The sequence below is a fragment of the Shewanella japonica genome, assembly GCF_002075795.1.
Taxonomy (GTDB): Bacteria; Pseudomonadota; Gammaproteobacteria; order Enterobacterales; family Shewanellaceae; genus Shewanella; species Shewanella japonica.
In genome coordinates, this window is sequence record NZ_CP020472.1 from 160344 (window position 1) to 218014 (window position 57671).

Annotated in this window: 49 protein-coding genes (1 of these 49 only partly in view); 18 read left to right on the top strand and 31 right to left on the bottom strand. The window is 42.1% G+C overall.

Annotated elements, in window-relative coordinates; genetic code table 11:
- Together SJ2017_RS00665 and SJ2017_RS00670 are read right to left on the bottom strand one after the other, a co-directional pair.
- Window positions 1-460, bottom strand: partial view of an NADPH-dependent FMN reductase gene (locus SJ2017_RS00665; protein ID WP_055025940.1) — the 5' portion only. The gene continues 80 nt to the left of window position 1, outside the view; only the first 460 of its 540 coding nucleotides appear in the window; its start codon is at window positions 458-460; the stop codon falls past the left edge of the window.
- Between the two features lie 90 nt (window positions 461-550).
- Window positions 551-949 carry a VOC family protein gene (locus SJ2017_RS00670; protein ID WP_080914567.1) on the bottom strand — a complete coding sequence of 133 codons (399 nt, stop codon included), beginning with the start codon at window positions 947-949 and terminating at the stop codon, window positions 551-553.
- A gap of 210 nt (window positions 950-1159) precedes the next feature.
- Here SJ2017_RS00670 and SJ2017_RS00675 point away from each other — a divergent pair, with 210 nt between their 5' ends.
- Window positions 1160-2065 carry a LysR family transcriptional regulator gene (locus SJ2017_RS00675; protein WP_080914568.1) on the top strand — a complete coding sequence of 302 codons (906 nt, stop codon included), beginning with the start codon at window positions 1160-1162 and terminating at the stop codon, window positions 2063-2065.
- A 90-nt stretch (window positions 2066-2155) separates the two neighbouring features.
- Here SJ2017_RS00675 and hutW read toward each other — a convergent pair whose 3' ends face one another.
- The 8 genes from hutW to SJ2017_RS00715 form a co-directional block, all read right to left on the bottom strand.
- On the bottom strand, window positions 2156-3541 hold the full coding sequence (gene hutW, locus SJ2017_RS00680) for a heme anaerobic degradation radical SAM methyltransferase ChuW/HutW (RefSeq protein WP_080914569.1): 1386 nt from the start codon (window positions 3539-3541) through the stop codon (window positions 2156-2158).
- Window positions 3542-3780: 239 nt separating this feature from the next.
- On the bottom strand, window positions 3781-5604 hold the full coding sequence (locus SJ2017_RS00685; protein ID WP_244899749.1) for an ABC transporter ATP-binding protein: 1824 nt from the start codon (window positions 5602-5604) through the stop codon (window positions 3781-3783).
- Between the two features lie 252 nt (window positions 5605-5856).
- Window positions 5857-6786: a heme ABC transporter ATP-binding protein gene (locus tag SJ2017_RS00690; RefSeq protein WP_235530993.1), complete on the bottom strand. Its 930-nt coding sequence runs from the start codon at window positions 6784-6786 to the stop codon at window positions 5857-5859.
- Window position 6787: 1 nt separating this feature from the next.
- Window positions 6788-7804: a FecCD family ABC transporter permease gene (locus SJ2017_RS00695; protein WP_055025945.1), complete on the bottom strand. Its 1017-nt coding sequence runs from the start codon at window positions 7802-7804 to the stop codon at window positions 6788-6790.
- A gap of 59 nt (window positions 7805-7863) precedes the next feature.
- Window positions 7864-8754, bottom strand: a complete 891-nt coding sequence (locus tag SJ2017_RS00700; RefSeq protein WP_080914570.1) for a heme/hemin ABC transporter substrate-binding protein — start codon at window positions 8752-8754, stop codon at window positions 7864-7866.
- Between the two features lie 103 nt (window positions 8755-8857).
- Window positions 8858-9280 (bottom strand): ExbD/TolR family protein, encoded by a 423-nt coding sequence (locus tag SJ2017_RS00705; protein WP_055025947.1) that lies wholly within the window; start codon window positions 9278-9280, stop codon window positions 8858-8860.
- A complete protein-coding gene (locus SJ2017_RS00710; RefSeq protein WP_080914571.1) occupies window positions 9280-10050 on the bottom strand; it encodes a MotA/TolQ/ExbB proton channel family protein in 771 nt (256 codons plus the stop codon). The genes SJ2017_RS00705 and SJ2017_RS00710 overlap by 1 nt, the downstream gene beginning before the upstream one ends.
- 20 nt (window positions 10051-10070) lie before the next feature.
- Window positions 10071-10835, bottom strand: a complete 765-nt coding sequence (locus tag SJ2017_RS00715) for an energy transducer TonB (RefSeq protein ID WP_065110228.1) — start codon at window positions 10833-10835, stop codon at window positions 10071-10073.
- 354 nt (window positions 10836-11189) lie between these two features.
- Between SJ2017_RS00715 and SJ2017_RS00720 the strand changes: the two genes are divergently transcribed.
- From SJ2017_RS00720 to hutZ, 3 genes are all read left to right on the top strand, one after another.
- On the top strand, window positions 11190-13226 hold the full coding sequence (locus SJ2017_RS00720) for a TonB-dependent hemoglobin/transferrin/lactoferrin family receptor (protein ID WP_055025950.1): 2037 nt from the start codon (window positions 11190-11192) through the stop codon (window positions 13224-13226).
- Between the two features lie 164 nt (window positions 13227-13390).
- Complete coding sequence (hutX, locus tag SJ2017_RS00725) at window positions 13391-13900, top strand: heme utilization cystosolic carrier protein HutX (protein WP_080914572.1); 510 nt, start codon at window positions 13391-13393, stop codon at window positions 13898-13900.
- A 72-nt stretch (window positions 13901-13972) separates the two neighbouring features.
- Window positions 13973-14515 (top strand): heme utilization protein HutZ, encoded by a 543-nt coding sequence (gene hutZ / locus SJ2017_RS00730; protein WP_055025952.1) that lies wholly within the window; start codon window positions 13973-13975, stop codon window positions 14513-14515.
- A 320-nt stretch (window positions 14516-14835) separates the two neighbouring features.
- Here hutZ and SJ2017_RS00735 read toward each other — a convergent pair whose 3' ends face one another.
- On the bottom strand, window positions 14836-16710 hold the full coding sequence (locus SJ2017_RS00735) for a methyl-accepting chemotaxis protein (RefSeq protein WP_080914573.1): 1875 nt from the start codon (window positions 16708-16710) through the stop codon (window positions 14836-14838).
- A 324-nt stretch (window positions 16711-17034) separates the two neighbouring features.
- Here SJ2017_RS00735 and SJ2017_RS00740 point away from each other — a divergent pair, with 324 nt between their 5' ends.
- Complete coding sequence (locus SJ2017_RS00740) at window positions 17035-17568, top strand: dihydrofolate reductase family protein (protein WP_055025954.1); 534 nt, start codon at window positions 17035-17037, stop codon at window positions 17566-17568.
- A gap of 11 nt (window positions 17569-17579) precedes the next feature.
- Here the strand turns inward: SJ2017_RS00740 and SJ2017_RS00745 are convergent, their stop codons facing one another.
- A complete protein-coding gene (locus SJ2017_RS00745) occupies window positions 17580-17906 on the bottom strand; it encodes an ArsR/SmtB family transcription factor (RefSeq protein ID WP_080914574.1) in 327 nt (108 codons plus the stop codon).
- A 124-nt stretch (window positions 17907-18030) separates the two neighbouring features.
- Here SJ2017_RS00745 and SJ2017_RS00750 point away from each other — a divergent pair, with 124 nt between their 5' ends.
- A complete protein-coding gene (locus tag SJ2017_RS00750; RefSeq protein WP_080914575.1) occupies window positions 18031-18957 on the top strand; it encodes a permease in 927 nt (308 codons plus the stop codon).
- Window positions 18958-19044: 87 nt separating this feature from the next.
- On the opposite strand, the gene SJ2017_RS00755 is transcribed toward SJ2017_RS00750, so the two are convergent.
- Entirely contained in the window at window positions 19045-19380 is a 336-nt protein-coding gene (locus SJ2017_RS00755) for a hypothetical protein (protein ID WP_055025957.1), read from the bottom strand.
- Between the two features lie 201 nt (window positions 19381-19581).
- Here SJ2017_RS00755 and SJ2017_RS00760 point away from each other — a divergent pair, with 201 nt between their 5' ends.
- From SJ2017_RS00760 to hmpA, 4 genes are all read left to right on the top strand, one after another.
- Window positions 19582-20463 carry a LysR family transcriptional regulator gene (locus SJ2017_RS00760; RefSeq protein WP_055025958.1) on the top strand — a complete coding sequence of 294 codons (882 nt, stop codon included), beginning with the start codon at window positions 19582-19584 and terminating at the stop codon, window positions 20461-20463.
- A gap of 33 nt (window positions 20464-20496) precedes the next feature.
- A complete protein-coding gene (locus tag SJ2017_RS00765) occupies window positions 20497-21033 on the top strand; it encodes a DUF2937 family protein (RefSeq protein WP_055025959.1) in 537 nt (178 codons plus the stop codon).
- Window positions 21034-21216: 183 nt separating this feature from the next.
- Window positions 21217-21690, top strand: a complete 474-nt coding sequence (locus SJ2017_RS00770; RefSeq protein ID WP_055025960.1) for a peroxiredoxin — start codon at window positions 21217-21219, stop codon at window positions 21688-21690.
- 292 nt (window positions 21691-21982) lie between these two features.
- On the top strand, window positions 21983-23176 hold the full coding sequence (gene hmpA, locus SJ2017_RS00775; RefSeq protein WP_055025961.1) for an NO-inducible flavohemoprotein: 1194 nt from the start codon (window positions 21983-21985) through the stop codon (window positions 23174-23176).
- 98 nt (window positions 23177-23274) lie between these two features.
- Here hmpA and envZ read toward each other — a convergent pair whose 3' ends face one another.
- The 10 genes from envZ to SJ2017_RS00825 all read right to left on the bottom strand — a co-directional run bounded on the left by envZ (window position 23275) and on the right by SJ2017_RS00825 (window position 34604).
- A complete protein-coding gene (gene envZ, locus SJ2017_RS00780; RefSeq protein WP_080914576.1) occupies window positions 23275-24597 on the bottom strand; it encodes a two-component system sensor histidine kinase EnvZ in 1323 nt (440 codons plus the stop codon).
- 42 nt (window positions 24598-24639) lie between these two features.
- Window positions 24640-25365: an osmolarity response regulator transcription factor OmpR gene (ompR, locus tag SJ2017_RS00785; RefSeq protein WP_055025963.1), complete on the bottom strand. Its 726-nt coding sequence runs from the start codon at window positions 25363-25365 to the stop codon at window positions 24640-24642.
- 196 nt (window positions 25366-25561) lie between these two features.
- The gene (locus tag SJ2017_RS00790; protein ID WP_080914577.1) at window positions 25562-26344 is read right to left on the bottom strand and encodes a hypothetical protein; all 783 of its coding nucleotides are present in this window, start codon (window positions 26342-26344) and stop codon (window positions 25562-25564) included.
- A gap of 178 nt (window positions 26345-26522) precedes the next feature.
- Window positions 26523-27002 (bottom strand): transcription elongation factor GreB, encoded by a 480-nt coding sequence (gene greB, locus SJ2017_RS00795; RefSeq protein WP_055025965.1) that lies wholly within the window; start codon window positions 27000-27002, stop codon window positions 26523-26525.
- A 98-nt stretch (window positions 27003-27100) separates the two neighbouring features.
- Entirely contained in the window at window positions 27101-27619 is a 519-nt protein-coding gene (locus SJ2017_RS00800; protein WP_080914578.1) for a hypothetical protein, read from the bottom strand.
- Window positions 27620-27662: 43 nt separating this feature from the next.
- On the bottom strand, window positions 27663-28349 hold the full coding sequence (locus SJ2017_RS00805; RefSeq protein ID WP_080914579.1) for a TorD/DmsD family molecular chaperone: 687 nt from the start codon (window positions 28347-28349) through the stop codon (window positions 27663-27665).
- A gap of 50 nt (window positions 28350-28399) precedes the next feature.
- Window positions 28400-29080 (bottom strand): DMSO/selenate family reductase complex B subunit, encoded by a 681-nt coding sequence (locus tag SJ2017_RS00810; RefSeq protein ID WP_055025968.1) that lies wholly within the window; start codon window positions 29078-29080, stop codon window positions 28400-28402.
- 12 nt (window positions 29081-29092) lie between these two features.
- Window positions 29093-31606: a DMSO/selenate family reductase complex A subunit gene (locus SJ2017_RS00815; RefSeq protein WP_080914580.1), complete on the bottom strand. Its 2514-nt coding sequence runs from the start codon at window positions 31604-31606 to the stop codon at window positions 29093-29095.
- Between the two features lie 46 nt (window positions 31607-31652).
- Window positions 31653-33641, bottom strand: coding sequence for an MtrB/PioB family decaheme-associated outer membrane protein (locus SJ2017_RS00820; protein ID WP_080914581.1), 1989 nt, complete (start codon window positions 33639-33641; stop codon window positions 31653-31655).
- Between the two features lie 15 nt (window positions 33642-33656).
- Window positions 33657-34604 (bottom strand): DmsE family decaheme c-type cytochrome, encoded by a 948-nt coding sequence (locus SJ2017_RS00825; RefSeq protein WP_055025971.1) that lies wholly within the window; start codon window positions 34602-34604, stop codon window positions 33657-33659.
- A gap of 194 nt (window positions 34605-34798) precedes the next feature.
- On the opposite strand from SJ2017_RS00825, the gene SJ2017_RS00830 reads away from it, so the two are divergent.
- Together SJ2017_RS00830 and SJ2017_RS00835 are read left to right on the top strand one after the other, a co-directional pair.
- A complete protein-coding gene (locus SJ2017_RS00830; RefSeq protein ID WP_080914582.1) occupies window positions 34799-35731 on the top strand; it encodes a helix-turn-helix transcriptional regulator in 933 nt (310 codons plus the stop codon).
- Between the two features lie 469 nt (window positions 35732-36200).
- On the top strand, window positions 36201-38558 hold the full coding sequence (locus SJ2017_RS00835) for a Tex family protein (RefSeq protein ID WP_080914583.1): 2358 nt from the start codon (window positions 36201-36203) through the stop codon (window positions 38556-38558).
- Window positions 38559-38623: 65 nt separating this feature from the next.
- On the opposite strand, the gene SJ2017_RS00840 is transcribed toward SJ2017_RS00835, so the two are convergent.
- From SJ2017_RS00840 to bioH, 3 genes are all read right to left on the bottom strand, one after another.
- A complete protein-coding gene (locus SJ2017_RS00840) occupies window positions 38624-39550 on the bottom strand; it encodes a hypothetical protein (RefSeq protein ID WP_144430216.1) in 927 nt (308 codons plus the stop codon).
- Window positions 39551-39723: 173 nt separating this feature from the next.
- Complete coding sequence (locus SJ2017_RS00845) at window positions 39724-40245, bottom strand: hypothetical protein (protein WP_080914584.1); 522 nt, start codon at window positions 40243-40245, stop codon at window positions 39724-39726.
- 66 nt (window positions 40246-40311) lie between these two features.
- Window positions 40312-41106, bottom strand: coding sequence for a pimeloyl-ACP methyl ester esterase BioH (gene bioH, locus SJ2017_RS00850; RefSeq protein WP_080914585.1), 795 nt, complete (start codon window positions 41104-41106; stop codon window positions 40312-40314).
- 60 nt (window positions 41107-41166) lie between these two features.
- Between bioH and SJ2017_RS00855 the strand changes: the two genes are divergently transcribed.
- A complete protein-coding gene (locus SJ2017_RS00855; RefSeq protein WP_080914586.1) occupies window positions 41167-41931 on the top strand; it encodes a ComF family protein in 765 nt (254 codons plus the stop codon).
- Window positions 41932-42092: 161 nt separating this feature from the next.
- Window positions 42093-42671 (top strand): hypothetical protein, encoded by a 579-nt coding sequence (locus SJ2017_RS00860; RefSeq protein ID WP_080914587.1) that lies wholly within the window; start codon window positions 42093-42095, stop codon window positions 42669-42671.
- A gap of 77 nt (window positions 42672-42748) precedes the next feature.
- On the opposite strand, the gene SJ2017_RS00865 is transcribed toward SJ2017_RS00860, so the two are convergent.
- On the bottom strand, window positions 42749-45367 hold the full coding sequence (locus SJ2017_RS00865; protein WP_080914588.1) for a M14 family metallopeptidase: 2619 nt from the start codon (window positions 45365-45367) through the stop codon (window positions 42749-42751).
- 257 nt (window positions 45368-45624) lie between these two features.
- Between SJ2017_RS00865 and nfuA the strand changes: the two genes are divergently transcribed.
- Complete coding sequence (gene nfuA, locus SJ2017_RS00870) at window positions 45625-46203, top strand: Fe-S biogenesis protein NfuA (protein ID WP_055025978.1); 579 nt, start codon at window positions 45625-45627, stop codon at window positions 46201-46203.
- A 206-nt stretch (window positions 46204-46409) separates the two neighbouring features.
- The gene (locus SJ2017_RS00875; protein ID WP_055025979.1) at window positions 46410-46997 is read left to right on the top strand and encodes a type II secretion system protein; all 588 of its coding nucleotides are present in this window, start codon (window positions 46410-46412) and stop codon (window positions 46995-46997) included.
- Window positions 46998-47099: 102 nt separating this feature from the next.
- On the opposite strand, the gene SJ2017_RS00880 is transcribed toward SJ2017_RS00875, so the two are convergent.
- Window positions 47100-48179 (bottom strand): PepSY-associated TM helix domain-containing protein, encoded by a 1080-nt coding sequence (locus SJ2017_RS00880; RefSeq protein ID WP_080914589.1) that lies wholly within the window; start codon window positions 48177-48179, stop codon window positions 47100-47102.
- A gap of 579 nt (window positions 48180-48758) precedes the next feature.
- On the opposite strand from SJ2017_RS00880, the gene SJ2017_RS00885 reads away from it, so the two are divergent.
- Window positions 48759-50897: a TonB-dependent siderophore receptor gene (locus tag SJ2017_RS00885; protein WP_080914590.1), complete on the top strand. Its 2139-nt coding sequence runs from the start codon at window positions 48759-48761 to the stop codon at window positions 50895-50897.
- Between the two features lie 125 nt (window positions 50898-51022).
- Here SJ2017_RS00885 and SJ2017_RS00890 read toward each other — a convergent pair whose 3' ends face one another.
- The 3 genes from SJ2017_RS00890 to dinF form a co-directional block, all read right to left on the bottom strand.
- Window positions 51023-52972, bottom strand: coding sequence for an alpha/beta hydrolase family protein (locus tag SJ2017_RS00890; RefSeq protein ID WP_080914591.1), 1950 nt, complete (start codon window positions 52970-52972; stop codon window positions 51023-51025).
- A gap of 54 nt (window positions 52973-53026) precedes the next feature.
- Window positions 53027-54961, bottom strand: a complete 1935-nt coding sequence (locus SJ2017_RS00895; protein WP_080914592.1) for an alpha/beta hydrolase family protein — start codon at window positions 54959-54961, stop codon at window positions 53027-53029.
- Window positions 54962-55041: 80 nt separating this feature from the next.
- Window positions 55042-56391, bottom strand: coding sequence for an MATE family efflux transporter DinF (dinF, locus tag SJ2017_RS00900; protein ID WP_080914593.1), 1350 nt, complete (start codon window positions 56389-56391; stop codon window positions 55042-55044).
- Window positions 56392-56400: 9 nt separating this feature from the next.
- On the opposite strand from dinF, the gene SJ2017_RS00905 reads away from it, so the two are divergent.
- Window positions 56401-57447: a polysaccharide deacetylase family protein gene (locus SJ2017_RS00905; RefSeq protein ID WP_080914594.1), complete on the top strand. Its 1047-nt coding sequence runs from the start codon at window positions 56401-56403 to the stop codon at window positions 57445-57447.
- Window positions 57448-57671 lie beyond the last annotated feature (224 nt).

Below are 57671 nucleotides of genomic sequence, written 5' to 3' on the forward strand. Positions count from 1 at the left end.
AGTTTTGATAAAAGCTAGGGACTGACATCGAGCCTTTGACCTCAGCGGCAAAGTAAGGGGCTGAACCTGTTGCCGCTGCAAGTACTGTACTCGCGCCGCCTGGGCCAGGCGAGGTGGCCAGTAGTAATGTTGGCTTACCCTGAAAAACTTTTTGATCAATGCGTGATGTCCAATCAAATAGGTTTTTATATGCTGCGGTGTATGAGCCGTTATGCTCTGCAAATGAAATAACAATAGCATCCGCATGACCAATTTTGTTGAAAAAAGCTTTAGCCAAGTCTGGCTGACCCAATTCTTTCTCACGGTCTTCACTGAATAATGGTATTTCGTAGTCATTGATATCGAGCAATTCAACTTCGGCATTATCAACTAATGTCGCGGCATGGTTAGCCGCATATTGTGCGAGTTGTTTATTAATGGAATGACGACTGCTGCTTGCTGCAAATGCTAAAATTTTCATGTTATTGCCTTAGGCTCTTTAAGCCAGAATAAGTCAGTTAAAACAAAATGTATGTTGGGGTAAATTACTCGTATTTATTAATGTTTAACATTAATTTACGTGCTTGTATTCAATAAATTCGATGACATTTTTGTCAGGATCTCGAATGAAGAATGAACGTCCATTAATGTGCTGCATTAGTTCACCACTGAGTGGAATGTTGCGTTTGCTTAATTGCTCAATCATGACGTCAGCATCATTAACTTCTAACGCAATATGGGTATAGCCAGTGTGTTTAGTGGGAATATCCATTAGTACATTCGTGTCAGTTTGTGCGGCATTCAAAATAAAATTAATGTTGATACCACTCGGGTGTTCGACAATCGCTACTGGCTCTGGCCCTAATGGACCAGCCACATAATTAAATCCAAGTTGCGCGTAAAATGCTTTAGCAATATCAAGGTCCTTTACGCGTAACCCATAATGATTAATTCGAGTGATCTGTTCCATGATTATTTCCTTATAGTTAACCACTTAAAGGCTTGAGCCCTCGTGCGTTGATGTGGTTACTTTAGCGATATCACGGCGTGGGATTAAGTAGGTATAAGGTAAATGATTATTTCCATATGACTTGTAATTCTGGGTTATATTGAAAATTGGTGTTACTTTGGAATGAATGTCGACCTGTGTGTCTGGCTAATTTGATGGAGAGAGTGACATATGAATCTTGACCCTAAATTGTTTGATGGCCTGGTCATTTTTAGTCAAGTTATCGAATCTGGTAGCTTTTCGATTGCCGCCGAAAAAACCGGTCACTCGACATCGCACATCAGTAAAGTGGTGACAAAATTAGAGCAGCGATTACAAACCCGCTTGTTACATCGCAGTACACGCTCATTGAGTTTAACGCCAGAAGGTAAGTTATTTCATCAGCAGTGTGTGCAGATAGTCAAAGATGCAGAGCAAGCTGTCGCTATGTTAGATAGTCGCTTACAAGTGCCTAGTGGCACGTTAAAAATTAGCTGCCCGGTCACTTTAGGTTTAATGCACTTACAACCGATATTGTCCTTATACATGCAGCAATACCCACAAATAAACTTAGACATTGATTTTAGTGACCGTCATGTCGACTTAATTCAAGATGGTTATGACTTAGCGATAAGAGCAACCCAACAGCTCGATGATTCTAATTTGATTTGTAAGCGCCTCAGCCGATTTCACGCACTAGTGGTAGCAACGCCAGCATATTTAGCAAAACATGGGACGCCGCAGTCTCCAGAAGACCTTATTACTCATCAATGTATTTGTTACACCAATTTAAAGCATCCTAGTCGTTGGGTATTTGAACATCCTGAAAAAGCGACAGTGACGGTTGATGTTCCCCAAGTTATCGGTTGCAATAATGCGGATATGGAATTAGCAATGGTGCTGGATGATCATGGTATTTGCCGTCTGCCTTCTTTTTATTTATCTAAGGCATTAGAGCAGAAAAAGCTGACGGTGTTGTTTAGTGACTATGTGCAACCTGAAGTGGATATTTACGCTGTGTATCCTAGTCGCAAGCATTTAACTCCAAAGGTGCGAAGTTTCATTGATATGCTGGTGGAGCATATGCCAGCTTCATAACTTGTCCATTATTCACGATATGAACAAGCGGTATTTGATGCAGCAGATATCCCAGTTTATTGGCATATCTGCTTCGCCTCAGTTGGTCAATTAGCTTGCTAACTGTGCTTCTGCATTCATTGGGTTTTTAGCTAAATACTCAAATAAACCCGTTTGCATATTCACGTTCCAAAAACGGCCTGCAAGCGTGAGTTTCAAGCAAGTGTCATCTATCGTTGCGAGTCCATTTTGCTGCCATGCTTCAAACAATGGCTGCAAATGAATAACAACATCGGTTTCCATCCCATCGAATGATAATGTGCCTGAGTCTAAGCCACGTTTAAAAATAGCATCAAATGCGGCAGATGGATTTGGACTGAGCGCCATGCCTGGTACTTGTGCTGGCAATCGTGTCTGGCTGCTCAACTCTGCATCTTCAGTGACAACTTGTGCTTGGTGCCACTCACTTAAATCTCTGGCATTCATCATGCCATGACCATGAATGCTACCGCCGCCGCCAGCACCAAAAGGCAAAATTTCGATACCGCTTTTAGCGAGTGAGTTATACACACTGCGCTCACGGTCATCTCTGCGCCAATGACAACTAGATAATCTTTGCCATTGCTGGCTTTCTAGTGCATTAGCGCCATAGGCATACATGCTGGCACGGGTTTGGCTATCGGCCTGAAATTCACTGGTTTCAGTACCTAATACTTTGCCTTTTTCGCTGGCTTTATCGATACGGTTACCCGCTAAGCCAATTAACTGATATAAATCGACGCCATGGGCTCCACAGTCAATTGCAGCTTGAATATCTTGTTGCCAAATATCCATGGTTTGCCCTGGCAAACCAAAGATCAAGTCGATGACAATACTGGCGCTTGGATGTTGGCTAAGTTGTTGTAATCGCTTAAGCAAAGTCTCTTTATCATCAAAACGACCTGCTGCTTTGCGTACAGCAGTATCAAAGCTTTGAACACCAAATGAAAAACGATTAAAACCGTTATCTAGCGCATTGTTAAACTTAGCGTCATCAAAACCATTTAGGCGGCCTTCTAGGGTGACTTCTGCATTATCAGCTAATGGAAATCGTTGAATAGCTTGGCCTAACTTGGCAATTTCCTCAGCGGTAATATCAGTCGGTGTACCACCACCGACGTAAACCGTGTCAAAGGGCTGACTTTGTGCCAGCTTTGTTTGCGAGGCGAGTGTTAACTGCTGACACAATACTTCCATGTAGTGGCTAATGCGCTCAGGTTTAGCGCCATTTTCAAAGAAATTACAGAAGCTACAACGCTTACGACAAAATGGAATATGAATATATAAAGCACGTTTATCTGCAGTTGTTTCCGTTTGCCACCATTGTTGCCAAAGCTGTTCATCAACTTTAATTGGACGGCTGCCACTTCGACCTGCATGGGGAGCGCTTTTGACTTTAAATGCATGTTGCAAAGGGTCTGGGCTTGCAATGCCTGTCATGGAAGAAGTTAAGATCATGGTTACTCACATCAAGTAAAAATAAATATGGTTAATGATAACCATTATCATTTGCATTTTGCTTGGTTTAGATCAAGTTTTGCCGCTTTGCATTGTAAAGATTGTCAGCGAAGCTGGGTTAAATTGATGCGTTAGTGATCTTGTTGTAAGGCGAGTAGTTGGATTGCATTGAATAAAAAAGGCATGCTAATGCATGCCTTTTTAGTCACGTTAAACAGCCTATTGCTATGCTATTTGCGCTAAGTCGTGGCAAACAATTGCTTAAACAATCCCGCCTCTTGTTTGAGCTGCGTCTGGTTACCTGACTGCACAATTTGGCCGTCATCTAACACCAGAATTCGATCGGCTAAATCTAGGTTATTCAGTCGATGGGCAATAATAATGCAGCTACGGTTTTGCAAAAATGCGTGTAAGTTTTGCAGTACTTTGGCTTCTGTTGCGGCGTCAAGGGCTGAAGTCGCCTCATCTAAAATGACTAAATCAGGTGCTGAGATCCACATTCTGGCAATCGCGAGACGTTGCAGTTGCCCGCCTGATAATCGTGTGTCGCTGCGACCTAAGTCTGTATCTAACCCTTCTGACCAACTGGCTATAGTGGTTGATAATTCCGCTTTTTCAAGGGCTTGCCATAGTGTTGAATCACTTACATCAGCGCCGAAAGTCAGGTTTTCACGTAATGTGCCAGCGATAAGCTTAGGGTGTTGCGGCACGTAACCGACTCGACGCCTTAATGCGTTGATACCAAAGTCATCGATAGTCTGACCGTTTATTAAGATGTTCCCTGATTGAGCAGGGTAAAAGCCGAGCAGTAAATTGACTAAGGTTGATTTACCGCCGCCACTCATTGCTAGTAAGGCAACGGATTCATTGGCAGCTATATGTAAGTTAAGCTGGTGGAACAAGTTTGGTGTTTCGGCAAAACCAAAGCTGACATTATCAAACTCAATGGTTAAGCCCATGGCTTGTTGTGCTGATGTTTCAGTAAGTCGTTGTGGTTGAGTCACTTGTTTTGGCTGTTGTGTTTCCACTTCTGCGGTTTCAGTGTCTAACGCTAATAACTGATTGAGTCGTTCCATCGAGGCTTGTGCGCCAAATCGAGCATATTGAATGTTCAATAACTCTTGAATGGGTCCCATCAAATACCAAAGGTAACTGAAGATGGCAAAAATTTGGCCGACGGATAAATCTGAAACCAACACCATAAAGATGGCCATCGCACGAAAGCATTCAAATCCCAGCAAGAAAGTAGTGAAGCTGAGTTTATTGAGCGCATCTGTTTTCCATTGGTTGGCAATGGCATGCTGGCTTAAATTGGAGGCTAAGCCAAATACACGTTGATAATAGTGCTTTTCTTGCTGTGCTAACCGTAGCTCACGTGTGGCATCAATGGTATCGACGAGGGCTTGTTGAAATGCCTCAGTTGCTGCGTTTTCTTTACGACGTAATGTTTTGACGTGTTCAGCAAATCGAGAAGAGAAGTAGATAACCAATGGATTGAGCAAAATGATCATCAAACCCAATTGCCAGTTGAGCCATAGCAAGACACTGGCAATGGCGACGATAGTCAATACGCTGATGATCAGCCGTGACAAAGTGTCACTGACAAAGCGCTCAAGAGTATCAACATCAGTAATACAGCGAGATGCCAACCCCGCACTACCGTATTTATCAAACGCGCTTATTTGCATATTAGGTAATTGCATTAGCATGCGCTCACGCACATCTAAACTGATGCGTTTGGCGATTTTGGTGAACTCTCTGGCTTGGATAACTTGTGTCACCATCGTCAGTAACCGCAGCACAATCACAGCCACTAAAACAATAACAATATACACGCCAGCACTGTGCATACTGTCAGGCAAAATTGGGTGCAAGGTGTTTAATAGCCAACCTGGTTTTTCTAGCAACACTTCGTCTACTAGAAATGGCATTAGCATTGGGATAGGTAAGCTTAATAACGTGGCGGCAACGGCTATCATATTTGCCTGAAATAGTTGCCGTTTATGAGCAAGAATCTTCTGTTTTAACCAAGCCCAATTAAGCTGTGGATGAGGTTGTTGCAAAGTTGCGTCCTTAACAAGGTTTTATACCAATCGTAATAAATAACTGTTCACCCTAGCTTGTGAAAACACGCGATAACGGTATTAGATTTTTTGACAGTAGAATAATTACTTATAAAAAAATCTGCCTTGTTCTCAAGTATGTTTCCTACGCTATTTCTGAACACTTACTTATCGTGATTGATATTAGAGTAAAAATGGCAGTGACCTCCTAGCAATGGCTAGGAGGCTGCGCGATATTCGAATTTCTGTATATTAAAAAATAAGTGGAAGGTTGCTTTTAGGATCGATAACTAAGGTGGGCTTGTAGTGCCAAACTTTCTCGATCACTTCAGCGGTTAGCGCTTCATAAGGTGCGCCATCACTGACCACTTCACCTTGTTCAAGTACCACTAATCTGTCGGCATAACGGCAAGCTTGATTGAGGTCATGTAATACCACAATAACGCAATAGTTTTGCTCACGAGCCAAGCTTTGAGCGAGTTCTAGGACGCGATGCTGTTGAGCTAAATCCAATGCGGATGTGGGCTCATCAAGAAACAAAATTGGGTGACTCGGTGCCTGAGCAAGTTGGGTTAACACTCGCGCTAATTGCACACGTTGTTTTTCACCACCTGAAAGCGTTGGATAGCTGCGATATTTCAATGCAGACAGTGCCACTTGTTCTAATTGTTTATCCACCAATTCAGCGCCTTGTTGCTGATTAAGGGTTAATGGGTATAACCCCATCTGCACCACTTCGTGTACTTTAAATGGAAACGTGAGTGACGCATGTTGTGGTAATACGGCAAGGGATTTCGCTAGCTCTGCACGATCCCACTTGGCGAGTGGTTTGTTTTGTAAAGTGATCTCACCAGAGGTTAATGCTACTTCTTGGCAAAGGCTTTTCAACAGCGTGGACTTACCCGCACCATTTGGGCCAAGCAGTGCCGTCACTTGGCCGGGCATAATGTCTAGATTGATATCTGTTAACACGGCTTTTTTGCCAATATGAACAGATAAATCTCTGATATTAATAACCGATTGTGAGGCTTGCACTGCAGAGTGACTGAATGCATCGGGCTTTGACTTATGTTGAGTCAATGGCGTGTTGTTGGTATCAGCGCCAGCCAATTCTAATCCTGATAATGCAGGCGCAGATTTATGTGTTTTAAGCATGGATTTTAATTCTAGATTTCTCATCATATTACACCAACTTATTGCGCTGTTTGAGTAATAGAATAATAAAGAAAGGCGCACCTAACAGTGCCGTGACAAGGCCAACGGGTAGCTCAGATGGTGCAACAATAGAGCGTGCGCCTATGTCAGCAACCACCAATATTGCAGCACCTAACATCGCGCTTAAAGGCAATAATAAGCGGTGATCTGGCCCTATCATCATTCTCACTAAATGCGGAACAACAAGACCGATAAAGCCAATAATCCCAGTAGCTGCAACAGCAATACCGACGCCAATAGCACACAAAACAATTAACTTGAGTTTGAGCTTATCAACATCAAGGCCAAGGTGCCTTGCTTCTGCTTCGCCTAGCAGTAATGCATTTAATGCCTTAGCACTTTTATTAAATTGCCAACTGATTAAGGCTAGGGCGATTAAGCTCAGTACAACATAATGCCATTGTGCTCCCGCGACCGAGCCCATTTGCCATAAGGTTAAGTCACGTAATGCCATATCGTTGGCCATATAGGTCAGCACCCCGATACCAGCACCTGCAAGTGCGGCTACGGCAACACCTGAAAGCAGCAGTAGCACAACAGAGGTACCGCTTGGACTCGATGCTAAACGGTATACAATCAAGGTGGTGATAAGCCCAGCGAAAAAGGCGCTAAAAGCCACAAGGTATTCGCCACCTTGGGGGAATAACACAATACAAATTGCTGCACCAAGTGCTGCTCCTGAGGACACACCAATAATGCCAGGATCCGCCAGTGGATTGCGGAATAATCCCTGCATGACAGCGCCGCACTGGGCTAATGTTGCGCCTACAGCTAGAGCTAAAAGAGTACGGGGTAAACGGACGTTATTAATCACCAGTTGCTCGTGGGGAGCAACCGCAGCTAATTCTTGTCCAGTTGCCCAATTCACCATGGCATTGAAGCTGGTGGAAGGGCTAATTTGTAATGGTCCGATGCTGACAGACAACAGGCTTGTTATCACCAAAGCGGTGAGTAAACAGGGCCAAAGCCAACGTTGATTTTCCATGATAGTTCCTAGTGCGTTAATGCAGCACGTTTAATATTTGCTATAGCCGTTCAACAAATTTAGCGCTGTTGGATCTCAATAAAGTCACTGGCAAGCTGATCGGCAGCTTCGACAGCACTGATCCCCAATCCGCCGAGCAATGCTTTAGCTGACAAGTTTTTAATCAGCTTATGTTCGCCTGCTGGGGTATGAGCAAGTAATGGCATTTGGGCTAATAGCGTTTCTGCAGGATCTTCTGCCACTTCTTCGCTGCGGTTTGAAATCAGAATGACATCAGGTTGCAGGGCTAAAATACCTTCTTGAGAAACGCTCTTATAACCTGAGAAACCCGCTATATTATTGCCGCCAGCAAGGTTAATAATGATATCTGCAGCAGTGTCGTCGCCGCCAACACGCGCTGGACGGTCAGGTTGTAGCAGTAGGAAAAGGACTTTAGGGGCATCACCTTGTTTGGCGATGGTGTGTTTTTTAGCATCAATTTCTGCAAAAGACTGTTGAATTTGCTCTGTGAGTGCTGCCGCTTGAGTTTCTCTTTCTAGTAGCTGCCCCATTTTTTCAACATTTTGCAGGAGTTGTTCTTTAGTATTGGCATTAGGTAGCAATACCACTTCAACATTGGCGCCAGCTAAAACCTCTAAGGTATTTTTAGGTCCCATAGCATCAGAGCCCAATAATAACGTTGGTGATAACGCTAAAATACCCTCTGCCGACAGCATTCTATGGTAGCCAAGTTTTGCAACTGAGGTGAGTTCTTCAGGGACTTGACTAGTCGAATCGACACCAACTAACTCGTTACTCCCCTCCAAGGCAATCACTAACTCAGTGATACCAGCACCTGCGCTGACAACGCGCTGTTCAGCCATGGTTGCTGAGCTAAAAATAGCCCCAGAAAGTGCCATTAAGCTGGCGAATAAAAAGGTTTTAGATTGACGTGTTTGTTGCTTGAGCATAATTAAAACTCCGAATAAATATGATAAAGGCTCAAAAATTACTGTGGAAACCCTATGTGTTTCTTTTACTGTGAGTCGATTGTCAGTATTAGAAGCGCAGTCATTAGGGTTCCATTAAAATTTGGGTATTACTGATTTGCTGTCTTTGTAATAAAGCAAGTACGGTCATCAATGGTTGTACTGGCGCATTTTTATCTGCAGCAACCACCACATTGAGATCAGGTGAAGCATTAAACGCACTAATAAAGGCTGCTTCAAACTGGTCAAATTGGTCAAACGTTTGTCCGTCGAGTGCCCAATGTGGTGCTTCATCCATGATGTTGACTGAAAGGTGTTCTTCCTGAGATAAGCCCACCAGTTCTGACTTGGTTTCAGTGGGGACATCCACTGGTAACGTCAGTAACTGGGTATTGGCTGTCAGTAGCAGAAACACCAATACGATAAAGATGATGTCGATAAGCGGCGTAAGATCGATGCCAATGCTACTTTGAGCCGACGATCCTATGCCTTGTTCAGAGCCAATCATCAGTTTGACTCCGACAAGGTTGCTGCCATTGGTGGTGTCATGTTTGATGAAGTCTGTTGCTGACTTGCGTGGGTATTGCTGGCTTTAAGGCAAGGTGTATTTGCGCCGCAAGGAACTTCACAACCAATATTTAATGCTTGGTCGAAGCCTTCTAACCATAAGTTAAGCTGGTTGAGAGCATGAGCCATTTTGTTGCAGCGTTTTTCAGCCCATAACCCAATCAAATGTGACATGGTGATGGCTGGCACGGCAATGATAAGACCTGCAGCTGTGGTATTCATTGCTAGTCCAAGTCCTGTTGCCAATTGTGATGGAGTGACGGGACCGTCTGAAATTCCCAGCTGGCTGAACATTTCAATAAGACCTAGTACTGTGCCCAATAGGCCGAGTAACGGGGTGATGACACCAATAATATGTAATACTTTTAAGCCCGATTGCAGTTTTTCTTTTTGCTTGATTAGCCATAAATTTAAAATTTCTTCACGCATGGCTCTTGGATGGTCACCATGGGATAACAATAGCCCCGTTCCTTTAGCCAACATACTGCGGCCTTGGCTTAGTTGAGCAATTAATTGCTGACGTTGCTCTGTTGTCGCACTGCGAGTTTGTTTTCTCAGTTCTGTTAACCAAGCGTCACGTTTTAATAACTCATTGGCCATTAACGCAAGTCGTTCAAGAATGATAAGTGATGCTAAAAAAGCACAAATAAACAGTGGCCAAGTTAAGTAGCCTAATTGCTCTGAGAGCTGCAAATATAGTGGTTGAGACATGTTGGTTTCCTATCTTCAGATTAATTTAGCGCAAACTTCACCGGGACTCTTACTGTGTAAGCAAAAGCGGTTTGCGGTGAAGGTGCGGCAAATTTCCACTTTTCAACAGCATCAATCGCAGCTGCATCAAGTAGGCTATAACCTGAACTATTAACTAAAGTGAGCGAAAGTTGCTCACCAATTTGATTAAACATGACTTCCACTGTCGCTGTGCCCTCAAAGCCTCTTTTACGTGCTTTTCTTGGGTAATTAGGTTGTGATGGCGGCGCTGAAAATGTCGGTTTCTGTAACGCGACGGTTTGTTGAGTAACGCCTTGTTGGGCCTCCACTTGTTGCTGTTCATGGGTTGCACTTGCATCTGTGCTGGCAAGTTCGGTATCTGATATTTCGGTTTGAGGTTGCTCGGTCACAGGCGTCGGTGTGGGTTCAACGACTTCTTGCTCAATGACTTCTTCAACTTTTGCGATGACGTTATCGGGTGCTGGCTTTTTAGGATCGGTTTTGACGACTTTCTCAGGAATTGGCTTAGGTTCTGGTTTAACTTCTGGCTTCGGCTCTGGTTTAATTTCTGGCTTAAGCTCTGGAAGCACTTCTTCAATGGTTTGCTCAGTGCTTTGAGCTTGTGCACTTGCTTGCATTGCCACCATGACACTAACAGCTTGATTTGACCCCATTGCAGACCCTGCCGCGAGCTGAATTTCAGGTTCAGTATTTTGAGAGGCGAGAACGCCTCCTTGGATTAAAACGGTTAAACATCCAAAAGCAAAATATCGTCTAGGTGTCATGATCTATATTCTTCTACAACAGCATTCGGTTAGATATTGACCATTCTTAAGAAAAGCAATCAGTTAGCTGAAAATCTTTACAATCTTTACAAAGCTAATAATTACAATCACTTAATAATAGTAAGTATCAAGATATCGCTAAACATACAACATAAGTAATGAGATCGCAAATGATAATGATTTTCATTTGATCTAAGTTTTATTCTCAGGTAAAGTGCGGCAATTAGTTAGGCGGTAATAATACTTTGTGATTAGTTTTTCTGAATGATTCATTAGCTTTTTCACTAACACAAAGTGGTCATTACTTCCCTCGAACTAAGCCGAATTTTGTATTTATACTTTGAGGATTTAATCATGACCAAGAAGCCACTCGTAGTAGCAATGGCAATGGTTTTCAGTACAACCGCATATGCACAAGAAAGCAAAACAGTCACCGAGTTTGATGAAGTTTTAGTCACAGCAACGCGTATCAGTGAAAAAGTCTCTGATACTAGCCGAAGCGTGACAGTGATCAGCGAAGAAAAAATGCAAGAGTCACAACCTTCTTCGGTTGCAGATGCACTGAAAAACGAAGCTAACGTTAGTGTGACTAATGGTCCTCGTGCTTCGTCTCAAGGTGTTGAAATCCGTGGTCTAAGTGGACAGCGAGTACTACAAACTATTGATGGCGCGCGTCAAAACACCAATTCTGGTCACCGTGGCACCTATTTCATGGACCCTGAGCTACTAAGCTCAATTGAAGTTGTGCGTGGCCCTGCAAGTAGTTTATGGGGAAGTGGTGCGATTGGTGGTGTGGTTGCACAAAATACCAAATCAGCCCAAGACTTTTTAGATGAAGGCGATACCTTTGGTGGCTACATCAAACAAGGTTTTGAAACGAACGGCGACAAGATCAAAACCAGCGGTACCTTATATGGTTTAGCTGACAATATTGATTGGTTATTAAGTGGTAGCTACCACGATAGCAACAATATCAAGATTGGTAACGACCAAACCCTTGAAAACAGTGCTTCAGAAGCAACGAGCGGTTTAGCTAAATTAGGTTGGGAACCAACTGATGATCAGCGTCTACAGTTTTCTGCACGTTTTTCAGATACTGATGAGTTAGTACCAAGTAACCCAGCGACTAACGTGGGCAGCTCAGTACCATTAGTTCAACGCAATACGACAGATCAAAACGTGACGTTAGATTACAGCTTAAACCCAACAGATAACCCATTGTTGGATTTAAACGCGACGCTATATTGGAATAGCACTAATTACGACGAAGATCGTGTGACTAAAGACCAAGTTGATAGCACGGAATACGACACCATAGGTTTTAGTCTTAATAACAGCTCTACCTTTGGCAATACTGTGCTGACATATGGTGTGGATGGTTACAAAGACACCATTAATACTGTACGTGACGATAATGGCCAAGCCGGTGAACGTCCTGATGATATCGACGGTGAGTCTACGGTTTGGGGGGCTTTCACTAAAGCCGATATTAGCTTAACCGATACCTTGGCACTAGATGCTGCAGTACGTTACGACACCTTCAAAAATGAAAGTAATAACTTAAACCAATCATCTGACGACAATGCGTTTACGCCATCTGTTGGCTTAGTGTGGAAGACGACTGATTGGTTAACCTTAAGTGCACGTTACGACGAAGCATTCCGTGCACCAAGCATGGAAGAAATGTACTCAACAGGGACACATTACTGTATTCCTTCTATCCCAGGTTTCTTGCCAGATGGCTTATGTAACACTTTCGAGATTAATCCAGATCTGAAAGCTGAAAAAGCACAAAACAAAGAGATCAAAGCCGACATGCGTTTTGCTGATTTAGCGGGCGATGATGAGTTAGTGGTGACCTTAAGTGCATTCAGAAACGATGTTGATGATTTCATCGAACAGTCTGTATCTAACCCACTTTATGGGATTCCAGGACTTGAGCAAACGACCTCTTGGGATAATGTCGACGAAGCTAAATTAACTGGTTTTGAGTTCACCACTCGCTACCGTTATAAGCAAACTCGTTTGACCTTCAACTATGGTCAAACTGAAGGTAAAGATAAAGAGTCAGATGAGTATCTATCTAATATCCCAGCTAAGAAAATGGGCTTAGATTTATCGCAAGCCATTATGGAAGGCGATATGAAGTTTGGTACTCGTTTTACGTATGTTGCTGAGCAAGATCAGTTACCAACTGACAACCTAGAGCAATATGACTCGTACAAATTGTGGGATGTTTACGTAGCTTGGGAACCAGCAATGGGGACATTCGAAGGCTTGCGTGTAGATTTTGCAGTAGAAAATATCGGTGATGAGGAATATCGCCAAGCGTGGCAAACCTTGTATGAGCAAGGCAGGAATTTCAAATTGTCAGCGCGTTACTCGTTTTAATTCTTTTACCCATTAAACGAATTAATTAGACCGAGGTGAGAGAGCAATAGTGTGGATAACACTTGCTCTCTTATTTGGAAAGCCTCTCAAGGGTAAAAGCTTGAGCGGCTTTTTCAGGATTTAAGATTCGTATATTAGGGTTATTAAATATTTGGAGATATTCCATGGCTGTATCAGTAGAACAAATCAAGCAATACCTCGCCGACAACCCAGCAGCGATGCCAGGACAGGTTGCAGCTGAGTTAGCAATCACAGAGTTAGAAGTCGTTAAAGCACTGCCTTCAGAGCGGTTGGCTTTATTACCACTGACAGAAAAAGATAACTTACTGGCTTCACTACCAGAGTGGGGCAATATGACCACGATTGTGTCTGCATCAGGCAGCATTTTTGAATTTAAGGGTAGCTTCCCTAAGGGTAAGTACGCTCATGGTTACTACAACTTAATCACCAAAGGTGAAGGCTTACATGGCCACTTAAAGCTGGATGATATCAGTGCAATTGCCCTGATCAGCAAGCCGTTCAGAGGCACTGAAAGCCACTCAATTAACTTCTTCGGCGCACAAGGTGAAGTGGTTTTTAAAGTGTATTTAGGCAGAGACAAAAAGCGCGTGTTATTAAGTGAACAGGTTGAGCGTTTTCAAGCACTTAAAGATAGCGTGAACATTGCAGCTTAGTTGTTGATGACAACGTTTTTGATGACTGTTTGTCATCGCTGCTGATTAGAAAATAGAGAAAAGGAATGTGTGATGTCGACAGAAAAAGAGCAACGCTTACGAGAGAAACTTCTTCCAGAAATTGAAGAATTCAAAGCGCAACGTTCAACCTTACAATTGGCAACGCAAGATGCTGATGGTGTACCTAACGCCAGTTATGCTCCATTTGCATTGGCCGATGATGGTTTTTATATTTTGGTCAGCGAGTTAGCACGCCACGGCACTAACTTAAAAGCCTCTAATAAACTGTCTGTCATGCTAGTTGCTGATGAGTCTGAGTCGAAAAGTGTGTTTGCACGTAAGCGTTTAACCTTTGATGCGACAGCTGAAATTGTTGCCCGTGATAGTGAAACATTCACTAAAGGTGTGGCGGCATTGTCGGCACGTTTTGGCGAAATGATTGACAATCTAGCAGGATTAACTGACTTCAATCTATTTAAACTAAATCCGCATCATGGCTTATACGTTAAAGGATTTGGCCAAGCATTTAGCTTGTCAGGTGCAGAGTTACTTGATGTAGATTGGAAGCGTGATGGTCATCATGGCACCCCAAAAGAGCCTGCTGAAAAAGCGTAATCAGAATTCAGTTAGCCTAGGTTAACTGAGTTTTATGCTACTTTCTCGACATGGGGTTTGTAATGTTTTTGCAATATATTTGTAATGATTTAGTACTAGTTAAGTGCATTTCTAGATGTTACGATATTTGCCATGACAAGTGAGTGTGCTACTGCATTATTGTGGTTTTACTTAAACAAATACAATAACTTCAACCCCAAAAGATGATATTGTTTTAACAAGATTTGTTGCTCACTTTAATGGCAAAAAGCCCAAGTTTACTTAATGTAAACTTGGGCTTTTCCTTATTGAGGCCTTGGCCAAAAATTGTCGATTTTTGCTTATAAAATAAAAGTGGCCACTAAGTCATTAAGTGCCTTTGCTTGCCCTTTTAATTGCTGCGCTTCTTGATGGGCTGTGACGGATGCTTGTGCAATTTCATCCGTGACGTCTTTAATTGCCACTGTATTCTGCGTGATCTCATTTGTCACTTGGGTTTGTTCTTCTGCTGCGGTAGCAATTTGACTGGCCATATCTGAAATTAATGCCGCTGCTTGGGTAATTTCTTCAATGGCTTTATTCGCTTCATTGGCATCTTCGACACTGTTAGTCGCGAGTGCTTGGCTGCTTTGCATTAGCTCAACAGCGTTTGATGTGGTGGTTTGTAGCGTTTCAATCGTTTCATAGATTTCTTGGGCTGAATCTTGAGTACGACGAGAAAGTACACGTACTTCATCTGCAACAACGGCAAACCCACGTCCTTGCTCACCAGCTCTTGCCGCTTCAATGGCTGCGTTTAGTGCTAATAAATTGGTTTGTTCAGCAATTCCCTGAATCGTCGATAAGATGCTGGAAATAGCATTAGCATGACGGCTCAATTCACTAATCACATCCGTTGCTTGGGTGACTTCATTGGCCAACAAATGAATTGATTGACGGGTATTATCCACCAAGCTTTGGCCTTGTAAGCTGCTACTACTGGATTGTTGCGCTGCGGTAGCGGTATTTTCTGCACTGGATGCAATTTCATGTGTCGCACTGGCCATTTGAGTTACCGCAGTGGCGACCATAGTGACTTCTTGCTGCTGGATTTGAATTTCTTTTTCAGCATGACGACTGTTCACTAAGCTATTATCAGCATTTTGATCAAGTTGGTGTGCCACTTGTCTTATTTGACTAATGAGTAAGTGCTGGCTGCTAACAAAACGATTAAAGCTATCAGCTAACACTCCCACTTCATCTTTAGACTCAACGTCAATACGCTGGGTTAAGTCACCGTTTCCATCAGCGATTTTAAACAGTGCATTTGAGACGCGACCGAGAGGGAGAAGTAACTTAGTCATTAACCATGAAATCACTGCCATACTTGCTAAAAGCACTAATGCAGCTAGTCCAAGTTGTTTGACAAGCAAGCTCGCTAGAGGGGCTTCAAGCGTTGCTTGATCAAGTAGAACAATCAGTTCCCAATCCGTTTGAGGAATATCCTCAACCCAGACTAATTTGTCACGGCCTTCAAGCTCAAAATGGATTGGAATTAATTGATCACTGCGGCGCTGTTGCTGCAATACATTGAGATCCAGTTGGTTATCAATATCGCGAATATGTCCCATCGCTTTTGATGCATCTTTATAAGCGATAACCGTACCATCTATATGCATCATGATAGCGAAGCCATTAGAAGGCAAGGTCATACGGTTAACATCATCGACTAAGTCGTTAATATTCACATCGCTGGCAATGACGCCATTATGGATTTTTTCAGCAAGGGTAATCACGACTTTTTTAGTCGGGAAGTCTACATAAGGTTTGGTAAGAATCATCGCTTGGCTGGTCATTGCTTGCTGATACCAAGGACGAGTACGAGGATCATAACCTGTATTATCAATGCTAGTGTCTGCATCGATCATCTCACCGGTATCTTTACCAAAGTATGTGGACTCGAAGCGACCTGAATCTAATGCTTGTTGCAAAACATGAATGTCGTCGCCTTGGTTAATCCGTGATTTGAGCGCATTCAGAATATCTTTTTTAGATGATAACCAATCACTAATTCTTTCAGTTTGTTGGCTGCTGAGTCGCTGAACCTGCTCTAGATTTGAGGTTAACAACATGGTTTTTTGGCTGGAATAACTTTGCCAAGACAATAGGGCAATGACGACTGATAAGGCGATTAATACCGGAAAGATAATTTTCAATTTTAACGAATTAGATTTCATATAAACCAGTGTGACCTTGCTATTGAAAGGGGGAAGTATTTAGCAACCAATGCTTGCCCAAATAGGGCTATTTTTCAGCGGCGGATAATGTCATAAGTGGTCGTTTTTTCATAGCAAATTGCTGATTAAATCAGCAAGCAAAACACCTTGATAACGAAACCAGAACAGACGATATACAAGCTTGCTTTATTGCAATAAAAATTCATCCTTGTTCAAAATGCTATAGCTTGAAAGTAATAAAGCGACGTAGATTTGAGCTTTCTTAAACTCATCATTTGCAGAATAAGTTTGCTACACTCATGTGAATATTATCGAGGTGACACAATGGCAAATATCGTATTTATTGCAACGAGTTTAGATGGCTATATTGCCGATAAAAATAACAACATTGATTGGCTTCATGAAACGCCTAATCCAGAAGGGTCTGACATGGGGTTTAGCGACTTTATGGCACGCATTGATGGCTTGGTCATGGGACGAAATACCTTCGAAAAAGTATTGAGCTTTGATTGTGATTGGCCTTATACCAAACCCGTATTCGTGTTGAGTCGCACCTTATCAGAAGTCCCGAGTGAATTGACAAATAAGGTGTCTTTAGTGAAAGGCGATCTTGCGCAAGTGGTCGCTGAGCTTAACGCCAAGGGATTTAATGACTTATATATTGATGGTGGTGTGACAATTCAACAATTTTTGCAGCACGACATGATTGATGAGTTAATCATTACCACTATACCGACGCTGCTTGGTGGTGGTATTCCATTATTCGGTGATTTAGCTGAACCACTTAAATTTACACATATAAGCAGTCAACAACATCTTGGCTGCTTAGTGACCAATCAATTTAAACGAGTTCGATAGGTGTATTTTGACTATACGTTTGTTTTGCCTATAACGGGCTTTTCACCGCAAGTTTGATCGGCGCAGCATTCATTTTGTAAAAAGACGATGACAGACTCTAATTGGGTAAATTCGGCAACGCAAAATAAGGTGCGCCCTTCACGTCGCTGAGAAATCAGCCCCGCAGAGGCTAAACTGGCAATATGGTGTGAAAGGGTTGAACCTGGAATACCGAGACTTTCTTGTAAACTGCCCACTGCAATACCTTGAAACCCTGCTCGTATCACTTTGTTATATATGGTTAACCTTGTTGGATGACCTAATTCTTTTAATGTTTTCGCAACCGTATCGATTTCCATTGTTTAGTTCCTTAGGAGCGGTATAACAAAAATATATTTCGATAATACTAGAAATATATTGATCTATCTAGTGAGATTACTTATATTTCGATTGTTCTAGAAATATAGATATAAGGTTTACACTATGTTCGACTTCAATTCAGTTTATAGCACTATGATTAAAGAAACACTCGACATGTTTGTGTTCTTAGCCGTTGAGTTAACGATTCTGTTTATTGCTATTAGTTATTTAGTGGGCGTATTACAGCAATACATTCCACCAGAAAAAATTCAGCGGATTCTGAGCAGTAAAAATGGCCGAGGTTATGTGGTAGCAGGATTGTTAGGTGCCATTACTCCATTTTGTTCTTGTTCAACTATCCCGTTTTTAAAAGGGTTACTGCGTGCTAAAGCAGGCTTTGGCACCATGATGGTATTTTTATTTGCAAGCCCACTGCTAAATCCAATCATTATTGGTTTATTTGCAGTGACATTTGGTTTGAAAGTTACACTGTTTTATTTTGTGATGGCAATGGGCGTGTCTGTCATTGCTGGTTTTACCCTTGAAAAGCTTGGGTTTGAAAAGTATGTCAAACCTGAAGCCTATATTGCACCTGAGTCAAAAGGTTGTGGGAGTGGTTGTGGGGCTAAATCTGTACCTGTAAGCAAGTGGCGCAAGATTTGGAACAGCACATGGGCTGACTTTAAAACGGTTTTACCTTACCTGTTAGGCGGTATTGCCATTGGCTCATTAATTTACGGATTTATGCCGACAGAGTTTGTTGCAAGTATCGCTAGTGAAGAGAATCCATTAGCCATTCCTGTGGCAGCAGTTATCGGTATTCCGTTATACATTCGAGCAGAAGCGGTGATCCCATTAAGTGCAGCACTTGCAGCAAAAGGTATGGGATTAGGTGCGGTAATGGCGCTAATTATAGGCAGTGCAGGTGCGAGCTTAACAGAAGTTATTTTGCTTAAGTCGATATTTAAAAACCAAATGATTGCGGCATTTCTGTTTGTCATTATTTCAATGGCGATCAGTGCAGGGTTTTTATATCAATTCATTTTCTAAGGGCAGGTACCTCATTCACGATGGGTAAATAGGGTTTTACCCATCGTTTTATATGATGTTAGTAACAACAATCACAGTTAATCTAGATTACTCTTGTTCGGAGCAGGCGGTAAATTTTTGAGCTGAGACGCCGAGTTTTTCCGAAAAATTAGATACCAAACAAGCCGTGGTTTTCTCATCATCTTCCTCTAGCATATGTTTCTCAACACATGCCCGCATCACCTCGCGAAATACCGATTCTACTTTTGCTTCTGATTGATTTACACAGCTGGCCATTTTGGTAAATTCATCATCCGCTTTCATTTGATTAACGGACATTTGAATCACCATATCTAATTGTTCAGCGGTGAGCTCTTCTGAGAGGGGGGAGCTTGCCATTGTAGATGATGACAGTAACAGAGTGACAATAATCGCGGCTTTCATGTATTAATCCTTTAATGTAATGTCCATATTGATCGCTAATGCTATAGCGCTAACTACACAGTATAGCCTAATAACATAAGCGTTATTACTAGCTGATTTTAATGGGCTTGCTACAATCGTAGGCATTCACCAAGCCGTTATTAATGGCTATCACAATTTGTAAACTGTATCTGCCATTCGGTTAATCTTGCTGGAGACGACATGCTGACACGTTCAGATGATTTAGAAATATTACTTACTGTTGTCGATAGTGGCGGTTTTTCAGCTGCGGCAGAGCACTTGGATATTCAAGTGGCACGAGTATCACGTTCTGTTAGTCGAATAGAGCAACAACTTGGCGTGACGATATTAAACCGCACCACTCGACGAGTTGATTTAACCGATGAAGGTCGTCAGTTTGTTGAGTCTATTCGCAATGGGCTGCAATGCCTTAATCAAGCAGAGCATGACTTGATTTGCCGTGGCGATCTACCCAAAGGACGGTTGCGAGTTAATGCTGCTAGTCCATTTGTATTTCACCAATTAATCCCATTAATTCATGAATTCAAAGAGGCATATCCAGATATTGAATTAGAAATCACCTCTAACGAGGGTTATGTCGACTTATTAGAAAAGCACACGGATGTCGCTATTCGTATTGGTGAACTTGCTGATTCTACTTTGCATGCCCGCTTATTGGGTCACAGTATGTTGTATTTCGTGGCGACACCTGAATACTTGCAAAAGCGTGATATTCCAAAGCAGGTTTGTGAGTTAAATTATCATAATTTAATCGGTTTTAGTGAGCCTAAAGTGCTGAATCAATGGCCGCTAAAGGGCGGGTACACAGCTGTGCCTGCGATGACATGTAGTAGTGGAGAAACCATTCGACAATTGGTGTTAGCCGGCCATGGCATTGGCTGTTTATCTGGGTTTATGGTGAACAAAGATATTGAGGAAGGGCGGTTAGTGACCTTGCTTGAATCTGAAAAACTGGTCAATGCTGGCTGTCGTCAGGTCAATGCTGTGTATTATAAATCATCTTCTGTGGCGAAGCGCATTTCTGCTTTCATTGACTTTATCCAACCTAAATTAACGTTATAAGCCAAGCCATTCACACTTTTTAAAGGCATTTACATGAAATCGATAATGGATTATTTGCGGCTCATTTTGTTTGTAAGTGGCGTACTGCTTGGGGTACAAGTGCCTGCTTTTGTCGATCAATACGGTCAACGTTTACAAGCGCATACTCAAGAAGCCAAATTAAGTCTGGATCAATTTCAGCGAGATGCTGATCGGTTTTTTGCGGGTGATATCCAACGGCTTATTCAGCATTACCAACAAAACCCTGATCAAGTTGTCAATGCCGGCGGAGACAGTATTGAAGCCATTTATCAGCGGTATCAATTACTCAATGGCGCCTTAAATCAATTTAACCAAACCGCTTACAGCGGTTTTGAACAAGTGGCTTTCGAGCCATTAGAGGATATTCGCCAAGAGGTTTGGCAAAATTTTAGCCATACCATTATGTTGGACACCAGAGCGATTGCTATAGGCTTAGTCATTGGCTTTATATTATCCCTAGCTTGTGAATTATGTCTTGTGGGCTGCGGTAAAGGATGCCGACATGCGTATCGGGCGATGAAACCTAAAGCTAAGATGAATACCGAGTAATAAAGAGCCACGAGAAGTTAAGTGAAGCATAGCGAGCATACCAGAATAGCAGCGAGTGCTTTAGTGGCTACATTCACGTTTATTGGATAAATTAACCATACAATTCTTCGGTGTTTGTTTGAAGGATTTCGTTTTATGCTAGTCATTATGTTAATCATCATTTCACTTGATTAAGGATATCCCATGATAGAACAAGGACACACATTACCTGCAGGCATCTTATCTGAGTTAACACCAGACGGAATGCTCAATCACAATGTGAGTGATTTTTTTGCTGATAAGAAAGTGGTGTTGTTTGCAGTACCTGGTGCATTTACGCCAACTTGCTCAGAATCCCATTTACCGGGTTTTGTGATTTATGCCGATCAGCTTAAAGCCAAAGGAGTTGATGTCATTGCCTGTGTTTCAGTGAATGATGCCTTTGTTATGAAAGCATGGGGAGAGGCGCAAAATGCCTCTGAACTGACCATGCTCGCCGATGGCGATGCAAGCTTTACCAAAGCATTAGGGCTAGACATGGATACTGCTGGGTTTGGTGGTATTCGTTCGCAACGTTATGCCATGGTTGTTGATAATGGTGTTGTGACGACCTTGAATGTGGAAGCGCCGAAATCTTTTGAAGTCAGTACTGCAGAAGCGATATTAGCGGTTTTGTAAATATTACGAGAGAGATTAGCTTTTAAAGGCGACGGATATAGTCGCCTTTTTTATTCAAATTTAACCCACTCTTATCCAAGAGTTGTGTCGTAAACGTATAACTGTATTAATCTATTTTTAGGGCCATCACTGATTCTTGATCTTGGTGCAATCGAGTCAATCCTTTCAGCTACCAGTATGATATTTACGAGCTAGATAAATTCAAATTAATCTGAAATATATTGATCTAAATCAAATACATGTTTAGTATTCTTTTAAAACATGCATTTTAAATACATATTAGAGGTTGTTTATGTTAGATCAGCATACCAAAGACGTTGTTAAGAGCACTATTCCGTTATTAGAAGCAGCAGGCCCAGCGCTAACCACACACTTTTATCAACGTATGTTTGAACATAATCCCGAGTTAAAAGATGTATTTAACTTGGCTCATCAACACACTGGCGGTCAGCCAGTTGCCTTATTTAATGCCGTTGCCGCTTACGCCAAAAATATTGATAACCTTGAAGCACTTGGCGCTGCCGTTGAGCGTATAGCCCATAAACATACTGGTTTTTTAATTAAGCCTGAGCAATATGCCATTGTTGGTGGTCACCTACTTGCGACCCTTAAAGAACTCGGCGGTGATGCAGTAACCGAAGAAGTATTGACGGCATGGGGCAATGCATATGGTTTTTTAGCGGATATTTTTATCAATCGAGAAGCGCAGCTTTATCAGCAAACCGCTGCCAAAACGGGTGGTTGGGAAGGTAAGCGCCGTTTTGTTGTAAAGGCTAAAACAGTAGAGTCTTCAGTGATTACTTCATTTTTATTAACGCCTGAGGACGGTGGATCGGTTGTCGATTTTACGCCTGGGCAGTACTTAAGCGTGTCGCTTGAGCATGAACAGCTTGAGTTTACTGAAATTCGTCAATACTCATTATCGGATGCGCCAAACGGGAGTAGCTACCGCATAAGCGTGAAGCGTGAAGCGGAAGGTAAAGCTTCAAATTTACTGCATGATCATTATCATGTTGGTGATGTGATTGAGCTTATAGCCCCAGCTGGTGATTTTGTACTTTCTGCACAAGCTGATACGCCAGTGGTATTACTGTCTGCTGGAGTGGGGGTGACACCAATGAAGAGTATGCTTAATCAGTTATTGTCTCAATCTCACCAAGCAGATATTACGTGGGTTCATGCCTGTGAAGACGGTGCGCAGCATGGCTTTAAAGATGCGATAAAAGCTAAGCGCAATGCCAATACTCACCTTGAAAGTTATGTGTGGTATCGTCAACCGTTAGCGACAGATTTACCCGCTGAAGACTTTGATTTTGAAGGGACAGTTGCACTGGAAAATATCGCTGAGCGTATTGTGCCAAATGCACAGTATTATTTCTGTGGCCCTATTGGGTTTATGAAGGCGATTAAGCAGCAGTTACTCGCGCTTAATGTGCCAGAGTCGCAAATTCATTACGAAGTGTTTGGCCCACATTCAGACTTATAAACAGAGTAATAACCAATCTGAAAAAGCGACTCACTATTTACGCTATAGCAGTCGCTTTTTTGGTATCAAACTTTGGGCAGTCAACAAGCTCAATAGCATTAACTATTATCTATTGGCAACCATACTTGTGCTTTTAAGCCGCCTTCTGGACGGTTACTCAATTCAATTTTTCCGTGGTGGCGGTCAATAATCCGTTTTACTATCGCTAAACCTAGGCCAGAGCCCACTGAGCCACGGGCGCTGTCGCCTTGGGTGAATGGTTGAAATAGTTCATCGATTTTAGCTTCGTTAATGCCAGGGCCATTGTCTTCGACAATAAAGCTGACGTATTTAGGCTTATGTTTAGAGCTGATTTTTATCCAGCCGCCACCATAGCGAAAGCCATTTTCGACTAAATTACTCAGTACTCGTTTAATAGCGATACTTTGAAAAGGCACTAATGGATAATCTTGTAAATCTAACTCGATTTCACCATCACGATTAACCTCTTGCTGGCTAATTTCTTGGATTAAGCGATTAATCTGATTCGGCTCGCGCACGCTTTCTTGATCATGACGAACATAAGCAATAAATTGCTTAATGATGTCATCCATATCCTCGATATCATTAATAATACCTTCTTGAAGATACTTGTCCTCATCGACCATCATCTCTGAGGCAAGACGAATGCGTGTCAGCGGGGTGCGTAAATCGTGCGAGATCCCTGCCATCAACAAGGCTCTGTCTTGCTCCAATTGCTTCATGCTATGAGACATTTGGTTAAAGGCGTGGGTCACTTCAACGATTTCAGATGAGCCGCTTAATGGTAAAGGTTTTGGAAACTCACCTTTGGAAACTGTCACTGCAGCTTGTTGTAGGCGTTTTAACGGTCGATTTAACCGTCGAGCGAATATCCATCCTCCAGCGACACTTAATGCACCAATCACTAATAAGTATAGAGTCAGTGGAGAGAGATCATTTTCATTGAGGCCAGTAAGCGGCACTTTTATCCACAAGGTGGGTGCTTGTGGTGGTCGGATCCAAACTTGTAATTGCGTTCCTTGGGAAAAGCGAACTTCAGCCTCGCCACCTAAGTATTGCGACATTTGTTCAGACAAGAAGCCATAATACGTTGCACTATCAAGCCCTGCTTTGATGGCATCTTGTTGATTGTAGATTTTCATTTCATCGTGGCGTACTTTTGCATTGAGGGCATCGACCATGGTGAGGTGTTCGCGGCTAATCGTGACGCCATCGATGAACAACAAATTAATCTGACGGGCAATCAGTTGGTTAATTTGTTCGTAGCTAGGTTTGATGAAATATACAGTGACAGATAAGTATGACACTAGCTGATTGATAAGCAGCAAACTACCAATCAAGAGAACGGTTTGACTGAAAGAGTTGCGTGGCAGAAAACGCTGCCACCACTTCAGTTTAATTGCCGTTGGCTGGCTAATGGATTTACTCTGGCTAATGGGGAGTTACCCTCTTGCGGTGCCATCAGGCACAAACACATAACCCAAGCCCCACACAGTTTGAATATAGCGTGGATTAGCCGCGTCGACTTCAATTAAGCGACGTAATCTTGAGACTTGAACGTCAATGGAGCGCTCGAGTGCAGAGTAATCACGGCCTCGAGCAAGGTTCATCAGTTTGTCGCGAGATAATGGCTCTCTTGGATGTGATACCAATACTTTAAGCACAGCAAACTCACCCGATGTCAGTGCAATACTCTTATCGTCGTGGAACATTTCACGAGTGGCAAGGTTCAATGAAAAATCACCAAAGCTGATGACTTCCTCTTGCTGAGCAGGTGCTCCAGGTACTTCCGTGGTTTGACGGCGCATAACGGCTTTAATACGAGCAAGTAATTCACGAGGATTAAATGGTTTTGGTAGGTAATCATCTGCGCCTAACTCTAAACCAATAATGCGGTCTACTTCATCGCCTTTGGCTGTCAGCATCACAATAGGGATAGGGTTTTCTTGCTGACGTAAGCGTCGGCAGATAGAGAGTCCATCTTCACCCGGAAGCATTAAATCAAGCACTAAAAGGTGAAAGTTTTCACGTTCTAATAAACGATCCATTTGTTCAGCATTGGCAGCGCTTCGCACTTGATACCCTTGCTCAAGTAAATAGCGTTCCAATAATGATCTGAGTCGCATGTCATCATCGACAACGAGAATTTTAGATGTTTCCTGGCCCATGAAATATCCTTTAGTCTAAATTTCGGCGCTAAATACCATTAATCAGTTCAATATAGCGAGTTTATTAGAGTGCAAACAAGAGGTGTTACAGTCGATTATGGCAGAACAAGGATAATATGACTAATAATGATAATTAAGTCTATGAAATTATTTATAAATAATGAAGTGGATTTGATTTTTGGAAATTGTAACTAAATCAGTTTTTGCGCATTAATCGTGAAAAAGTATCTATGATGCCATCTTCGTTGTGATCCAGTAGAAAGATTAATTGGTCATCATGTAATTTGACATTAAAGGCCGCTGAGGCGATTTCTCCATAACGACTAAAACCTGTTTGTTGATTGTCGTCATATTGAGTTTGAAAATACACTTCCCCAGAGTCTGATTGGTGTTGATATTGGCCCCACTCCATCCCTGTCAGTTCGTCATCATGTTCAAAGTTGATTTGCAGTTGCACATAAAGGCCATTTTCTAGCATTAGGACTGCATAAAGATCGTCATATTCTTGGTTGTACCAATAGCCTTCAATTTCTCTTGGTTCTAATTGTTGGTACTCAATCACGTTATCAATTGAGTTATCACCTAAGGTGTCCATGTTTAATTGTAAGCGAGAGGCATCACTGTTGAGGTACACATGGCTTTGATTTCGTTGGGTGAGTAAGGTGATAAAGCCTTTGGTTGGATTATTGCTAAATGTCGGATTAAAGCTGATAGAAAGCGGCAATTCAGAAAACGCTTTCGTGTTAGACAAATTAAAGTAACCCCATTCGGCAAAACTGTTATCTGGCGCCTGCAGATCTAGACCAATCTGTAAGTAACTGTGGTCATCGTTGATTTGTAAAATTTCAATGTGATCGGTTTGTTGACTAAGCCAGTTACCCACAATATGAGACGGCGGCGAGGCGTTGGCCCCCCCACAAAAAATGAGCAATATGCAGACGATGCTCTTGTTAAATCGCACTAACCATTGCCCATACATAAAAGCTCCATTTTTATGCCACTCAAAAAACAATAGAGATAAAAACAGGATCTCAAGTTTAGTAAATGAGCGCTATTGCGCAAACTTATGCCAGTTAAATCGACTCAAAGTCTTATTAATCTTGGTGGATGCGCCTAAATGGGGCTTTGTTCTATTCCTTTATGGTTATCAACTCTACCTATAAAGCTGTATAAGATATTTTATTGATATACCAATCTTGTGGGCCTGTTGGTGTTGGAACGACAGCATCGTCGTCGACCTCTTTTTTGAGTAAGGCGCGTGCCATGGGGGAGTCAATTGAGATATAGCCTTTGGCATCGCCGTAGATTTCGTCAGGGCCGACAATTCTAAAAGTGAGTAGTTTGCCGTCATCGTTTTCAATTTCAACCCAGGCTCCGAAGAATACTTTTCCTTCTTGTTCGGGGGCATATTCGACGACTTTTAACGTTTCGATACGTTTACGTAAAAAACGAACTCGGCCATCTATTTGGCGAAGCAGGCGTTTATTTTCTTTGTAATCTGCATTTTCACTGCGATCGCCAAGGCTGGCTGCCCAGGTAACTTTTTTGGTGATCTCTGGGCGGTATTCTCGCCACAGGTAATTCAGTTCTTTTTTGAGTTTGGTCATCCCTTCAGGGGTGATGAGGTTGGTTTTCACTTGGGTGTGTACTCAATCTGATGGTGAGTTATTGCTTATGAGTGAAATTACCTAAAAGGAATGCCGTTGTCGACACTTAAGTCGATACGAGTCAGTTGTTAGCTGCCCATATTGCGGCTTTGACTACGACGTTGTTGACGCAGCTGTGCTAACTGATCCATTGCAGAGATGACTTTTTGACTTTGATGACATATCACAGCGAGTCTAGTATCAGTGCCTTGAGCTTGCTGATTGTTTTGCAAAGCATCGTTGTCGGTGTGTGATTTGGCGGCTAATTCGTCAGCTTGTTTGAGACACTGCTTGGCGTAGTGCTCTGTAATTTGAATGATTAAGGCTTCTGCTTGAGTCAGGTTGTTACTGTTGATTTCTTTGACAAATAACAGCAAAAAACAGTCGAATAATGCGCTAAACACTGCAGGGGTATCGAACTTAGCTTGTTCGCAAGCGATACGACGAGATGGGTCGATTAATGCGGCGACTAGATTAGCTGTGGTTGTGGCATTCGTTGCGCCTGCAAAAAGGCTGTTAACGTAGGTATCTTGCTGCCAGAATACGACCAGTTGATGCGACCATTCGGCCTTATCCCACTGTGCGCCCATTGCGTGAATGACTGACATAACAACTCCTACGAAAACAACATGACATGAGTGTAAAACGCGTTTATCTGAATAGCTTTCTTGGCATTGGTATAACCTTAAATGCGTCAGTAAGCTCAGCTAAATAGTCATTAGCCAATAACGCAATGGCCAGATAAAAATCGGTTTCTGCATTGATTTTTGCAAGCTCTAAACAGCGACCCGCCCAAGGTAGCATGTGTTGCTGTAACAACACCTGAATAAACTGGGTTAATTGCTGCTCATCGACATCAGATTCAGGATTGGTTTTAGCCTCAACGAGTTGGGCAAAACTTGAATCTAATACGCTAAAGAACAAGCCAATATGATCAACGGGTTGTGGCATCTCAAGTTCGAAACTCACGCCGTACTGCTTGTAAAAATCAATTAGTGCGATAGTTGATGCATCAAAATGTACTTGATCTTCACCTAAGTAAGCAGAGCCTTGTGGTATCGCTTTAGGTTCACCTGGACCAAAAAATAGCTGACCATAGTCAACTTTTAAGTCCATTAGGTGCTCAGATTCATCCCATTGATTGAGGTACGCTGTTAGAGCGTCACGTCCTTGTTGATTGTCACTGCGATTGGCAAATTCAGGCCAAGTAGCAGCAACGTCATTGTCTTTGAAGTTTGCAATAAGCTCTGCTTCAGGATAATGACAAAAAAGGTTATGCAGAATACGGGCTACGGCTTGGTATTCACATAACTGTTCAACTGACTGTTCAATACTCATGTTACTTTTCCTCAAAAAGGGCAGTGGTCAATGACCACTGCCAGATCTGATTAGACTTCTTTCGGGTTCAAGATATTACCCGCACCGCCACCTGCTGGTTGACCATTGCGATTCGCTTTGATGATCAAGTTCGGGGTAGTGATTGATGGGTTTGGTAATGGTGCAATATGACCGTCACCTGAACCATACTTAGCTTGAATGTTTTCTGTTGTATCAAAGTCTAGTGCACGTAATGGGCAAGACTCAACACACACTGGCTTACGGCCTTCAGCTAAACGGTCATAACAACCGTCACACTTGGTCATCACTTTACGTTCTTGATCAAGTTGTGGCGCATCGTATGGACAAGCACGAGAACAGCTTTCACATGCAATACATAGCTCTTCTGCTACAAGCACTAAACCGTCTTCACGACGTTTGTGCATCGCACCAGTAGGACAAGCTTTAACACATACAGGCTCGCTACAGTGGTTACAACCTACAGACATGTAGTAAGCAAATACGTCTTGCTCAAAAGTACCTGTTGCAGGGTCAACATTCCATGTACCGCCACCATATTCGTAAACACGACGCCAGTTAACGCCGTTTAGGCTTGGCACGCCATTTTCAACTGGCTTAGTGGCATTACGGATTTGCTCGCCTTGTCTGTCTTTACAAGAGATATGGCAGGCTTTACACCCTGTACATTTAGTCGAATCGACATAAAAACTATATTGGATAGCATCGCTCATTGTAGCGCTCCCTTATAAAACTTTACGAATTTGAACACGGTTAGTGTGTTGTGGATTACCTTTAGCCACTGGGCTAGGCATGTATTTGGTTAGCGAGTTAATTGCGCCACCAATATCAACCACTTTACCTGTTGAGCCAGTACGGCCATTTGGATCTGGTAAGAACCAAGCACCTTGACCAAGAGCTACAACACCCGGTACAACACGAGGAGTAACACGTACTACAACTTCAATTGAACCACGATCGTTATACATTTCTACTTTGTCGCCAGAAGCAACGCCGTATTGTTGTGCATCAATAGCGTTCATCCATACTGCATCTTCAACTGCTTCACGTAACCAAGGTACGTTATGGTAGCTAGAGTGAGTACGACCTTTAGTGTGATAGCCCGCTAATTGCAGTGGGTAATCTTCTTTAGTGTCTTCATCTTCATAACCGTCCCACGTTACTGTGTACTGAGGGATAGCAGTGATGGTGTCGCCTTTAACTTTGTTTTGTTCCCAGTTAGCCGCGCGCCATGCAAGTTCTGCAGAATGAATTTCGATTTTGCCTGATGGCGTACCTAGTGCTTCACCGCCGTTAACAAAACCTTGTAGTGCAACGTTGCGGTTTTCCATGTTCTTACGGAAGAAACCAATTTCTTGTGCTTCTTTGTAAGTTGACGGGAACGCAGGGCTCACACCTAAGTTTTTGCTGTTTTCACGGGTTTGTTGGTATAGCTCTTCTAGCCATTCGTCTTCAGTTTTACCTTCAGTAAACTCAGCGCCAACACCCATTTTTTCAGCGATTAATGCTGCAACTTGGTACATAGACTTACAGTCCCAAATTGGGTCTACTGCAGCTTTCATTGCTGTGATGTAACCCATTGCACCTGAAGCGTAAGAATCATCAACTAAGTCGTTAGATTCTAACCAAGAGGTATCAGGAATGATGATGTCGGCAAATTTAGCGCCTGGTGTCATCCAACAATCACAAGAAACAATCAGCTCAACGCCGCTTTCATCTTTTAAGATTTCTGCAGTGCCGTTGATGTCAGCATGCTGGTTTAATAGCGAGCTGTCTGATGCTGAAATGATCACTTTGATGTTAGTACCAAGTGGCGTATCTAAATCATCAGTACCCGTAATACCGTGGGTACGTGCCGTCATGGTTTCGCCATTGTGAATCGCTTCTGACCAAGTGAAGAAAGAGATTTTTTCTTTCACTGGGTTAGTGCCTGTTGGGATAGAACCACGGAACATGTTAGTCATGTTTGGTAGCTCACCGTTTGATGAACCTTCACGACCTAATTTACCGGCTAATACACCTAGCATGTAGATAGCACGAACGGTTTGCTCACCGTTAGCTTGGCGGTTAACACCAGCGCCAGCAATGATGTATGGCTTTTCAGATGCCATTAAGTCATCAGCGACTTTCTTAATGTTAGCTTCAGAAATACCAGTGATTTTTGCTGCCCACTCAGGAGTGCGTGCTTCACGGTCAGCGAACTTGCCTTGGCCCATGATGTAATCGTGGTAGTTCTCTTCTGAATCCATCGCAGCAGCGTATTCGATTTTCTTCGCATCGCCACTGTTTAAGAAGATTTGCTTTTGCGCTTCAATTGACGCTGCGTCGTATCCGACACTGTTCTTGTTGATAAAGTCGATAGAGTTTCTATCAACCCAGCCTTCGCTGATCATCAAGTAAGCAATTGCTTCTGCTAATGCAGCATCCGTACCTGGACGGATTGGTAACCAAGACGATTCTTTACCCGTCATTGAGTCAGTGTAACGTGGGTCAATCATGGTGACTTTAAGGCCATTTGCACGTTGCAATGCCTGTAAGTAGTCATAACCTTCGCCAGAGCCTGATTGACGAATTTCACTTGGGTTGTAAGCAAAACCCAGTAAAAAGTCACTGCTTTCTAACGTGACAGTTGCAGAACCTGATGTACTGCCAGTACCAAAGGTATGCTTAGCCGCTTCAGTTTGTTGTGCCCAAGAATAGTTCCCGAAGTATTGTAAACAACCGCCAACTAGGTTGAATAAACGGTTAAAACATCCGTTAGATGCAAAACCGTAGTAAGCGCCAGAGCCGTAGCTTCTGAAAATTGCTTTGTTACCGTGCTCAGCGATCACTGAGTTTAACTTGCTACCAATCGTTTCTGCAGCTTCATCCCAAGTGATTGGCACGAATTTACCTTCGCCACGTTCACCAACACGTTTCATAGGTGATTTTAAGCGGTCTAATGCGTAAGTACGTTGACGTAGTGAGCGGCCACGGGCACAAGCACGAACTTGGTGCATACCGTAAACATCTTCTACTTCATGGTCCGTTTCAACGCGGGTAATCATCCCGTCGCGGCTATATACTTTAACTGGGCAGTTTGATCCACAGTTAACGAGACATGCAGACCAAGTTAGTGCTTCATCAACAGGTGGTTGCGGCGGTAGTGGCTCAGCATCTTTTGAGCTTGAATTACAGCCCGTTACTGTTGCAGCACAACCCAATGCAGCACTCATTTTTAAGAAACTTCTGCGTTCCATTATTATTTCCTCTTACTAAAATAAATTCAGCACGTTTGTTAAACGACTACAGCACATAGCTGAAATTCAGCATGATTTGATGGGCGTTATAATTGTGATTAAGCTCGCCCAGGGTAACCATGCCTGGCACTTGGTCAGGGGTCATTTGAGCGTCATCGGTGTCGTAATAGCGTTCGTAGCTGTAGGTCAGCTTTAATGCCATGTCATCACTCAAGGCATAGTTAGCGTAAAGGCTAGCGCTATGGTTATATGAGTAGTAATCCCCATATGGGCTGGTGCCATCTGCGGTGACATAAGTGTCACTGCTTGAGTTACTGAATAAGTAATCAGCACCAAGTGTCAGCTTGTCTTCCATTAGGCCGCCATAACTTACGCCAGCACCTAGGTTGATAAACTTATCTTCAATATAAGCGTACCAATCTGGACTGCTGTAGCTTTGGCTGCCTGCTTGAGCAGAGTTAATCCATTGCTGACCTGCAAAACCGTAAGCAGAGAACTGCTTCGTTAGTTGCATATTAAGATTGATGTCGTAGCTGTAATCTTCTGATTCTGTTAAACCAATGACAGTGTCATCGTAATCGTCTTTGGCATAACGACCTGTTAAGTCGATGCTTAACCAGTCAAGGGGAGTGTGGCTAACACGCAGCTCAACTTCGTTGCGCTCTCTGTCTGCTAAATAGTATTTACGCATCAGTGAGTTTTCTTCGCTCGACGTTAGCTCTGTTGCTTGATACTCAGAGCCGCCACGGTTGCTGTGACCTGCTTTTAGATCGATAGTGAAATTGTCGATGGCACGAATAGACAGTTTTGCCCATAAGCTATCTTCATTGGTTTGTTCACGTTCGCTGTAAGTGCGTTCGATGTCTTTGCGATCATAGCCAGCTTGTAAGCGGTAGCCGCTAGCAATGCGGTAGCTGGCGTTCACTTTAAAGGTTGAGCGCTCAATATCCGTGGCGACATTTTCTTTGAATGTGCCACTGACGCTATCGAAGTTGTATTGTTGGAATTCAAATACTGAACTGTTGTTTTCACGATTGCTGTAGTCGTAACTACCACCAAGGCGTAAACGGTTGTTGAGCATAGAAGTGATGCGGAAGTTTGCATCTGTGGTATCGACTTCGCCGTCCCAGTTTTGAATTGGGTTGCCTGCCACTTGAATCAAATCGTCATCTTGGATCATACGACCGACAATGAAACGACCCGACATGACAGTGCGGTCTAGCTGGTACTGACCCGATAACGAGACTTGATGCGCTTGATTATCTGGGGTTGCAGCATACACATCGTATTCAGTTGGTAAGCTTAGGTTGTCAGTATTGTTTTTATACTGACTGCCAAAATAACTTAATTCAGTTAACCAGTTATCACCGGTGAGTGCTGCGCCAGCGGTGAATGAGTCAGTGGTTGAATCAACACGTTGACCAAAGTTAATTGGACCTGGGCTCACTAAACTACTGCTTTTATAACCCGTTTTATCTTCAGAGTCGAAACGCACATAGGCTTGATAAAAGTCTTGTTTGAAATCGGCGCCGATACCCACTTTTTCACGTTGCTGAGATAACTCAAATACGTACGGTACATCAGGCGTCATCATGCCATCGTCGTAGTATAAGTTGCTTTGGGCATCACCAGATTGGTAAGTGGTGATTAATGCGTAATCCGCATCAACATTGAATAAGCCTTTTTGGCCAACACTGATGTTAGCTGTGCTGTTCTCAAAGCCAAGTTGGTGAGCTTGAACACGCGCTTGGTAACCGTGTTCATCTTGGTATTCAATATCGCCACTCAGTGATGTCACAACACCATCTTGGTCAGTACCAAAGGCATTGGCAGCATGGACATCATCACTGTCGATGTAGCCTGCAGAAACGTTAACATTGCCGCTGTAACCTTGTGTTGAAGTACAGCGCTTACATTGATACTTCTCTTGATTAAGGTTTTCAGTATTAGCATTGCCAACAGCAAAGTCAGCAGCCCATGCAGGGGCCGTTGCCATTAATAAAGAAGCAGTGATTAAATTCAGTTTAAAGTTCATTGTTATGGCTCCTGATTAGCGCTGCAGTAAGCTGCCGGCTGGGTGGTTAGAACCATGGATTTGGCTATGACAGTTCAAACAGCTTTTTCCACCGCCAAAGGCATCCATTCCAGGTTGAAGAACAACGCGACTTGCGTGACCGTCATCAGCGTGACATTGCTGACATAGTTGTGGTGCACGATTGTTTAGCATGCCTTCGTTAACGCTGCCGTGTGGGTTATGACACGTGACACAGTTTTCAGTCACAGGTGCATGTTCCCATAGCATTGGGCCACGCTTTTCTGCATGACAGCTGTAACAAGTGTCATTGACTGTTGGCTTGTTTAGGGCGCTTTCAGACATAGAACCATGTGGAGAGTGACAATCAATACAGGTCATTTGATCCCATTTCATTGGATGAGATGAGCGCTTGTTCATGTCAGCTTTTTCACGAGTGTGGCAGCTAGTACAGGTGTCATTAACGGTTAACTTGTCTAAGGCAGGGTCTTTAGCTGCATGTACCACGTGACAATCGGCACAAGCAATCTCTTCAAGATTGTGAGTGCTGCTATGCCATGCCATTTGCTCTGGGTCGTTATGACAACCTTGGCAAACGGTATTTTGAGTTGGTGCATCTAATTTGCTGTCTTTACCAAATTGGATCATGGGCTCTTTGCCCCCACGATTGTGGTTGCCTTGAGGGCCATGACAGGCTTCACATTGCAGTCCAGCCATAGGTGAGTCTTTACTGGTTAAGTCGCCATGTGCGCCTTTAAAGATGTCGGTAACACCTTCGGTACGTTGGTGACACATTAAGCAGCTGTCTGCTCCTTTAGGGGAATACTTACCTTCAGCGAACTTCTCAACGAGTTTTTGAGAAACCTCTTCACCTGTCATGTCATCCCATGGCGCAGCAGCGACACCAAATGAGCACAAGTAAAGGGTTACACTGATAGATGCGATTAAGTTTCGACACCAATTCATAATGTCACCTGACCTTATTAAATCTTAAATAAAAATGGAGTAATCAATTGGAGGTATTTTAAAGAAGAGGGGATTTCAGATCTAAGAATAGTGATTATCAAAAAACGACATTTGTGATCTAAATCTACATCATAGGTAGCAAAAAAAACTAAAATATATTTTCCAATAGTTCCTTTATTTAAAAAGTTCCCCAAATGATAAAATATAAATGCAGACCTGCAATTCACACAAAACTTGTTTGTGAATACTGTAATAGTATTGATTTTCATTTGCCGGTGGAATTTGCCCATTTTAAATATTTTAATGACACAGAATGGGTTGGCATAAATATAATAACCAAATTATTAAATTATATTGAGAATAATATTGAAGACCCTTATTTCTTTCTGAATTTAGCGAAGTATTTTGTTAAAAGGGTAACTGAGTTTACTAAAATAGACTTATCTGATGATGTCGATATCGCTCAGAAATTGATTGATTTCACAATGTTTTATAGCCAAGTATCTGATCTAAATTGGGTTACTATTGATGCGGGGGATTACATTGGCCTAGTGGCTAAGCGTAATCCTATTGAACGTGCTTCTAAGTATGATGACCTATTTGTTTATCTCTCAGTGATGCAAATATTGAATTTCCACAAAGAAGTAAATGGTAATATAATCATTGAGTTACCGTTTGAATGTGGTTTTTACGGTTATAATGTTGCCATTTTAGAAAATGTTAAATTCAACTGTCAGAACCTGTCAATTTTTGCCAAAAAAACGCCAGGTAAGCAGTATGATATTAGGCCATTATGCATTGAAACGATTACTAGCTTGGACAGGATTCATGCGGCAGCTAAGAGTATGATTCCAGCTGAGTTATCTGTTGATACATTAGCTATTGCGTTAGGAATGTCGACACGAAGCTTGCAGCGAGAAGTGAAATCTATGGGTCTTTGTGTTAAAGATATCATTAAAGAAGTGAAAGCAAATAGATTAAAATTAGTATTAAAGAAGAACCAAGATAATATAAAAGTTACTGCATATGAGTGTGGTTTTAAAAGCTTGGCAATATTTAGTCGTCACTTTTCTAATAATGTTGGATGTTGCCCTTCTGAATATGTCAGTCGAATTAACGATAAATAAGTTTATTTTTTGTAAATAAATAAATGTATCAAATGTTACATTTGATAATGGTTATCATTTACGGCCCTTTGTTAGTATATTTTTTATTTTAAATAATACCAAATAAATAAAGATAAATAAGATACCTCTTTGTGGGTATAAGTTGGTTTTTATTTATTGACTCCCTCGTTTTAAATTTTCATTAACTAAAATAACTCATTGTTTTTTATAACCCTGCTAAAAGTAAGTCTACTAGCGGTAAATTAAAAATTGATATGAACCTGTATTTTGATTGTTCTGTTTTAAGAATTTAGTCCATTGTGTCGCTTTGCTAATGCCTAAAAAACCGAGCTAAGTTACCGTTAAACTGAGCTGTCATCCTATTTAGGTTGAAAATACCCTGTAAAAATTCACTTTCTCAATAAACGTTTTAAGCAGGTTATGCTATCTTTGGGCGATATTTGTTATTCAACGCCGAATAAGACCTTTTATGCTAAGTATTGCTCAGATTATCGCTCAGGAATTGAATGTCCGTGAGCAACAAGTTTCAGATACCATTGCGTTACTTGATGATGGCTCCACCGTCCCGTTTGTTGCTCGATACCGTAAAGAAGCTACAGGGGGATTAGATGATGCTCAGTTAAGAACACTCGATAGTCGTTTAGGCTACTTACGTGAACTGGCAGAAAGAAGACAAGTGATTCTTTCTAGCATTGAAACCCAAGGTAAGCTTACGCCTGCTTTGCAACAAGCGATCAATACTGCTGATAGTAAAACACGTCTTGAAGATCTCTACCTACCTTACAAACCTAAGCGCCGTACTAAAGGCCAGATTGCTATCGAAGCAGGTTTGCTACCGCTAGCTGATTTTTTATTGACGAATCGCCAAGCGGATTTAGAAAGCAAAGCCGCTGAGTTTGTGAATGCAGAGGCTGGCTTTGGAGATACCAAAGCCGTATTAGATGGTGCTCGATTTATATTAATGGAGCGCTTTGCTGAAGATGCAGACTTACTGCAAAAAATTCGTAAACACCTTAGTCAACAAGCTGTGCTTGAAAGTCGCATGGTTAAAGGTAAAGAAAAAGAAGGTGCCAAATTCCGTGACTATTTTGAGCATACTGAAGCCATAACTAAGGTGCCATCACATCGCGCATTAGCGATGCTGAGAGGGCGCAATGAGGGCGTGCTGAGTCTGTCGATGAATGCAGACCCTAAAGCAGAAGTGGCACAAAGCAGTTATTGCGTGGTTATCATTGCTGATCATTTCAATTTGAAGTTATCTGATTCGAGTGTCGATCAATGGCTTAAAACAGTGGTGACAGCCACTTGGCGAATTAAAATTGCTTTGCAAATGGAAACCGAGTTCATAAGCCAAATGCGTGAACGTGCTGAAGCGGAAGCGATTAATGTATTTGCGCGTAACTTGGGTGATTTATTGATGGCTGCACCTGCTGGAGCTAAAGCCACAATGGGTCTCGACCCTGGACTTCGTACTGGTGTTAAAGTTGCGATTGTTGATAACACAGGTAAATTTGTCGCACACACGACGATATTCCCTCATGCTCCACAAAATGTCTGGGATAAGTCTATCCGTACGCTGGCTAACTTAATAAAAATGCATAAAGTGGACATCATTGCTATTGGTAATGGTACAGCGTCACGTGAGACCGATAAACTTGCTGCTGAAGTGATTAGCTTTATGAAAGAAACACACCCGAGTTTAACCAAAGTGATGGTTAGCGAAGCGGGCGCTTCAGTCTATTCTGCTTCTGAATTAGCATCGGAAGAGTTTCCTAATCTTGATGTCTCGATTCGTGGCGCAGTTTCCATTGCTCGTCGTTTGCAAGATCCGCTAGCAGAGTTAGTTAAGATTGAGCCTAAATCTATTGGTGTAGGTCAATATCAGCACGATGTGAGCCAAAGCCAGCTATCAAGTTCACTTGAGGCCGTCGTAGAAGACTGTGTAAATGGTGTTGGTGTCGACTTGAACATGGCGTCTGCGCCATTACTGGCTCAAGTGGCAGGTTTGAATAAAACCTTGGCTAAAAATGTGGTCAGTTACCGCGATGAGAACGGTCAGTTTGAGTCGCGTAAACAGTTGCTAAAAGTGGCACGCTTAGGCCCTAAAGCTTATGAACAAGCAGCCGGTTTCTTACGCATTCGTCATGCAAAAAATCCATTAGATGGCTCAGCAGTTCACCCTGAGGCTTATAAGTTAGTGGAAACCATTGCTAAAGCTAAACAGCAGACGGTTGAACAGCTAATGGGTAACAGTGAATTATTAGCGCAGCTTAATGCTGCTGAGTTTGTCACTGAGGAATTTGGTTTACCGACCATTACCGACATTTTAGCCGAGCTTGATAAACCTGGACGTGATCCTCGTGGTGAGTTCAAGACAGCGAGCTTTAAAGAAGGGGTTGAAGAGCTAAAAGATCTTAAACTCGAAATGATCCTCGAAGGGGTTGTGACCAATGTGACCAACTTCGGTGCTTTCGTGGATGTTGGGGTTCATCAAGACGGTTTAGTGCATATCTCTTCATTGACAGACAAGTTTGTCAGCGATCCACACACGATTGTGAAAGCGGGTGATGTGGTTAAAGTTAAGGTCATGGAAGTGGATGTTGAACGTCGCCGTATTGCGTTAAGTATGCGATTAGACGAGCCATTACAAGCAGCGAATAAATCTAAACCTCAGTCTAACGCTAAGACGGGTTCAGCTCATAAGCCAAGTGGCGCTAAACATGCTGCAAACAAGCATAATGGCGGTCAGCGTAAACAAAATAAAGCGCCTGCCAATGCGGCAATGGGTAATGCATTTGCTGATGCCTTTGCTAAGCTAAAAAAGTAAACTAGCTGATGTATTAACAATTTAAAATCAATGATTAAGCCCTTAGCTTTAGGTTAAGGGCTTTTTTATGGAAGGTAACCTGAGCAGACTTCATCAAAATGAGTGTATGGCGATAACAAGTAGTTAGCTTGTTGCATCTCAGCTAGAAGCTTGGGATCCATTAACGGGTTTTCGATACTGAATATGCGTCGTTCACTGAGCTTTGATGAGATCAACTCTTGGCAGTACTGGCGGTAAAATGTGTTATCGAATTGGCCGTTTGCCATAATACGTTTAATGCCGACCTCGATTCGCTTAGCCAGTTGTGGCTCATCAGGTGAAACATAAAAGAAGGTCGCTAACGGAATATGTAGCAGCACATTTTCATCTAGCACTAAATCTGCAAATTTAACTTTAAATGAACTTAACTCGGCTGGCGCTTCATTAACTCCACGGCCAAAACTTTCAAAGCGGCCTTTGTCTAGCATATGAAATAAACCGTCGTAACTTGAACCGACAACCACGTCAAACCCGGCTTTTTCAAATGCCAGTCTTGTTGACCAATGTATGCCGCTGCCAGTTGGGATTTGTTTGAGTTGTTCAATGGTTTTGATCTTGGAAAATTGGGCTTGAGTTTGTTTTTTGATAATGAAAACTCTAAAACCCTGGATACCTTTACGAATAGGCACTCTTATCGGAATCAGCTTTTCATTCCAAGCGGGTTTTATGGCTTCTGCAATGACGTTAATGAGCTCGCCATCGACCATTTCTGTCAAAATCCGATCACGGGTCATAAAGATTGGAGAGTGGGTGATTTCCCATTCGCCAAAATCATCTTCGGTGTTTTCAAGTATCAGCTGCATTAACTCATAGCTGTAATGGTAACGCATATCATTGGCAGAGGCTGGCTGATTGAGAATGATAATATCTTTGGCAACGGCAAAGGGAGCTATTGTGAAATAGCTAAATAGGTAAGTAACAACAATGACGAGTATGTACTTAAATAATGACAAAAGAGTGCCTTGACTGAGTCCTTCAGAATATTAGCTTATTCAATATAATTAAATAGTTACCAATACTCAATATTTACAAGATACAAAAGCAAAATTTGCTTGATAACGATCAATATTTCATGGCGTTACCAAGTCATGTTGTTGCGTTTAAGCTAAGGTAGGTAAAGCAGGATTTAGACTAACGCGAATAGTTGGCTTTGCTCAGCAGGCGTTGTTTGCTGCTGATAAAACTGACCGACTCGTTCACCTAGTTGCTCATAAAATGCTTGCTCTTGTTCTTGGTTAGCATCATGAAGTAACAAGCTTTGAATCGCTCGGCTATTATTCTTGTCGCTGATTTTATCTGTTTCAACATTCGGGTTATTTGGGTTTTTTTGCTGAATATCACGACGTTGAATCGTTGGGTTACTATTGGCTGCCACTCGTAATAGTTGTGGAAAAATACCTTTTGGTCCCAAGGTTTGTTGCTGCGTTTGCTGTTGCTCGGCAGATTGTTTTTGCTGCTGTTTTTGATCGAGTAATTCGTGGCGAGTTAACCGTTCATTTTGCTGATTATACGCCCGCTCTTGGTAGGCTTTAGACAACTCTTGTGGTGGCAGAATAGGCTTGGCTTGCTGATTATCCGCGCGCGCAAGATCCGTCGCAACATTACTTGTTGCTATCGGTACTTGGGGATAATTAGTGACAACCAGCATAAAACTCACTTAGATATTGAATAATAACGTACAAATTATAGTCAATATTAAAGTGGTTTTATAGCGCTAGTCTGTATATTTATTGATCCAAGTACATAATTCGTTCAAAAAATCATCTGTATGTGAAATGAACGGCGCATGGGATGCTTTATTGTGAATAACGTCTTTTATACTTGTTGCTTGCGGCAAAACAGAGATGATCTTTTTTGGAACTAAACTGTCACATTTGCCCCAAATTCGTAACCATGGCTGCTGAATATGATGTAACTGCGAACGCAAATCTACGGTACGAAGCATCCCTAAACCTTGATCAAGTACTGGCTGACTGGGTAAGGGTTTTGCTAATACCAGTTTCTTTATCATGCCAATGTCATCTTTGGCTGAATCACTTCCCATTGCTTGAATCGCTAAAAAGCGCTCCACGGTTTTCGCTAAGTTTATGCTGAGTTGCTCCGAAAATTGTGCCAATACCTTAGGGGCAATACCTGGCCAGCTTTGCTCATCGTTATTTGGTTGCTGCGCCATAAAGCAAGGTGATGACGCAACCGTGATTAAGGCTTTAACTGAGCGAGGGTGATTAATTGCAACCTGAGTGGCTACCAGCCCACCCAGTGACCAACCTAACCAAATTGCCTGCTGCGGTAATTGGTGAGCAAGTTGTTCAGCCCATGCGTTGATATCGCCTTCGTTGGCTTCACTATCGCCAAAGCCCGGCAGGTCGACAAAATGCACTCTATACTGTTCCAAAGCCGTTGCTAAAGGATGAAATACGGCTGAGTTAACTCCCCAGCCATGAAGCAGTATTAGATCTTGGCCTTCACCAACAGTGTGAACGTGTAGCTTAGAAAAAGTGGGCTGCAAAGGTTACCTCAAATCATCACGATACAGACAAGTAAGTGCCATACAGGATAAGGATATTATATGGATTGGCAACTCCCACAAGCCTATAGTCATCGTTTAACGTCGTTTGCCCATTGGCTTCGACGTCATTTACCAAATCGATGTCTATTATGCCGCCAAGACATACGTCAGTTTGATTCAGGGAAACCTCAAACGGGCATTTGTCACCACTGTTTAGTTGCTGGGCTATATCAGCACGAAGTGTGTTTAGGTTGTGGTAAGCGTATGGAGCAACTTCAAGCCTATTGTGGTCACTGTTTGCAACACAAACCTATGATGGTCATTGCACCTTGTAGTTATCATCACAGTCTTGGCGAGTTAGTTTCAGGAATAAAATACCAACAGCAATGTGCGCCTCTTACTGCGTTAGTGAATGTGCTGGCGGTTCGGGTTATGGATCTGGTTGCCAGAGGAGTGATTACATTGCCGCAAGTGATCGTGCCTGTGCCATTGCACAAGAACCGTTTACAGCAACGTGGCTTTAATCAGGCGTGGCTAATTGCAGATGAATTAAGCCGTCAATTGGGGATCCCCATGGACGACAGTTTGTTAGTGCGAAGCATCGATACCCAAGCTCAGGCTGGGCTAGATGGGCAAGCTAGGCGACGCAATTGCGCCGATGCTTTTAATACAACGAAAGCCATACCTTATCAGCGTGTGGCATTAATTGATGATGTGGTAACGACAGGGACGACAGTCAATGAAATTGGCAAGCTATTTGCGGCAGATTATGTTCATGTTCAAGCATGGTGTTTAGCACGAGCTGAAGCGCCAGGCCTGCTGTAATGTAGATAGCTTAAGTTGCTGATTTAAGTTGATAATAAGAAATGTATGTCGCTTCAATGGCGGAGTTGTCAAATACTGATAATAAAAGTATCTTACAGCCTTATTCACTATAAGCCTTTTATACGAAACATATCGTCTAAACATGGAAGTTACTGATAAAAATGGAAATTAAACAGAAAAAATTATCAAATCAGCACACATTTACATTCAATGAACATAGCCTAAATTTTGCTTTTAAAAATAAATCGGGCGCAGAAGATGTGGATGTCGAATATGGGACTTTTCCTGATAAATCATCTTTACTCATTGAGCAAAATGATTGGCTAAGAAATGTAGGTATTCTTTGGTTTTTATTGGGAGCATTGAATATTGGCCGTGCGGTATTCAGTGATAATCCTGTTACAGGTACTGGTTTATGGCTTTTTCTAGGCATTATTTGCTTAATTTGGTTTGCAGTGACTAAGGTCAGGTATTCGGTATTTAAAACTGAAACCAGCAATATATTTGTGATTCAAAATGGGCAGCATGATCACATCATTGATGAAATTTCAAAACGAAAAAAAGCACAACTACTGCAGTGGTATGGTGATGTTAATGTTGATAATGACCCTGAAAGCGAAATAAACAAATTTAGATGGTTAGCAGAGCAAAATGTGATCACCAAAGAGCAAGCAGAAGAAAAAATAGCCCAAGTTGAGTTTGCGCATAAAGATCCTGACTTACAGCATAAACTGAATTAGCTTATATTTTGATATTAAAAAAGAGCGACTTGCGCTCTTTTTTAATTGTAGATTATGCCCTTAATGCTCAGATAAAATTACATCGCTGATGGCACAAAATACAGGGCATTGGCATACACTTTCTCTGTGCCTAGCCAGATGTTTCTGAACAATAAATTATCCGTTAAGGCAACCACTTCACCTTTACCTTTCTTTTCGACAATCATAGCCGGCGTGTTGGCAAAAGAGCGTTGATATTCTTTTGCTAGAAAGCCACTGACCAGTAGTTCATTATCGTATTCTGCCGCCACAATAAATGGTGTGGACGTTGGGCCAAAGCTGATTTCGCGATTTTTCATCACATGTAATGGGTTTGGTAAGCCAAAGGTGATGGGGTGAGTTTGGTCTAACGTTAACGACACAATAGCGCCACCAATTGACTGACGAGCATCTAACTTTGACTTGTCGCCAAACTTAAGTCCTGAAGTACTAAATAGATTATTGAGCTCACGCTTAGATTTAGGCTCTGACTTTAAAATATTGCGCTTTTTAAGCCAAACTAAGGCACGTTTTTGCGCCACAATAGTCCCCCCATCCGAAACGTATTTTCCTAGCTGTCTCGATGTTGCATCACTAATAACATGATAAGGTCCATCAGCCATAAATATATGGCTATAAGCGGACAAATCGATTGAAGTCAGTCGTTCACTGTTCACCATAGTGACAGGGATGCCTAAGGTCTTATCAAGGTAGTACCAAAGCTGGCCTGTTTCTGAAGCATTGGTATCGGAGCCGGTGACCAATAATGGTGTGACGGGCTGAACTTTAATAAAGTCATCGCTACCTAAATCCATACCTGCAGCAGTATGCGATGAACTGGCAGCCACAATATTGACTTGATATTGAGCGGCAAGCTCACTGACAATTTGTCGGACTTGCTCTTCTGATACAGATTGCTTTAATGGAATTTGTAAGCTTCCCGCGACAAATTCAACGGGCAAGTTTTTACTGTTAGCTGCACTGAGACTAAATGGCTTGAGGGCATATTTTACTAATACACCTTGATGCAATAATTGCTGTAAAAAAGGGGCTGCAGCTGCTTGTTGCCAATCTACAATAAGTGCAACCGCCTCATCAGGGAACACGGTTTTTGTGGTGTTAGCACTTATTGTTAGTGCTTTCGCTACCGGTTTATCTGCAAGGAATTTAATACTCGGCTTAGCACCTTCAATCAATGTTAACCCCAGTGCCGACTCAAAGTTCCATGTGGAAATATCGTAAAAGGTTTCATCCTTAAACTCGGTCCGCTTATCAAATAAGGCTTCAACTAAGTCGTGCTGTGGCTGACTTTTGGGAATAAAGATACTGTCTTGCTCCGAGAAGATAATGTCGTCATCTTCTATTGGTTTAGCAAGGTATTTAAAGCTGATTTTATGCTGATTTAGGATATCTGTTAGCTGTGATATATGAGCTGCGCCGCCATGAGCTTTAATCAATCTCCCCGTTTGCTTGCCATCTCGTGTGCGCTTAGCATTGCTTGAGAAAAAGTCTGTTTGATACTTCATCAGCTTCTCGCGCAAGTTATGCGCGCCTTGCAAACTCGAAATTGAAGTAGCGAACTGGTTATCAATGCTATTTGCTAGCGTCACCACACCATTTGGCGATGCTTGGGCTTGTCCACGGGAGCTGGCTTGTTCAAATAAAATGCCTACTGCGCCATTAATATCAGGATAGGTTGAGCCTTTGCCATAGAAAAAATCATCAAACATTTGTTCACTAAAATACACCTGCTTCACCTGATCTAATGCTTGGCGATGAAATGCTGCCAGTTCATTTGATAATTGCTGGTTGGCTTTACTGGTAAGCGGGTTAACCCTATCAGGCACTCCGGGCTGAAAAAAGTAAGACTGTTGATGCCACATTTCGTGGAAGTCACCGACATAATGCGGTTGCCACTTGTGAAAGAAGGCAACTCGGCCTTGAGACGCTGGATGACGTAGAAACAACCAATCACGGTTTAAATCTGCTAAGTAATGGTTAAAGCGGCCACCTGGCCAATCTTGATTATGTTCTCGATGATTGTTATCGGTGACGACCACTTGGCCCTTGTTATTATTGGCCCAGTTTGAAAAGCGATCAAAGCCATCAGGATTTTGTGTTGGGGTAATTAGAATCACGGTATCTTCAAGCAAGTCTTTAACCCAAGGCGCATTGGCAGAAGCAAGGTAATGGCTTAATGCTATTGCCGCATGGGCACCACTGGCTTCGTCGCCATGAATTGAATAGGCAAGCCAAACGACGAGAGGTTGAGTATTACTGCGGCTATTTTGCATGGTGCCGAATTTGACTTTACTGCGATAAGCTAAAATATCAGAAAGATTTTTTTGGTTGGTTTCAGAGGTAATTACCGCAGTGAGCTGATGTCGTCTTTCTTGGCTATAACCTGCTGAGTCCAACGACACACGCTCGCTCTCAGTGGCCAGAATCTGCAAGTACTGATTAATTTGATCGTGTCTTAAATGCCATTCACCCAGCGGATAACCTAAGTATTCAGCTGGTAAGGTAATATCAGCGTTGATGTCTTCGCTGAGTAATCGTTGATTAATTCGTGTGTCTGCCGCGCTCGTCTGTGAAGATGCGCTTAAAGAAACAAAAAGTGGCAAGCTTGCCATCACAGCAATGAGTAGACGAACAAGGTGGCTTGGTAAACTAATCATAGGAGAAACAACATCATAAAATAAAACAATGCAATTACCATAAAGTGATTAAGCTTAAATCTCCATTAAAAACCCGCTTAAATAGGATATTTTTTGTCACACTTGCGAGATGAGGGCTATAAAGCAGGAGCAAGTAGGAGTATCATAGCGCTAAATCTTAGTAAATCACTCAAGTACTATTTAGATGGTGCACCATGTTGTACGGGTACTGATTGAGCTAAGTAGCATTTTTTTAAGTTTTTCAACGGAGCAGTTATATGATCAACATTACTGATACGGCTCAGGCGCATTTTGTAAAATTACTGGCCGATCAACCTGAAGGCACTCATATCCGTGTGTTTGTCATCAGTCCAGGCACCGCTCAAGCTGAGTGCGGTGTATCTTATTGTCCGCCAGATGCTGTAGAAGCAGATGATACTGAGCTTCCTTTTAATGGATTCAGTGCCATGGTTGATGAAAAGAGTGCACCATTTTTAGAAGAAGCTAGCATTGATTTCGTGACCGATCAGCTGGGTTCGCAACTCACGCTAAAAGCCCCTAACGCGAAAATGCGTAAAGTGGCTGCGGATGCACCGCTAAAAGAGCGTATTGAGTATGTGATTCAATCAGAAATCAATCCACAGTTAGCCAGCCATGGTGGTAACATCATGCTAGTTGAAATCACTGAAGAAGGAACCGCTGTTCTTCAATTCGGTGGTGGCTGTAATGGTTGTTCTCAAGTCGATATCACCTTAAAAGATGGTATTGAAAAGCAGCTATTAGACATGTTCCCAGGTGAACTAACAGGCGTTAAAGACGTGACTGATCACCAACATGGTGCTCACTCTTATCAATAAGCGTTAACGCAATATTGATACTAAAAACGCGGCAATATATGTCGCGTTTTTTTATGGCTTTTTCAAGCTGAATGCCATTGAATATAGCCAGTTATTTACCCTTCCTTATTCTTTACCTTGTTACACTTGTAATGCTTTTGTTTGATGTAATGGCAGATGAGTATTAAACTTGCGCTATACCTGAAAGTATTATTAAGGAGAAACAAATGGTGTTTTTTGTAAATACTCGTAATGTTTCTTCTGCCAAAGGCTTCACCATAATCGAACTGGTTGTCGCGATTATTGTGTTGGCCATTTTAGCTGTTATCGCAGCGAGTCAGTTCATTGATGTGAAACGTGATGCTGAAATCAGCCGCGTAAAAGCAGTGGCGGCTTCGTTTGAGCAGTCAGTTACCTTTGCGCATACTCGCTGGCAAATTATTGGTGGAAGTGAACCAATGAATGATTTGCCTGATTTTGCTGATAACGATTTAGATATGAATGCCTTTGGCTATCCATTAGGCACAGGCAAAGGTAATCCAATGGGGAACCCAGTTAATATTGGCCAAGGTCAGGCTGGGTGTGTGGATTTGTGGAATGCATTGATAGAAGACCCACCTAGCGTTGCCATTAGAAATACATCTGATGATGTTGATTTTGAATCCTATCGCCATAGTGCAGATGGCGGTACTGGTGCGACGCAATGTACTTATGTATTAAGAACACTGGGAGATACCAGAGGACGAAATCGCGCAGAAATCAAGATTGTTTATGATTCGGTAGCAGGGACTGTCACTCCTTTCATTGAAGATTAACCCGTACTCCACAGGGAGAGTTTGGTGTAATTTCAACGTTTAATAAAACAAAACGGCTTACTGTTTCCAGTAAGCCGTTTTTTGTTGTCATTTTAGCGGTAACTAGCGTTTCTTTTTAAAGATTCGGCGGTAAAAAGTCACCGCACTGAATATTAAGATTACTGTGCCAATCAATGCGATGACAGTGATAAATGCCACATACTTAAACGGCATATTCATTGCGTCATGCAAAGGTCTAACAAACGTAGCGATTTGGCCTGAAAGTGGTCTATCGCTGTGAAGCAGTGCCGACGTAATTGTGCCTTTATCATAGTTCATGTTGATACTATCAGCTTGACGTAACCAAACGTCATTATGGGTATTAAATCGATAGCTATAAATTGCGTCAACAGGCTTTTTAGGTGCCTCTGCCTTCGCTTTTGGATCCGGTCTAGGCTGACGTGGCTTGCTGATTGATACTAACTCAGAATCTGGCCATACACTTTGTGCCGTTTGAATTTGGCTTTGCCAATCTTTTGCTTGGCTGATTGGGTATTGAATACTGCTATCTGGCGTTGTTTTAAGTGCGCCTGTCCACAACCCTTTGTAAGTAATTAAAAAGCCAGTAATACACAGTAAAAACAAAGGAACTGAGATGAAAAGTCCTAGTTGAATGTGGCTTTTTACTAAGCTGCTTGACTTAGTATTGCTTGGGATTGAATGCTTTAATCTGAATGTTTTGCGAACACGCCACCAAAGATAAATACCCACTAAGGTAATAACACCACCGATCATCGATGCCCATGCATTAAGGTATTTACCAAAATCACCTAATAAGAAGTTGCGGTGTAGCCAGAACATGGTGCTATAGAGTGGAATATCTCTCATTTTATAGGTTGAGAGTTCATTTAAATCGTTATCAAAAGCAATGGAGTGGCCTCTTGCTGCGATTTCGACATACGGAGAGTATTCAGTTGGAAAGCGAACCGTGCTCATTTCAGGGTAACGTTCAAAAAGTGTTTCGGTAACGTGTGCTTTTTGCTCAGACGTTAACGGCACATATTGCTGCCCTTTGTCGTCCATTCTTTTAAGCATATCCATGCCGCCAAGATAAACACCTGTCGTTAACACAATCAGCATAGAAACACTGATAACGAAACCAACCCAGTTATGAAACCATTTTAAAGCAGGGACTACATTCATAGTGAAGTTCTCAAAGTACGTTATTAATGGCCAGTCAAAGATTGATAAGCCTGCTTCACTGTCAATAAATGACCGTCAAAGCAAAAATTTCGTGAATGATAATTAATCTCATTTCTTTACACAATTAAAGAAATGTAAAGACGCAACTTAATCAGAAAGATTGCCAAACAGGTCACAGTTTTTAATGAATGTTAAAGGTTGGGGTATTTTAACAAATGCATAACTATTCTTTATTTATTCATGTGAGTAAAAGGTGCTTATTTCAATTAAACCCTTTACATATAAGAGATATGAGCCCATATGTTTTGTTATTGCTATGTTAATTGTTGATTTTAATCGATTGTTGGGTTTGTTTTGGGTTTCGGTGGTTTTGTGATGAAAAGTAAAATTTTTTATTCTGTTAACATTAAAAACAGTTAATACGCAATATTTATTCAACAACCGTAATGGGATTTGTTCTCATTAGTGCGGTTGTTCACAGTTCTTAACTCCATTCATAAATAAAACTTCACAAAGTAAAGAACGCAAATGATAATCCATCTCATTAACAATACCTGCCAATATTAAGGGCCATTTTGTATGAGAATTTCACCGATTGCGTTCGCTGTTGTAGCAAGCTTAGCGTCTTCATCTGTAGCTGCAGAAGAAGTTGAAAATACTTCTGAATCTAGTCAAAGTTTCACTGCAGAGATTGAGCGCATTCAAGTCACTGGGATGAACTTCAACAACTACAAAGTGGGTTCTTCTTCTGGCGCAATGCGTGGCGATATCGACTTAATGGACACGCCGCAGTCTGTGAATGTGATCCCTGACTTTGTTACCGACGAGCAGTTAGCAAGAAACTTATCAGAAGTACTTGTTAACGATTCAAGTGTGACCGGTGGTAGTGAAAAGTGGAACCGCCAAGTATTCAATATTCGTGGTTTTGAATTAGATTCAGGTAGCGGCTTTTTAATTAATGGTCAGCAACAATGGTCTCACTACGTACAGCCAATTGAAACGCTACAACAAGTTGAAGTGTTGAAAGGTCCATCAAGTATGTTATACGGTCAGTCAGGTCCTGGTGGCTTGATTAACATGGTCACTAAAAAGCCAACTTATGACACGCTATTTGATGTCGCATTTGATACCGATGCTCACGGTTCTACTCGTTTTCAGTTAGATGCAGGCGGCGCGTTAAACGATGCTGAATCTATTCGCTACCGCACTGTGTTAGTGAAGCAAGATACGAAATACTGGCGTGAATACCAAGACGGTAACGGTGAGCAAGAACAAGAACGTGACCGCTTTTTAGGTTACATCAACCTTGAATTTGACTTACACGACGACGTGATGCTGTCGGTTAAATATGACTACACCGATGACAAAACAGGTATCGATAGAGGTGGTTGGTTAGACGACAATGGTGACTTAGTTGGCGACCGTGAAGACATCTGGGATATGTCTTGGGCATTCACTGACAACAACGTAGAAAACTTAGGTGCTGACTTAACTTGGTATATTTCTGACGACTGGAAAATGACCACAGGTTATAACCACCAAACCTTTACTCGCCAACGTTTAGATTCGTCTCCTTCTATGGTGTCGGGTATGGATCCTGTGACCGAAGGTTACCAAATTAAAGCCTTTGACCGTTACGATGATTGGCAACACAAAACAGCTTATATGGATTTCACGGGTATCGTGAATGCCTTTGGCATGGAGCACCAATTATTAGTCGGTGCTAACATTCTTGATTATTACTATGGTCAGCTAAGAGACAGTGGCGATGCGCAAATTGTCATGCCTGGTCAAGATGTTCCAAGACCTGATCTTGATTACAACAATGACCCGACCAAGTCAGAATCTAGCTACAAGCATTATGGTTTCTATGTTCAAGATTTAATGACCATCAACGATGAGTGGCAAGTGCTTGCTGGCGTTCGTTATGATGAGCAAAAGAAAGATGGTGAAGGTGAGAACAGTTATGCCGTATCACCTAAGTTTGGTGTGATTTACTCACCATCTGAGAATGGCAGTATTTATGTTAACTACTCAAAGAGCTTCAACCCTCAATCAATCGTGAGTAGTGATAACGATGTCAATGAAGGCATGAACTTAGAGCCTGAGTACGGTGAGCAATATGAAATCGGTACTAAGTGGGAACTGTTTGATGGTGGCTTATTGCTAACTGGTGCGGTGTTCGATACCACTGTGACAAACGTGACTGTGCAAGAGCAACTTGAACAACCAATTGGCGATAAAGAATACATCACAACTCAAAGTGGTAAGCAGCAACACCGTGGTTTCGAAATGGGTGCACAAGGTCAAGTTAGCGACAATGTGTTCATAACGAGCTCAATGATGTACTTAGATGCTGAATACATTACTAGCGCAGAAGATACTGCACAGCTTGATGGTAAAACACCTGTTGATGCACCTGAATGGTCAGCTAATATCTGGACACGTTACGAAGTCACTGAAGATTTAGCGTTTAACATTGGTGCAATTTATGTGGGTGAGCGTTTTGCTAATACACAAAACACCATTGTTAAAGATGACTATGTTCGTTTTGATTTTGGTGCAGCATATACATTTGCCGTGCAAAACACTGATATGAGTGTTCGTTTTAACGTTAAAAACCTATTTGATACTGACTACTTAGGTGGTGGTACTAACACTGACGTCACTGTGGGTGAAGGTAGAAACTTTAGCTTAGCGTTTGAAGCAAAGTTCTAAGATAAGTGTAAAACAGCCTTTAAGGTAAACCGTGTTTTAGTGAAAAGCCCTAACGTCAGCGATGATGTTAGGGCTTTTTTTATTTAGATAAATACTGCAAAGCAAGAATGAGGGCTAAGCTCACTTTATAGGTTGGTAGCAAGGAATTTCTCAATCGCTTTGAAAGTCATTAAACGATGTTGATTATTGCTTAGGTAGTGATTGCCATTTTCAATTTCGACATATTCAACTGGTTTATCTAATGCGTCTAACTTGCGATACATATCTCGGCTTTGACTGACTTGAACCACTTTATCGTTGTCGCCGTGGATCAATAAAATAGGCACATTAATTTTGTCAGCATGGCGAATAGGTGAGTATTCATAAAGTTCATCATAATCATCACCAAGGGTTTTCTTAGTTAATTCATGGGTCGTATAAAAACGCGATAGTTTTACTAAATCCTCTACATCAGCGACACCAGCAAAACTGATGACACACTGATAAAGCCCTGGGTTCATGGCTGCGCCCATCATGGCTGCATAACCGCCGTAACTGCCACCAACAATACAAATTTTGTCAGGGTCTGCGATACCTTGGTTGATTAAATAGCGTGTGCCTTGATCAACATCGCCCTGCATGGCCTTACCCCAACCTTGCATACCCGCCTTCTTGAATTCATAGCCCAAGCCTGTAGACCCTCTGAAGTTCATTTGCAATACTGCGTAGCCTCGGTTGGCAAAAAACTGAGTCCAATAATCAAAACTGTCAGAGACATAACTATGAGGACCACCATGTGGAAAAATGATCGTAGGCAGTTTTTTGGCTTCAATGCCCTTCGGCAGGGTGAGATAAGCTGGAATTTCTAAACCATCTTTCGCTTCATAGCTGATTTGTTGTGGCTCAACTAATAGCGCGGGTGTTAATTGAGAATATTTAGCTGCAATCACTTCCAGTCGGTTGGCATCACGATCGCCATACAAAAACAAGCCGGGTTGAGTGGGGCTGGTGGCATACACCATATAGCGGCGTTCATTGTGGCTAAATTGAGTCAGGTAATTTTGGGTATCTGGCAGTGCAGCTTTTAAACGATTAACTAGCTTTTTATAGTTTTTATCCCAAAAATGATATTCATTGTCGTCACCAGTAGCTATACCAATTGCTTGACGCGTCACTTTAGAATGGATCAGAGTGGCATGCACATCAGTATTATCTTGTTTATATACCAATTCTTTTTTCAACTTAGGATCGGTTAAATCCACTTTGAAAACGGCATAAAAGCCTTCATGGTAAGCTTTTACATAAAGCGTGTTGGGATTGACATCAAACCCCAGTGGAATAACGGTTTCTTCAGAATAAGCTTCACTTTTCCACAACAGTCGTAAGTCGCCATTGGCTTCGCTTTGCTCATAAATTCGGTACTCGGTGGTATCCCGATCTTGATAAGTGGCAATGCGTACTCGATGCTGTTGATCCGTCATCCAATCAATAACGTGCTCTCGATAATATTGTTCAGTGGTAAAGCTGCCGTTATATAAATTGACTTTGATGACTGTTGGTTCGCTGACTCGTTTACTGAAACCCGATACAGATAAAAGAATATGTTCAGGATCTTTAGGCAATAAATCAATAACGTCGCCTTGATATTGTGGGATAGAGTCGAATCGTTTTAACGCTTTTTTAGTTAACACACTGCCAGCTTCACCCGTGCTCAAATTGTATTTAATCAGTAAGGATTCATTGGCATTTTTACCAAAACGCTTAGATGGCATGAGTGCGGTTATCAGCAGTATTTCATCACTCGCCCAAGTTAGATTAGCGATCATGAACTTTTCGTGATCGTTTTTCATTGGGATATGAAACTGACCTGTTTCAGTATTAAATAAGGCCACAATTTTATGTGGTACTTCTGCAGTATCGTCTAAAAGAAGTGAAGCAATATGCTTACCGTTGGGGGACAGTCGTACATGACTTACATCAGGAATACTGGCAAAAGCCTCAACAGGTAATTGGGTGACCTTTGATGTTTGCGCAGGGGCTGTAAAAGGCGTATTGGTGATACATAACAACAGTATCAACATAAAAATCCGTTTCATGTAAAGCTCTCTTTGGTATTGCCCACCCTCAATGTGAGGGTGGTGTTCAGTTGGTTAAAGTAAGTTTTTTTGTAGGAAGGCTTCGATTGCCATAAAGGTGTTAATGCGGTGCTTGTTATTACTTAAATAATGATCACCATTTTCAAGTTCGATATATTCAACTGGCTTGTTAAGGTCTTCGAGTTCATCAAACATATCTTCACTGTGTTGTACCCGTACCACCCGATCTTTATCGCCATGGATAAGTAACACTGGCACATTAATATCTTTGGCTTTACTCAGAGGGGAACGATCATACAGGGCATCATAATCATCGCCGATTTGTTTTTTGACGATTTCAAAGTTGGTGTAACGTCTTGACGACTTCACTAAATATTCGATGTCAGTGACACCGGCAACACTGACAGCACATTGATAAAGATCTTTAGTGGTAGCAACACCCATTAGTGCGGCATAACCACCATAACTAGCTCCCACAATGCAGATTTTATTGGGGTCAGCAGTGCCACGTTCAATTAACCATCGCGTGCCATCTTCAACATCATTTTGCATATCGAGCCCCCAGTTTTTAAGGCCCGCTTTCATGAAGTCATAACCATAACCCGCAGAGCCCCTGAAATTCATTCTTAACACCGCATAACCTCGGTTGGCGAAGAACTGGGTCCAATAATCAAAACTGTTTGAGTCATAACTAATTGGGCCACCATGGGGAAAAATAATGGTCGGTAAGTTTTTAGCTTCTTGGCCTTTGGGGGTGGTTAGAAACGCTTGGATGTCTAAACCATCACGGGCTTGATACGTCAGAATTTCGGTATCGGCTAACACATCAGGTGACAATTGCTTGTAGCGATAAGCAATAGGTAAGAGTTGGCCAGCATCTCGGTCGCCAAAAAAGTAGATCCCTGCCTCTTTCGCGTTGGTTGAATAAACGATATAACGGCGCTCATTTTCACTAAATTGAGTGATATAGTTGCGGTAATCTGGCAGAGCTTTGTTCAATCCGTTAGCAAGGCCAATGTATTCTTTGTCCCAAAACGTGTATTCAGACTCATCGCCATCATCAATGCCGATCACTTTCTTTTTTAATTTTGAATAAATTAGCGAACCATTGACGTCACTAAACTCTTTGCTGAAAACTAATTCTTTAGTGAGCTTAGGATCTTGTAAGTTAACTTTAAAAATAGCCTCATAGCCTTCATGGTAAGCTTGTACATAAAGTATGTCTTTATCTTCTGCAAAGCCCATTGGCCATACTTGGTCTTCTTCAAATGCTTCGAACTCCCAAAGGAGCCTGCGGTCTTTATGGGCATCAGCTTGCTCATAAATTCGATACTGGGTGTCTTTACGATAAATACCAACTCGAATTCTATTTTGTCGGTCTGTTACCCAATCGGTAATATTACTTTCAGCAGGTTGTTTGAAGCGAACGTTGCCATTATTTAAATTCACCTGAATGACGGATTCATATTGAGGTTTGTTTCCTAAGCCATTGATACCAAGTAATATATGTTTTTCATCATTAGGCAAGTAATCAATAATGTTGGATTGAATTTGCGGCATCCACTTAAACTTTTTAAGACCAAAACGGCTGAGTAAATTCGAGATTTTTTTCTTACTGACAGAGTAGGTAATAATGCGAGTTTCAGTGGTGGGAGTACCGTAACGAACGGCGGGAAATTTTGCTTCAACAAGAAGCAAGTCATCACTGGCCCAACTCATTGACAATATGACAAATTTTTCATTATCTGTTTGGACAGGAAAAATGGACTCACGGGTATCAATATCTAAGATATTGATGATTGCGCCTTGTTGTTTATCAGTATTAAGTCTGACTAACGAAGCGATAAGTTTGCCATTAGGTGACATGGTGACATGACTGACATCAGGAATGCTGGCAAAAGCTTCTAGTGGCAGTAGCTGATTTTTCGCTACAGCGATATTGGCAAACAGCATCACAAAGGCCGTAAGCGAGGTTAAAATCCGTTTCATTGAACTATCCGTACAGAAATATGTGTTAATTTAATGTTATCAGTAAAAAGGTGGAGATTGATAGTCCATCGATGCTTAAACTACTGAAAGTCATATATTTGCTTGAAGGTTTTACTGTAACGATAATGTAACCCTAACGACAGGCTCCGACACAGCATAAACGCACTCATCGCTGCCCATAAGCCATGATTGCCATAATCTTGAAATGCATACCAACAGGGAAAAAATACCGCAAATGTGGCGATGACCATACTATTACGCATAACTTTGCCTTGAGCTGCGCCAATATAAACGCCATCAAACAGGTAAGAGCCAAATGCCAAAAGCGGCATAAATACTAACCAAATTAGGTATACCTCAGCTTGTTGTTGCACGACCTCAATGCTGGTAAGCATAGTGATAATCGCATCACCCCCCAGATAAAATAATACACAAAAGCCCAATGAGAATAGTAACGACCAATAGCCCGCTAATGTCACTGAGTCATGCAATAGCGCTAAATCTTGTTGACCTATAGCGCGTCCGACTTCGGCTTCGGCATAATAAGCAATACCATCCAAAGCGTAAGAGATAAGCAGCAACAAGTTAAGTAAAACCGCATTCGCAGCAATGATGTCATCACCTAACCCAGCACCATAAAATGTCATAAAGGTAAAACTGGCTTGTAAGCATAGGCTGCGAATAAAAATATCACGGTTGAGTTTTAATAAGCGTGAATAACCTTTTAGGCTTAAATGAACTAAAAGCTGACGGAAGTGAAAATCGTCTTGTTGGTATAGCGCTCGTTTGACGATAGTCGCTGCAACTAAAAACGCACAAATATCGGCAATCACAGAAGCAAGAGCCGCCCCTTTGACGTTCCATTCAAAACCAATGACGAACAATACATCAAGGATAATATTCACTATGTTGGCAATGATTAACTGCCACATTGCCGCTTTGGGTGCTTGCCTGCCAAGTAACCAGCCCAATAACACTAAATTTACTAATGCAAAGGGAATCGACCAAATACGGATGTTAACGTACTCGCGACAAAAGTGTTGTACCTGTTCACTGGCTTGACTTAATGACAGAGCAAAATCGATTATCGGTTGCTGTAATAAAATCGCCGTAAAACCAAACATCAATGCCAGGCTGCAACCTTGAACCAGCAATTTTTGCTGAGTTACGTTATCATTAGCACCATAAGCTTGGGCAACCAGACCAGTGGTCGACATACGTAAAAAGCCCAACAGCCAGACAATTAAGGTAATTATTGTACTGCCTAGTGCCACACCGCCTAAGTAATAGGCTTCACTTAAATGACCAATAACAGCGGTATCGACTAAACCTAATAGTGGGATAGTGATATTGGATAAAATCATCGGCAAAGCTAATGCAAATAGCTGACGGTTTTTTTGGCTGTTAAATAGTAATACTTTTAAGGACATAGGAATCTTATGTTAAAACAAAGTCTGTTGGGATTAATTTGGCTTTTTTCTGTTAATGCGCATGCCGTGGTCATTTTGCAATACCATCATGTATCAGAAACAACGCCAGCAATTACCAGTGTGACGCCTGCTCAGTTTGAAGAGCAGATGCAGTATCTTGCTGATAACGAGTTTACCATCATTAGCTTACAAGAAGCGGTTGATGCCATAAAACAAAATAAGCATATCGCGGATAAAAGCATTGTCATTACTTTTGACGATGGCTATGACAGCATTGCAAAAGCGGCTGCTCCTGTGCTGAAAAAGCATAACTTTTCTTACACTTTGTTTGTGTCGGTTGAACCGATTGAAAAAGGGTATGCAGGGATGATGAGCTGGGATGACATTAATCAACTTGCTAAAGATGGTGCGACGATTGCCAATCACAGTTGGGCGCATGAGCATTTGAATCGTAAGCTTGAAGGCGAAACTAAGCAGCAGTGGTTAACTCGTATTGAGAAAAATTTATTAGACACCGAAGCTGAAATTAAAAAGCACACAGGCCAAAGTGTGAGAATGCTGGCTTATCCATATGGTGAATACAATGCTGATGTTGAAAACATCCTCAAGCAGCATGATTTTATAGGATTAGGCCAGCAATCTGGTGCCGCAGGTAAATACTCTGCATTAACCGCATTACCTCGTTTTCCTGTGGCAGGCCCCTATGCAGACTTGGATAGTTTGAAAGTTAAATTTACCAGTTTGAACATGCCCGTTCTCAAACAAAATATCAGTGACCCTTTATTAACTGCTGGTAATTGGCGTCCAGAGCTGACTGTTGAGCTGGATACTAGTGATATATACCCACATCAAGTCATGTGCTTTGTTCAAGGGCAAGGGGCTAAAAAGCCAACGTGGATTTCTGAAACAGAATTTAGCATTCAAGCGCCAGCTAACTTACCAGCAGGGCGCAGCCGCTATAACTGCACAGCGCCAAGTAAAACCCAAAATGGCTACTATTGGTTTTCACAAGCGTGGGTGAGACCGAATAATGATGGAAGCTGGCCAAAAGAATAGTTTTTTGGCTTGATGTTTTGTTGATTTCCAAACTTCGTTTGGAATAGATCAAGGTCGTGGGTTTTCCACCCACACCCGACCAAAAGGGAGTGAACGGCAACTCCCTCTTGGAACACCCACCCGCTCCGGCGAAGTTTTAAAAAGCGAAAACTTCCAACGGAGGTTTCCATAGCTTTTGACTTCGTTTGTAGCCAGCTTCGGCAAGCTGTGAAAATCACTAACGC

Excerpts from the sequence above, each read along its gene's own strand:
- SJ2017_RS00670 (WP_080914567.1), bottom strand. The coding sequence starts at position 949 with ATGGAACAGATCACTCGAATTAATCATTATGGGTTACGCGTAAAGGAC.
- SJ2017_RS00675 (WP_080914568.1), top strand. The coding sequence starts at position 1,160 with ATGAATCTTGACCCTAAATTGTTTGATGGCCTGGTCATTTTTAGTCAA.
- hutW (WP_080914569.1), bottom strand. The coding sequence starts at position 3,541 with ATGATCTTAACTTCTTCCATGACAGGCATTGCAAGCCCAGACCCTTTG.
- SJ2017_RS00690 (WP_235530993.1), bottom strand. The coding sequence starts at position 6,786 with ATGATGAGAAATCTAGAATTAAAATCCATGCTTAAAACACATAAATCT.
- SJ2017_RS00695 (WP_055025945.1), bottom strand. The coding sequence starts at position 7,804 with ATGGAAAATCAACGTTGGCTTTGGCCCTGTTTACTCACCGCTTTGGTG.
- SJ2017_RS00700 (WP_080914570.1), bottom strand. The coding sequence starts at position 8,754 with ATGCTCAAGCAACAAACACGTCAATCTAAAACCTTTTTATTCGCCAGC.
- SJ2017_RS00705 (WP_055025947.1), bottom strand. The coding sequence starts at position 9,280 with ATGATTGGCTCTGAACAAGGCATAGGATCGTCGGCTCAAAGTAGCATT.
- SJ2017_RS00710 (WP_080914571.1), bottom strand. The coding sequence starts at position 10,050 with ATGTCTCAACCACTATATTTGCAGCTCTCAGAGCAATTAGGCTACTTA.
- SJ2017_RS00715 (WP_065110228.1), bottom strand. The coding sequence starts at position 10,835 with ATGACACCTAGACGATATTTTGCTTTTGGATGTTTAACCGTTTTAATC.
- SJ2017_RS00720 (WP_055025950.1), top strand. The coding sequence starts at position 11,190 with ATGACCAAGAAGCCACTCGTAGTAGCAATGGCAATGGTTTTCAGTACA.
- hutX (WP_080914572.1), top strand. The coding sequence starts at position 13,391 with ATGGCTGTATCAGTAGAACAAATCAAGCAATACCTCGCCGACAACCCA.
- hutZ (WP_055025952.1), top strand. The coding sequence starts at position 13,973 with ATGTCGACAGAAAAAGAGCAACGCTTACGAGAGAAACTTCTTCCAGAA.
- SJ2017_RS00735 (WP_080914573.1), bottom strand. The coding sequence starts at position 16,710 with ATGAAATCTAATTCGTTAAAATTGAAAATTATCTTTCCGGTATTAATC.
- SJ2017_RS00740 (WP_055025954.1), top strand. The coding sequence starts at position 17,035 with ATGGCAAATATCGTATTTATTGCAACGAGTTTAGATGGCTATATTGCC.
- SJ2017_RS00745 (WP_080914574.1), bottom strand. The coding sequence starts at position 17,906 with ATGGAAATCGATACGGTTGCGAAAACATTAAAAGAATTAGGTCATCCA.
- SJ2017_RS00750 (WP_080914575.1), top strand. The coding sequence starts at position 18,031 with ATGTTCGACTTCAATTCAGTTTATAGCACTATGATTAAAGAAACACTC.
- SJ2017_RS00755 (WP_055025957.1), bottom strand. The coding sequence starts at position 19,380 with ATGAAAGCCGCGATTATTGTCACTCTGTTACTGTCATCATCTACAATG.
- SJ2017_RS00760 (WP_055025958.1), top strand. The coding sequence starts at position 19,582 with ATGCTGACACGTTCAGATGATTTAGAAATATTACTTACTGTTGTCGAT.
- SJ2017_RS00765 (WP_055025959.1), top strand. The coding sequence starts at position 20,497 with ATGAAATCGATAATGGATTATTTGCGGCTCATTTTGTTTGTAAGTGGC.
- SJ2017_RS00770 (WP_055025960.1), top strand. The coding sequence starts at position 21,217 with ATGATAGAACAAGGACACACATTACCTGCAGGCATCTTATCTGAGTTA.
- hmpA (WP_055025961.1), top strand. The coding sequence starts at position 21,983 with ATGTTAGATCAGCATACCAAAGACGTTGTTAAGAGCACTATTCCGTTA.
- ompR (WP_055025963.1), bottom strand. The coding sequence starts at position 25,365 with ATGGGCCAGGAAACATCTAAAATTCTCGTTGTCGATGATGACATGCGA.
- SJ2017_RS00790 (WP_080914577.1), bottom strand. The coding sequence starts at position 26,344 with ATGTATGGGCAATGGTTAGTGCGATTTAACAAGAGCATCGTCTGCATA.
- SJ2017_RS00800 (WP_080914578.1), bottom strand. The coding sequence starts at position 27,619 with ATGTCAGTCATTCACGCAATGGGCGCACAGTGGGATAAGGCCGAATGG.
- SJ2017_RS00805 (WP_080914579.1), bottom strand. The coding sequence starts at position 28,349 with ATGAGTATTGAACAGTCAGTTGAACAGTTATGTGAATACCAAGCCGTA.
- SJ2017_RS00810 (WP_055025968.1), bottom strand. The coding sequence starts at position 29,080 with ATGAGCGATGCTATCCAATATAGTTTTTATGTCGATTCGACTAAATGT.
- SJ2017_RS00815 (WP_080914580.1), bottom strand. The coding sequence starts at position 31,606 with ATGGAACGCAGAAGTTTCTTAAAAATGAGTGCTGCATTGGGTTGTGCT.
- SJ2017_RS00820 (WP_080914581.1), bottom strand. The coding sequence starts at position 33,641 with ATGAACTTTAAACTGAATTTAATCACTGCTTCTTTATTAATGGCAACG.
- SJ2017_RS00825 (WP_055025971.1), bottom strand. The coding sequence starts at position 34,604 with ATGAATTGGTGTCGAAACTTAATCGCATCTATCAGTGTAACCCTTTAC.
- SJ2017_RS00830 (WP_080914582.1), top strand. The coding sequence starts at position 34,799 with ATGATAAAATATAAATGCAGACCTGCAATTCACACAAAACTTGTTTGT.
- SJ2017_RS00835 (WP_080914583.1), top strand. The coding sequence starts at position 36,201 with ATGCTAAGTATTGCTCAGATTATCGCTCAGGAATTGAATGTCCGTGAG.
- SJ2017_RS00845 (WP_080914584.1), bottom strand. The coding sequence starts at position 40,245 with ATGCTGGTTGTCACTAATTATCCCCAAGTACCGATAGCAACAAGTAAT.
- SJ2017_RS00855 (WP_080914586.1), top strand. The coding sequence starts at position 41,167 with ATGGATTGGCAACTCCCACAAGCCTATAGTCATCGTTTAACGTCGTTT.
- SJ2017_RS00860 (WP_080914587.1), top strand. The coding sequence starts at position 42,093 with ATGGAAATTAAACAGAAAAAATTATCAAATCAGCACACATTTACATTC.
- SJ2017_RS00865 (WP_080914588.1), bottom strand. The coding sequence starts at position 45,367 with ATGATTAGTTTACCAAGCCACCTTGTTCGTCTACTCATTGCTGTGATG.
- nfuA (WP_055025978.1), top strand. The coding sequence starts at position 45,625 with ATGATCAACATTACTGATACGGCTCAGGCGCATTTTGTAAAATTACTG.
- SJ2017_RS00875 (WP_055025979.1), top strand. The coding sequence starts at position 46,410 with ATGGTGTTTTTTGTAAATACTCGTAATGTTTCTTCTGCCAAAGGCTTC.
- SJ2017_RS00880 (WP_080914589.1), bottom strand. The coding sequence starts at position 48,179 with ATGAATGTAGTCCCTGCTTTAAAATGGTTTCATAACTGGGTTGGTTTC.
- SJ2017_RS00885 (WP_080914590.1), top strand. The coding sequence starts at position 48,759 with ATGAGAATTTCACCGATTGCGTTCGCTGTTGTAGCAAGCTTAGCGTCT.
- SJ2017_RS00890 (WP_080914591.1), bottom strand. The coding sequence starts at position 52,972 with ATGAAACGGATTTTTATGTTGATACTGTTGTTATGTATCACCAATACG.
- SJ2017_RS00895 (WP_080914592.1), bottom strand. The coding sequence starts at position 54,961 with ATGAAACGGATTTTAACCTCGCTTACGGCCTTTGTGATGCTGTTTGCC.
- dinF (WP_080914593.1), bottom strand. The coding sequence starts at position 56,391 with ATGTCCTTAAAAGTATTACTATTTAACAGCCAAAAAAACCGTCAGCTA.
- SJ2017_RS00905 (WP_080914594.1), top strand. The coding sequence starts at position 56,401 with ATGTTAAAACAAAGTCTGTTGGGATTAATTTGGCTTTTTTCTGTTAAT.